Genomic DNA, 55,374 nt, shown 5'->3' on the forward strand with positions numbered 1-55,374 from the left:
GCGACCGTGGGCTCGGTGATTCCGACCCTGCGCGCGATCATTCCGGCGGCCGTCGGCGTGGACATCGGCTGCGGGATGATGGCCTGCAAGACCACCCTGCATGCGAACGACCTGCCGGACAAGCTCGGGCCGCTGCGTGCGGCGATCGAACGCGCGGTGCCGCACGGCGCGTCGCCGCGCCACCGCGGCCGCGATCAAGGCAGCTGGGAAGACCCGCCCGATGCGGTCGATCAGGCCTGGGCGACGCTGGCGGAAGAGTTCGATGCGCTGTGCGAGCTGCACCCGCGCCTCAGGAACACGAACAACCGCAAGCACCTGGGAACGCTGGGGAGCGGCAACCACTTCATCGAGGTCTGCCTCGACGAAGACGGCGCCGTGTGGCTCATGCTGCACTCGGGTTCGCGCGGCGTGGGCAACGCGATCGGCACGCACTTCATCGCGCTCGCGAAGAAGGACGCCGAACTGCACCAGCGCAATCTGCCCGACCAGGACCTCGCCTACTTCGAGGAGGGCGCGCGGTACTTCGGCGACTACGTGCGCGGCGTCGGCTGGGCGCAGAGGTTCGCAGCGCGCAACCGCGAAGTGATGATGGCCAACCTGCTCGCGACCCTTCGCAAGGTGATCGCCAAGCCCTTCGAGTCGCACGTCGAGGCGGTGAACTGCCACCACAACTACGTGCAGCAGGAGCGCCATTTCGGCGAGGACGTGTTCGTGACCCGCAAGGGCGCAGTGAGCGCGAAGCGCGGCGAGCTGGGCATCATCCCGGGCAGCATGGGTGCGTGCAGCTTCATCGTGCGCGGTCTCGGCAATCCGGAGAGCTTCGAGAGCTGCTCGCACGGCGCCGGTCGCGTGATGAGCCGCACGAAGGCGAAGAAGCTGTTCACGATCGCCGACCAGATCAGGGCGACCCAAGGCGTCGAATGCCGCAAGGACAAGGACGTGATCGACGAGATCCCGATGGCCTACAAGGACATCGATGCGGTCATGGCTGCGCAGAAGGACCTGGTCGAGGTCGTCCACACCTTGAAGCAGGTGGTGTGCGTGAAAGGGTGAGCGCCGGCGCTGCGGGCGGCTACGAATTCACCGGGCCGTCTCCAGTGGAAATGACGCGCAGGACATCGCGCGCGATCGCTCCCATCCATCGCTTGTCGTTCTTCAGCAAAGGGTCGGCGAAGGCCTTGTCGAAGGTGGGGCGGACGATCTTCGCGTAGTTCAAGGTGCCGAGAATGATCGTGAGGATGACGACGGCGGGAAGGTCGCTGCGAACAAGGCCGGCTGATTGCGCATCGTCCAGCAGCTTCAGGCTGCCCGCCAGGAAATCTTCGAGCGGCCTCGCTTGCGCCACCTGGATCCGTTCGGAGTTGTCGAGCAGCTCGCGCGTGATGAGCTTGAATCCCGTAGGCCTGGCTTGCATCCATTCGACCTGAAGCTCGACGAACGCTTGCAAGCGCTCTTGCAGGCTCCCGGCCGATTCGAAGCGCTTGTGCAGGCGCGCCATCAGCTCTTCGGCCTGTTGTTCGAGAACCGCCCGGTACAGCTCCTCCTTGCTGGGGAAATGGTGGAGCAGCCCGGGGTTTCCGACATCGCAATCGCGCGCGATGGCCGACAGCGACCCGCCTTGAAATCCATGCTCGGCGAAGTGATGCTCCGCGCGTTCAAGGATGATTTCTTTGCGAGACTTGGGTTTGCTGGGCATCTCGCGATTGTAGGAACGGGCGCTCAGTTGATCGCGCGCGCGTGCCCGACCCAATAGGACGCCCGCAGTTCCCGCTTGAGCAGCTTGCCCGACTCCGTGCGCGGGAGCACGGCCACGAAGTCGATCGTCTTCGGGCACTTGAAGTGGGCGATGTGGTCCCGCATGAACTTGATCAGGTCGGCCTCGCTTGCCGACGCGCCCGGGCGCAGCACCACGCAGGCCTTGACGGACTCGCCCCATACGGGATCGGGGACCCCGATGACTGCGCCGTCGGCCACGTCCGGGTGCTTCATCAAGGTGTTCTCGACCTCCGCCGGATAGATGTTCTCGCCGCCGGAGACGATCATGTCCTTGATCCGGTCGCTCAGGAAGAGATAGCCGCCCTTCAGGTAGCCGGCGTCGCCCGAGCGGAACCAGCCGCCCGAGGCGTCGCGCCCCTCCGGATACGACTCCCGCGTGGACTCCGGCTTGCCCCAGTATTCCTTGAAGTTTCGATCGCTGCGGATCCAGACCTCTCCCACGCGCCCCTCTTCCATGTCGGTCAGCGCGATCGGGTCGACCACTCGCAGTTCGACGCGAGGCATCGGTCGCCCGGCCGAGCGCAGCAGTTCGGCGCCGCGGCGATGGTCCTCGGGCGTCAAGGTGGTGACCACGCCGGACACCTCCGTCAAGCCGTAGATCTGGGAGAAGTCGCAATCGAAGACGTCCATCGCCGCGCGAAGGACCGGCTCGGTGATGGGAGACCCGGCGTACGCCATGAGTTCGAGACTGCCGAAGTCCAGTTCGCGCGCAGCGGGTTGCGACAGCAGGAAACTGATCATCGCGGGCACCAGGAGAACATGCGTGATCTTCTGGCTGGACAGCGCCGAGAGGTACTCCTTCGGATTGAATTCCTTGAACGTCACGCATCGGCAGCCTGCGTAGACCGGGAACAGAAGCAGCAGCATCCCCGCGATATGGAAGGTCGGCAGCGCATGCCCCAGCGTGGCGTTCTGGTCGAGTTTCCAGGCCTCCGAGGTCACCTGACAGGCGGAAAGCAGTCCGCGATGCGTCAGCACGACCCCCTTGGGGCGGCCTGTGGTGCCCGATGAATAGATATGGAGCGCCTCGTCCTCGAGCGCGATCGCGCGGTCCGCCGTACGGTCGTCAAAGCTTGCGTACCACGTGTCAAGCCGCAAGTGATCGCCGGTCGCGCCATCGACCACGAAGGCGCTGACGCCGCACTGCGCGACGACGTCCGACACGCGGGCCAGAATTTCCGCATCCGCGACCAGCATCCGCGCGCCGGAGTCCTCGAGAATGAACTTGATCTCGTCCGGCGCGAGGCGCCAGTTGATCGGGACGCAGACAGCGCCGATCTTCATGGCCGCAAACACGAGAAGGGCACAGTCTTCGGGACTTCTGGTCAGGATCGCGACGCGGCTGCCGGGCCCCATGTCGAGCGAACGCAGTGCATTCGCGAGCTTGCTCGTGCGCCGGTCGATCTCGGCGAAGGTGACGGACTGCGCGCCGGAAGCGAACACCGTCGCGTCCGGCATTTCACGCGCCCTTCGGGCAAGGCAATCGATCAGATTCGTTTCGTTCATTTCTTGTCTCCTGGTTTTGTATTCGCGCGACGCGCAGCCACCCATCGGCCGGGTCGCCGACTTCGAATCGCTGATGAAGCGCCTGGCGCTCAGCGCCCGGCTTGCATGTCGGCCACTTGCTGCCTGAGCTGCGAATGAAAGCGCGGCGCGCTGTACTCGAAGGTGCCGAAGGTGAGCACGTCATTGGCGCCGGACGCCAGGCCCCTTTGAATCGATTCGGCCAGTTCGTAGTCTTCCGCGAGCGTGCGGCGATACAGGTCGACGTTGGCTTGCCAGTACGCCGTCGCCTTGTCCGAAGCCGGGACTTCCGGAATCAGCGTGAGCTCGTGCACGCGCGTTCTGCTGGCGCCGAGGGGCTCGAGGCTGCTGAGCTGTGCGTGGTCGGGCTGGACCAGGATCGTCGTGTTCGGGAAGAAGAAGTAGGTCAGGTTGCCGTACTTCCTCGGATCGAAGCCTGTCGCCTCGGGGGCGTCTTCCGAAAACCGCGCCTTGATGAGATAGAGGCGCCGGTGGAGGTCGAACTCGTCGATGACCTGCATGTTGTCCACGAACATGTGGGCGATGGTCTTTCGGTGGGCGACCTTGAAGTGATAGGCCTCGAAAGCGCCATCGACCAGCAGCTTCCAGTTGGCTTCGACCTCGTAGGAGCGCGGCGCGAAGGCCACCGGGGCGCTGAGCCCGGCCAGCGATTCCAGGTTGTCCATCAGCGACCCCAGGCTCTCGTTGGGATCCTTCTGCGACAGCTCCGGATCGAGGATGACCCAGACAAGCCCCGCGCGCTCGACCGTGGCCAGCTTGCGCAGTCCGGATTCTTCCTGCTTGAGGCAGGGGAAGCCGAAGGACTGGGGAACACCTCGAAGCGCGCCGTCGGGCCGATAGGTCCACGCGTGATAGGGACAGACAAACGCTCGCGCCTCGTTGCCGCTGCCCTCGGGCACCACGCGGGCGCCGCGATGGCGGCAGACGTTCACGAAGGCCTGAACCTGCCCGCTCTCCTGGCGAACGAGCAGGAGCGGGATGCCGAGATGGGTCATTGAAAGCCACGCCCCGGGAGCTGCGAGCGAGGATCCTGCGGCAACAGGTTGCGGGCAGCGGCGCAGCAGTTTCGATTCCTGGCTCGCCGTGTCGTCGCTGGTGTACTGGCCGACCTCGACCTGGCCGCCGTGGGCATCGGCGTCCGCTCGCTCCGCCTGCATGGCGGCGGTCGCTCTGCGATGCAGGTCGGCGGCAAAGTTTTCGCTCATTGGGGTGTCTCTCGGTCGCGTGAATCAGGATGGATCGAAGCTTGGCGACCGCAGTTTACCGACTGACCAGTCGGTCTGTCAATTTGGCGAGACCTGGCCTCAGCGGGCTGCGTGGGCCGCGCTCAGGCAGGATTCGAAGGCCAGCACCGTGCGTGAAGGCTTGGGCGAGCGCCGCATCAGGCTGACGAAGCGGCAGGCGTAGTTGAAGCGCGCGGGCAGCACCGCTTTCATCGCGCCGCGCTGCTCGAAGACCTGGGCATAGTGGTCGGGCAGGAAGCCGAGAAATCGTCCGGAGAGGATCAGCGTGGCAATGGCCTCCTGGTCGAAGCCGGTGGCCTTGCGCGCCAGTTGGGCCCGGTGACTCAGCTCCATGTTCGGCGAGTGATAGCCGAGGCCGGCGAAGTCGTGCTCGCGCAGCCGCGACCAGGTCAGCTTGCCGTGCGGTCCCTCGAACAGCGGATGCCCCGCGCCGCAGTACAGCAGCATGGTTTCATCGAACAGGTCCCCATAGACCAGGCTCTTCGAACTGCGGTGCGCAGGAATGATGCCGATCTGGAACTTGCCCTCCAGCACGCCTTGCTCGATGGCGTTGATCGAGCCCACGTGCACGGCCAGGCTCACTTCCGGCGCGATCTCCGAGAAGCGGGCGATGGCCTCGCCGATGCGCGCCTTCGGATTGGTCGCCGTCTTGTCGAACAGCGCCACCTCGAGTTGCCCGCCCATGCGGTTGTGGATGTCGTCGATGCTGCCGCGGAAGGCGTCGACCGAAGCCAGCAGCCGCAGCGTCTCGTCGTAGACGCGCTGTCCGTCGGCCGTGAGCGCGAAGCCGGCCCGACCGCGCCGGCACAGCACCAGGCCGAGCCGAGTCTCCAGGTCCTTCACATGCCGGCTCACCGTGGAAGTGCCGATGTTCAGCTCCAGCTCGGCGGCCGCCATGCCGCCGCAATCGACCACGCTCTTGAACACCTTGAGCAGGCGCAGATCCATGTCGCTGAGCTGCCCCAGCACGGCGCGGTTCCTGGCAACGCTTTCGCGCGGTGTCTTTACTTGCATAAAGTGTCAAGTGAACATTGATATTGCACCATTCTCCACACTGAAGGCTCTGCGAACAATCCACCCATCTCATTTCCCCTTCGGAGCCCGCGTCAAGCGGGAATCGCCATGACCCTTGCAACGCCCGCCATCGAACCCACGCCCGCCCTGCGGACCGACGCCGCCTGGCTCGACGCGCACTGGATGCCCTACACCGGCAACCGCAATTTCAAGGCCGATCCGCGGATGATCGTGGAGGCCAAGGGCGCCTACTTCACCGACGGCGACGGCCGCAAGATCTTCGACGGCCTGTCGGGCCTCTGGTGCTCGGGCCTCGGCCACGGCCGCCCCGAAATCACCGAAGCGGTCAGCCGCCAGATCGCCAAGCTCGACTATTCGCCCGCCTTCCAGTTCGGCCACCCCCTCTCGTTCGAGCTGGCCAACAGGATCAAGGAGCTGACGCCCGCCGGGCTCGACTACGTGTTCTTCACCGGCTCGGGCTCCGAAGCCGCCGACACCTCGCTGAAGATGGCACGCGCCTACTGGCGCACCAAGGGCCAGGCCGGCAAGACGCGCCTGATCGGCCGCGAGAAGGGCTATCACGGCGTCAACTACGGCGGCATCTCGGTCGGCGGCATCGCCGCCAACCGCAAGCTGTTCGGCCAGGGTGTCGAAGCCGATCACCTGCCGCACACCCTGCTCGCAGGCAACGCCTTCACGCGCGGCATGCCCGAGACCGGCGCCGAGCTGGCCGACCGCCTGCTCGACCTGATCGCGCTGCACGACGCCTCGAACATCGCCGCCGTGATCGTCGAACCCTTCGCCGGTTCGGCCGGCGTGGTGATTCCGCCCCAGGGCTACCTGAAGCGCCTGCGCGACATCTGCACCGCGAACAACATCCTGCTGATCTTCGACGAAGTGATCACCGGTTTCGGCCGCTGCGGCGCGCTCACCGGCGCGGAAGCCTTCGGCGTGACGCCCGACATCATGAACATCGCCAAGCAGGTCACCAACGGCGCGCAGCCGCTGGGCGCCGTGGTCGCCAGCAAGGAGATCTACGACACCTTCATGGCCGCGGGCGGCCCCGACTACATGCTCGAGTTCCCGCACGGCTACACCTACGGCGCGCACCCGGTGGCCTGCGCCGCCGGCCTCGCCGCGCTCGACGTGCTGCAGAAGGAAGACATGATCGGCCGCGTGAAGACGCTGGCGCCTCATTTCGAGAATGCCGTGCACAGCCTCAAGGGCAGCAAGCACGTGACCGACATCCGCAACTACGGCCTCGCCGCCGGCCTGACCATCGCCGCGCTGCCCGGCGAGCCGGCGCGCCGACCGTACGAGATCGCGATGAACTGCTGGAAGAAGGGCTTCTACGTGCGCTATGGCGGCGACACGATCCAGCTGGCACCGCCTTTCATCGCCGAGAAGGCCGAGATCGATCGCCTCGTCAACGCCCTGGCCGACGCCCTCGCCGAAACCGCCTGATCCCTCACCGAGTCATTCCATGCAAAACGACAAGAACGTCACCACCACCATCGGCCACTTCATCGACGGCCAGCGCGTCGCGGGCGGCACCCGCGTGCAGCCGGTGTTCGATCCGGCCACCGGCTTCTCGGACAAGAGCGTGGCGCTCGCCGACAAGCTCACGGTCGAGCAGGCCATCGCCTCGGCGCAAGCCGCCTTCCCGGCCTGGCGCAACACGCCGCCGCTCAAGCGCGCCCGCGTGATGAGCAAGCTCAAGACGCTGCTCGAAGCCAACGCCGACCGCATCGCCGCGCTCATCACGGCCGAGCACGGCAAGGTGCTCTCGGACGCGCACGGCGAGCTGCAGCGCGGCATCGAGAACGTCGAGTACGCCAGCTATGCGCCCGAGCTGCTCAAGGGCGAGCACAGCAAGAACGTCGGACCCGCCATCGACTCGTGGAGCGAGTTCCAGGCGCTGGGCGTCACGGCCGGCATCACGCCGTTCAACTTCCCCGTGATGGTGCCCTTGTGGATGTGGCCGATGGCCGTGGCCTGCGGCAACACCTTCGTGCTCAAGCCCTCGGAGCGCACGCCCTCCTCGACGCTGCTGGTGGCCGAGCTCGCGCTCGAAGCCGGCCTGCCGCCGGGCGTGCTGAACGTGGTCAACGGCGACAAGGAAGCCGTCGACACGCTGCTGACCGACCCGCGCGTGAAGGCCGTGAGCTTCGTGGGCTCGACCGCGATTGCCGAATACATCTACACCACGGGCTGCGCGCACGGCAAGCGCGTGCAGGCCCTGGGCGGCGCGAAGAACTTCGCGGTCGTCATGCCCGACGCCGACATCGGCAACGCGGTCAGCGCGCTGATGGGCGCGGCCTACGGTTCCTGCGGCGAGCGCTGCATGGCGATTCCGCTGGTCGTGGCCATCGGCGACGAAACGGGCGACGCCGTGGTCGCGGGCCTGAAGGCCGAGATCGCGAAGATGAAGGTCGGCCCCGGCAACGACAACGGCAACGACATGGGCCCGCTGGTCACCCAGCCGCACTTCGACAAGGTCAAGGCCTTCGTCGATGCCGGTGTGGCGGCGGGCGCGAAGCTCGTGGTCGACGGCCGCGGCGTCAAGGTCGAAGGCCATGACGGCGGCTACTACCTCGGCCCCTGCCTGTTCGACGGCGTGAAGCCAGGCATGACGATCTACCAGGAAGAAATCTTCGGCCCGGTGCTCGGCGTGGTGCGCGTGAAGACGCTCGAGGAAGCCATGGCGATGATCGATGCCCACGAATACGGCAACGGCACCTGCCTGTTCACGCGCGACGGCGAAGCCGCGCGCTGGTTCAGCGACAACATCCAGGTCGGCATGGTCGGCATCAACGTGCCGCTGCCGGTGCCCGTGGCGTACCACTCCTTCGGCGGCTGGAAGCGCTCGCTGTTCGGCGACCTGCATGCCTATGGCCCCGATGCCGTGCGCTTCTACACCAAGCGCAAGACCATCACGCAGCGCTGGCCCTCGGCCGGCGTGCGCGAAGGCGCGGTGTTCAGCTTTCCGTCCAGCCGCTAGGGCCAGCTGCAGCTGGCCGAACGAGGCCAGTCTCGCGGCGATTGGGGGCACTCCGGAGCTTGTGCAGGCTCCTCGCGTTCGTCTTGGCGGCACGGCCAGCGTCTACACTGCCAGCTGGCCCGGATGCCGACGTCGCGTCGGAGCGCCTGCAACCCAGGAGGACATGTTGTGCGGTATCGCATCGAAGATATCGAGGCCTTCATCGCCGTGGTGGAGGCCGGCAGCATCAGTGCCGCCGCGGTCCGGCTGGATGTGGCGAAGTCCGTCGTGAGCAAGCGTGTCACCTCGCTGGAAGACTGCCTGGGCGTTGCGCTGCTTCAGCGCTCGACGCGGCGCGCGACGCCGACGACCAGCGGGACGCATTTCTTCGAGCGAAGCAAGCTGCTGCTGCAGGACTTCGACGAGTTTGCGCAATCGATGCGGGGACTGAACCGCGGCCTGCAGGGAACGGTCCGGCTCGCGCTCCCGATGAGTTTCGGGCAGCGCTGTGTCCTGCCCACGCTGATGCCGTTCCTGCGCAAGAACGCGGAACTGGTCGTGCACATGGACCTGGACGACCGGCATGTCGACCTCGTGCAAGGCGGCTACGACCTGGCGATCCGCATCGGCGTGCTGGCGGATTCAAGCCTCATCGCGCGCAGGCTCGCCACCAGCAGGCGCGTCCTGTGCTGCAGCCCGGACTACCTGGCCCAGCGTGGGCGCCCGTCCACCCTCGAAGACCTGTCGCAGCATGACTGCATCGGCTATGGTCTGGTGTCCTCGAGCCAGATCTGGCAGTTCCGCAGGACGGACGATGAATCGGGCGAGCGCGGCGGCGAGCCCGTCGCCACCAATGTCCGCGCGCGCGTGGTGACGAACAACGGGGAGGCGATGGTCCAGGCCGCATTGAGCGGTCTGGGCCTGACCGTCCTGCCGACCTTTCTGGTCGGCGGCCTGCTGCGCGCAGGCGAGCTCGTGGCACTGCCGCTGGACCGGCTCGTTCCCACCGACGACACGGTGCATGCGGTGTACACGCAGTCGCGCAACCTGTCGTCCAAGGTTCGGACCATCATCGACGTCCTTGCCGACGCCTGGGCCGGCGACGTGGCGCCCTGGGACCGCGCTCCGGCCTGAGGGTCGCCCGCCGCGGCCGCAGCCTTGCGGTCCGCCAGCCCCCGGGTCGACGCGCTGCCGAAACGCCGCGTTCGCGAAAGGCGACCTACCGGAAGCGCCTGCCCGCACCCAGATTGACAGGCAAAGGAGTCGACCATGAAGAAACTTGCCTTCAAGAGACGCAACAACGGACGCCACTGGGTGGGCGACGGCTTTCCGGTGCGCAGCATCTTTTCGTACAACGACGTCGCGCAGGAACTGTCGCCGTTCCTGCTGCTGGACTATGCGGGGCCGGCGGAGTTTTCGCCGACGCAAAAGCGCCGGGGTGTGGGGCAGCACCCCCATCGCGGGTTCGAGACCGTCACCATCGTCTACACCGGCGAAGTCGAGCATCGGGACTCGGCCGGAGGCGGCGGTTCCATCGGGCCGGGCGACGTCCAATGGATGACCGCGGGCGCCGGCATCGTGCACGAGGAGTACCACGGGACCGGGTTCGCCCAGCGCGGCGGAGCGTTCGAGATGATCCAGCTGTGGGTGAACCTGCCTGCCAGGGACAAGATGACCTCGCCGGGCTACCAGAACATCACGGACGCCCAGATTCCGAGGGTGGCGCTGCCCGAGGGCGCCGGCTCCGTCCGTGTGATCGCCGGCGGATTCGAAGGGCAGGCCGGACCTGCGCGCACCTTCAGTCCCATGAACGTGTGGGATGTTCGCGTCAAGGCGGGTCGCCGTGTCGAGTTCGAGGTGCCGGAGGGTCATACCGCGGCGGTCTTCGTGCTCAAGGGCGCGATCCGTTTCGGCGGCGATGCGGTGGAAGAGGCCGAGCTCGCCGTGCTCGAGCGGGTAGGGACGACGCTCGCGTTCGATGCGACCGAAGACTCGACCGTGCTGCTGCTGACAGGGCAGCCGCTGAACGAGCCGGTGGTGGGATACGGGCCCTTCGTGATGAACACCGAGGATGAAATCGCCAGCGCTTTCGCCGACTACCAGAACGGCCGCATGGGGCGAATCACGGCGGCATCGGCGGCTTGATCGCGATGGAGCGGGCAGGCTTCGACGGACGTCGGAGCCTGCCTCTCCTCGCGGCCCGCGTGTTCTCGATCGAAGAACGCGCTGTTCCCCGAAGGGCCGCTACCGCACCGCGGGCGAAGTGACCAGAATCGCTTCAGGCGGTTGCGCGGCGAATGGGCCGTCTGGCAACCCAACCGGCATCCGCGCGTGCTGCGTTCCAGCACATTGAAACCATCGTCAGGAGAACACCATGGCCAGTGAAACCATTCGAGACCCCGTCAAGGACATACTGCTCACCCCCCAGAACGCCGCGTTCGTGATCATCGACTACCAGCCGGTCCAGGTGAACTCGATCGCCTCGATGGACCGGCAACTGCTGATCAACAACATCGTCGGCGCGTCCAAGGCCGCCGTGGCCTACGGCCTGCCGATCGTGCACTCCACGGTCAATGTCAAGACCGGCCTCAACAAGCCGCCGATCCCGCAAGTGCGCAAGGCACTGGAAGGCATCCCGACCTACGACCGCACGACCATCAACTCGTGGGAGGACGTCGAATTCCGCGCGGCGGTGAAGGCGACCGGGCGCAAGAAGCTGATCATGACCGCCTTGTGGACCGAGGCCTGCCTGACCTTCCCCGCGCTCGATGCGCTGAACGAAGGCTATGAGGTCTACGTCGTGGCCGATGCGGTAGGCGGGACTTCGCTGGCGGCCCACGAAGCGGCGTTGCGCCGGATCGAACAGGCCGGCGGCAAGATGATCAGCGTGCCGCAGCTGTTCTGCGAGCTGCAGCGCGACTGGGCGCGCAAGGAAACGGTTCCGGCGTTCATCAATCTCTTCATCGAGACCGGCGGCACCGCGGGGATCCAGTTCTCCTACGATCGCGAATAAGGCGAATCGCCGCGCGCAGGTGGCCTAGGGCGCCGGCCGCACCGCCGTCGCGCGCAGCGCCGCCAGCCAGTGGTCCATCTCCTGATTGCGCGGCTGCAGTTCGTCGGCGAGAAAGTCGACGAAGGCCTGGATGCGTGCGCTCAGGTGCTTGCGGTGGTGGTAGGCCGCGAGTACCGGCTCTTCTTCGAACGCATCGGACAGGAAGAGCGGGACCAGGCGGCCGCTGTCGATGTCGCTGCGGACGTGAAAGTCTCCGAGCCGGGCAATGCCGGCACCGCCGCGCGCCATCTCCAGCAACACGCCACCGTCGCTGGCCGAGAAATTGCCGATGGCCAGTTGCTCCTGTGGCATGTCCGGCCAGCCGACCTGCCAGTGGTTCCAGGCCTCGCGGCCCACGAAGTTGAGGCAGTTGTGCCGCAGCAGGTCCTCGGGGCGCTGCGGCGTGCCGTGCTGTGCCAGATAGGCGGGAGAGCCGCAGACGATCCAGCGCACGGTCGACACCCGCCTGGCCACCATCGACGAATCGGGAAGGTCGCCCGAGTGGATCAGGACGTCGAGACCCCGCTCCGTCAGGCTGGGCGTGTCCAGGCCGACGAACAGCTCGATCCGCACCTCGGGATAGCGAGCGAGGAAGCGCGGCATCAGCCGCGCGAGGTCATGCCGCGCGAACACCGGCGGCGCATGGACCCGGAGCTTGCCGCGGACGTCGTCGTGCTCCTGCATGACGGCGCTCTGCGCGCCCTCCGCGGCTTCGAGCAGCGCGAGTGCCTTGACGTAGAAGATGCGCCCCGCGGGGGTCAGCGTCACTGCGCGCGGCGTACGGTCGAAGAGCCGCACCTTGAGACGCCCTTCGAGGCGATCCACCAGCTTGCTGACGGTGGAGGGCGACAGGTGCCAGTCCTTGGCCGCCAGTGAAAAGTTGCCGCGCTCGGCGACCCGCACGAACAGCGCCACGTCGCTGAGCCGGTCGATCTGGTTCGCTCGTTTCTCCATGGCCTGATCGTACGTGTGGTGCCGAGCACCGTGAAATATCTTCACAGCTGTATTGCCCGACATTCGCTTGGCCGTCCGCGAGTGGCCGGGTCAGTATCGGCGTCGACGGCCGCAGGTGTGCCGCCTCGTACAACGCAACGGAGACAACACATGAACAACAGGTACCGATGGATGGTTGGGTTCGGCATGGCCGCGATGTCGGCCGTCGCACTGGCCGCGGCGCCTTTTCCGTCCAGGCCGCTGACGCTGGTGGTGCCGACGCCACCGGGCGGCACCACCGATCTGGTCGCGCGGCTGCTGGCCGAAAAACTGGGCGCATCGTTCGGCCAGCCCGTCGTGGTGGAGAACCGGCCGGGCGGCGCCACCACGATCGGCGCCCAGGCGGTGCTGAACCTGCCCGCCGACGGCTACACCGTGCTCATGGGCACCTTCTCGACCATCACCAACCCCTACCTGACCAAGTCGATCAAGGTGGCCTACACCGATTTCGACCCGGTGACGCTGGTCGTCAACACGCCGAACGTGCTGATGGTGGGGCCGGCGGCGCCGTTCACCTCGTTGAAGGATCTGGTCGCCGCCGAGAAAGCCAGGCCTGCCAGCGTGAGCTTTGCTTCGACGAGCAACGGCGGCTCTCCGCATCTGTCGGGGGCCCTGTTCAACAGCCTCGCCAAGGTGCAGATGATGCATGTGCCGTACCCGGGCTCGGCGCCCGCGACCACCGACCTGCTGGGAGGCCATGTCGACACCATGTTCGACAACCTGCCGGCGGCGCTGGCCCAGATCCGTGCGGGCAAGGTGCGCCCGCTCGCCGTCACGACGAGCCAGCGGGTACCGGCGCTGCCCGACGTGCCGACCTTCGCCGAAGCGGGATTGCCCGGCTACGAGGTCAATGCATGGTTCGGGCTGCTGGCCCGCAAGGGCACGCCGCCCGCGGCCATCGCGGCGTGGAACCAGGGCGTGAAGGCGGCGCTCGAGATGCCCGACGTCCGCCAGCGGCTGGCCGGATGGGGCGCCATTCCGGTCGGCAACACGCCGGCGCAGTTCGCCGCCTACTTGAAGGCCGAGGACCAGAAGTGGTCCCGCGTCATCAAGGATGCCGGCATCAGGAACGATTGAGAGCCGAGAGATGATGACGAAGAAGACCAGCGTGCGCATCGGCTGCGGTTCGGGATGGTGGCGCGACCGGATCGAGCCGGCGGTCGTCAGCGCGAAGCTCGGGCAGCTCGATTTCCTTTGCTTCGAGACGATGGCGGAGGCGACCGTGTCGTTCGCCCAGGCGCGCAAGCGCGCCGACCCGTCCTTCGCGGGCTACGAAACCCTGCTCGAAGAGCGCATGCGCCGCGTGATCCCGCATTGCATGGCGCAGGGAACCCGGATCATCACCAACGGAGGCTGGATCCATCCGGTGGCGGCCGCCAAGGCGACGGCGCGGATCTGCGCCGAGCTCGGATTCCGCAACGTGAGGATCGCCGCCGTGGTGGGAGACGACCTCACGCATCGCATCTTCGACATCGCCGACACGGTGATGGAGAGCGGTGCACCCATCGAGACGTTGCGCCCGAGCCTGATCTCGGCCGAGGCCTACGCCGGCGCCGACGGGATCGTCAAGGCGCTGGACGAAGGAGCCCAGATCGTGATCACGGGGCGCGTGGCCGATCCGTCGCTTTTCCTTGCGCCCATGATCCACGCCTTCGGATGGTCCACCGCCGATGCCGACCTGATCGCCCAGGGCTCCGCGATCGGACACTTGCTGGAATGCGGCGCGCAAGTCACCGGCGGCTACTTCAGCGACCCGGGCTTCAAGGACGTGCCCGATCCCTGGAACCTCGGCCTGCCCATCGCCGAAGTGTCGGCGAACGGAGAGGCCGTCATCACCAAGGTGGCGGGGACGGGCGGACGCGTCGACGCACGCACCGTCAAGGAACAGATGTTCTACGAGGTCCACGACCCGTCGATGTACCTGACCCCGGATGTGGTCGTGAACTTTCTGACCGCACGCGTCGAGGAGATCGGCGAGGACCGCGTTCGCTTCAGCGGCGTCACGGGCCGCGCGCGGCCGGCGACGCTCAAGGTGTCGATGGGTTGCAAGGAGGGCTTCATCGGCGAGGACTGGTTCTTCTACGCCGGACCGGGCGCCATGGCCCGCGCCCAACTGGCCAAGCGCGTTCTGGAAGAGCGCTTCCGCATGGTCGGCCTCGAGGCGGAGGAACTGCGCATCGACTACCTGGGCGTCAATGCGGTCCATCGCGAAGCGTCCGCGCCGATGGCGCACGAACCCTACGAGGTCGCCGTGCGGGTTTGCGCGCGCACCCGGACGCGCGAGATGGCCGAGAAGATCGGCGGCGAGGTCGACGGCATGGCCGTCTCGGGCATTGCCGCGACGGGCAAGCGCCTGCCGTTCAACGACCGCACGCGGGAAGTCATCGGCGTGTGGTCGACCCTGGTGGATCGCCATGCGATCGACTTCGACATCGAAACCTTCGAGAGCTGAGGCATGCAGATTCCACTTCGCTACCTGGCGCACAGCCGTTCCGGCGACAAGGGCAACATCTTCAATGTCGGTGTGTTCGCCTACGACCCCGCGTTCTATCCCTCCCTCGTCGAGCAGTTGACGGCCGAGAAGGTCAAGGCGCTCTACAAGGTGGCCGAGCGCGTGGACCGCCATGTGGCCGACAACCTCCACGGCATGAACTTCGTGCTGCATGGTGCACTGGCCGGCGGCGTCTCGCGCACGCTGGCGCTGGACAACTACGGCAAGGCGATGTCGAGCGCCATCCTTCGGCTCCTCATCGATGTGCCGCCGGAGATCGAGGCGCTGGTGCGGGAGCGGTTTCCGGGCCTGCCTGATCAGGCGGCCTGAACTTCAGGTCACCCGCTCACGCGCCGTCGCGATAGTTCTTCGGCGCGACCCGGTAGGCCTTGCTGAACGCGGTCGAAAAGTGGCTGGCGTTCCTGAATCCGTTCAGGCTCGCGACCTCCGCGATCGACAACTCCCGGCGGCTGCGCAGCATCTGGCCGGCATGCGCCAGCCGCAGGGCGAGCAGGTACCGGTACGGCGTCTGGCCGACGCTGTTCCTGAAGGCCTTGACGAAGTGGTCCTTCGACATGCAGGCGATGGTCGTCAGGTCCTGCAGCTGGATCGGCTGGGCATAGCTCGCCTCGATGAAGGCGACGACCTGCGCCAGCCGGTTCGGGCTCAGGCGGGCCCCCGCCTGGGCGGACTCGAACAGCTTGAGCCGGTTCGTATCGATGCTCGAATGGCGCAGCACCAGATGCCGGACCACCGCGTGCTGGAGTTGGTCGAGCAGGAAGGTCTCGCCGCCGTCCGCGGGCGGGCCGTGGCATTCGAGCTCGTCGCGCAGCATCGAGAACAGGCCGGCCAGCCACGGGTCCTCGGCGGCGAAGAACTCGCGGATCTCCGGCGTGTCGTCGAGTTCGATTTCTTCCGACACGAAGTCTTCCAGCACCGCCTGAGGCAGGTACAGGTGCATCACCTGCGCCTGGCTGCCGATGTGCCATTCGGTTTCGTGGTGGCAGGAGACGAAAGTGGAGCTGCCGAGCTTCGAGTGGGTTCCGGTCACCCGGCCGCCGCTGCGGCGCTCGATCCGCGTGCTGCCGCTCAAGTGGTGCACCAGCACGTGCTCGGCCATGTGGCGGCTCGACAGGTCGCAGGCGGGATGCTGCCAGCGCGCGCCGAACAGGCGGCTGTGCTTGCTCTTGAACGTGTAGTCCGGCGCAAGCTGCAGCGCACGTGCGATGAGCAGCGGCGTTTCGATCAGGGCTGTCATGTCTCCTCCGTGGCCCGATCGCTTGCCCCGCAAAGGACGGTCGACGTCGGCCCATCTGTGGCTTGGCCGATTATGCGGGCTTCGAATGCCGACGCCGCGTTTCAAAAAAAGAGCGGGCATTGGGTAAATCGGGTTTGTCTGCGCCACCGGCGTTCGATCCCGTACGTGCGCACTTAGAGTCGCCGCCACCCCAGCGCGATGGCGCCATTTTTTTGCGGAGGAAGCATGAAGGGATTGTTGGAGAACAAGGTCGTCCTGATCACCGGCGCCGGCTCGGGCATCGGCCGCGCCGCCGCGCTGCTCGCGGGCAGAGAAGGCGCGCAGGTGATCGCGGCCGATATCGGGATGGAACAGGCCGAGGCCGTCGCCGCCGAGATCGTGCGCGCGGGCGGCCACGCGGTCGCCGAGCGAATCGACGTGGCGCAGCGGGCCCGGCACGAGGCCCTGGTCGAACGGGTGGTGGCCACGCACGGCCGGCTGGACGGGGCTTTCAACAATGCCGGCGTTCCGGGCCCGGTGGCCCCGCTGCTGGACTACGACGACGCCGAGTTCTCGCGGGTGATCGACATCAACCTGAAAGGCGTCTGGCACGGCATGAAGGCGCAGATCCGCCAGATGCTTGCCCAAGGCGGCGGCGCGCTGGTCAACAACTCGTCGATCGGCGGCGTCGTGGGCAAGGCCGGCATCTCCGGCTACAGCGCGACCAAGCATGGCGTGCTCGGCCTGACCCGCAGCGCCGCGCTCGAATACGCGAGCCAGGGGGTGCGGATCAACGCCGTCTGCCCCGGCATCATCAAGACGCCCCTGTACGACGGCGTGATCCAGGGCGACCCGGCGACCGAGCAGTACTTCCAGACCCTGCAGCCGGTCGGGCGCTGGGGGCGTCCCGAGGAAGTCGCCGAAGCGGTGGTCTGGCTGCTGTCGGACCGCGCCTCCCTGGTGCACGGCCATGCGCTGGTCGTGGACGGCGGCTTCACCGCCGCGTGATTCTTTTCCACAACGACAAGGAGATCCCCATGAACACCACCACCACCCTCGACCCCGCATGGAAGGGCCCGCCGCTGACCCCCAAGGGCTCGCGCAAGGAATTCACCGACACCGCCGCGATTCCGTGGACACCGTGGGTCATGCCGGGCACCTACTTCAAGCTGTTCTATGTCGACGAGGCGTCCGGCCGCTTCACCTTCCTGCTGAAGGTCGACCCCGGCACCGAGGCGCCGGTGCACTGGCACCTGGGCACCGCCGAGGCCTACATCCTCGAAGGCGGCTTCTACTATTTCGAGGACGACCAGGGCTTCCCCGGCGCCTATACCGCCGAGATGCCCGGTGCGATCCATCAGCCGGTCTCGCCGAAGGGCTGCGTCATGTTCGCGGTGGCGCACGGTCCGCTATCGGGCTTCAACCCGGACGGCAGCATCGGCGGCATCTGCGATGCCAAGCTGATGTACCAGCTGGCACAGCAGGGGAACGCGGCCGCGCACGTGGTCCGCATGGGATTCATCGGCGAGCACTGAGTCCCCCTCGCCGGACGGCCGGCGAGAGGGCCTCCGTGCCCTTTCTCAAAGCCCCAGGTAGGCGCGGCGCAGGCCCTCGTCGGCCAGCAGCTCGCTGCCCGGGCCCGACATCACGATCTCGCCGTGCTCCAGCACGTAGCCGCGCTGCGCCAGGCTCAGCGAACGGTGCACGTCCTGTTCGACCAGCAGGATCGTGATGCCGCGGGCATTGATCTGCGGCAGCTTCCCGAAGATGTCCTTGACCATGATCGGCGCCAGGCCGATCGACGGCTCGTCGAGCAGCAGCAGCTTGGGCGAGGTCATGAGGGCCCGCCCGATCGCCAGCATCTGCTGCTCGCCGCCGCTGAACGAGCGCGCCAGCTGGCGTCGACGCTCCCGCAGCCGCGGGAAGAGCGAGTAGATCCACTCGAGGTTGTCGCGGCTGCGGCGCGCATCGCGCAGCAGGTCGCCGCCGACGCGCAGGTTGTCCTCGACCTCCATGTGGCCGAACAGGCGTCGGCCTTCCATGACCTGGGCCATGCCCAGCCGCGCGATCTGGTGCGAGGGCCGGCCGCTGATGCGTTCGCCGCAGAAGCGCACCTCGCCGGCGAAGGCCGGCAGCGTGCCCATCACGGTGCGGATCAGCGTGGTCTTGCCGGCGCCGTTGGCGCCGACGATGCTGACGATCTCGCCTTCGGCGACGTTCATGTCGACGCCGCGCAGCACCTGGACATCGCCATAGCCGGCGTCGAGCCCCTTGACTTCGAGCATCATGCGTGAGCCTCCCCGAGATACGCCTTCACCACTTCAGGGTCGTTCGCCACCGCGTTCGGCTCGCCCTCCGAGATCTTGCGGCCGTGATGCACGACCACGATGCGGTCCGACAGCTGCATGACCGCCTTCATGTTGTGCTCGATGATGAGCACGCTGATGCCGGTGCGGCGCAGGTCCAGCACCAGCGCCACCATGTCCGCGGTTTCCACCGTGGTGAGGCCGGCCATCACCTCGTCGAGCAGCAGCAGCCGCGGCTGGGTGGCGAGCGCCTTCGCGACCTCCAGCCGCTTGCGGCCCGACAGCGTGAGCGTGCGGGCGACCTGGTGCTCGCGCCCGCCGAGGCCGACGCGGCGCAGCACCTTCATCGCCGCCTCGGCCGCATCGTCGCGGCGCGGGTGGCGCAGGAAGGCGCCGATCATGGCGTTCTCCAGCACCGTCATCTCGCCGAAGGGCTTGACGATCTGGAAGGTGCGCACCAGCCCGGCCGCGCAGATCTGCGCGGCGCCCTGGCCATCGACGCGGCGGCCGGCGAACCAGATCTCGCCGTCGGTGGGCGGCAGGAAGCCCGAAGCCATGGCGAACAGGGTGGTCTTGCCGGCGCCGTTCGGGCCGATCAGGCCGACGATCTCGCCGTCGCCGACCGAGAAGCTGACGTCGTCGGAGGCACGCAGGCCGCCGAAGCTCTTGCCGACGCCGCGGAATTCGAGCAGCTTCATGGCGTGCCCTCCGCCGCCGCAGGCTGTGCGGCCCGGGCCACGCGCCGGCGCTCGCGCCAGCGGTCGAAGATCGCCATCAGGCCGCGCGGCTCCCAGCGGATCACCAGCATCAGCAGCAGGCCGTACAGCATCATGTCGACGCCCACCAGGCCGCCCGAGACGGTGCGCGCGAGCTCTTCGCCCGGCAACAGCAGCAGTGCGCCGATCACCGGCCCCCACAGCGTGCCGCGCCCGCCGATGATGCAGACCACCGCGATGACCACGCCGAGGTTGGCACCGAACACCTTGTCGGGGCTGATGTAGAGCACGAACTGGGCGTAGAAGGTGCCGCCCAGCGCGGTGAGCCCGGCGCTCAGCATGGCGGCCAGCATCTTGTAGCGCATGGTGGGAACGCCGAGCGCCAGCGCCGCTTCCTGGTCGTTGCGCACCGCCGCCAGGTAGTAGCCGAAGCGGCTGCGCAGGATCTGGCGGTTGATGAGCCAGGCCGCGGCCGTGAAGGCCAGCGCGATCACGTAGTAGAACTCCTTGCGGGTGTGCTGGAAGTACAGCGGCGCGTCGCGCAGCAGGGTCACCTCCATGCCGCGCGGCCCGCCGAGCAGGCTGTCGGCGTTCTCGACCAGCGTCTTGAGCACCATCGCGGTGGCGATGGTCGCGAGCGCGAAGTAGGCGCCGCGCAGCTGCATGCACGACAGCCCCACCACCACCGCGGCGACGACCGCGATGGCGGCGCCGGCCCACATGCCGAGCCAGGGGCTCAGGCCGAGATGCACGAACAGCCAGGTCGAGGTGTAGGCGCCGAGGCCGAAGTAGGCCGAGTGGCCGAGCGACAGCTGGCCGGCGATGCCGCCCAGGATGTTCCACGACAGCGCCAGGTAGGCGTACAGCAGCGTGACGACGGCGACCGACAGCAGGTACTGGTTGTTGGTCAGGAGCGGCGCGACGGCCGCGGCGGCGATCAGCGCCGTTCTGGCGCCGGCAGGCAGGGTGCGGGTGCTCATCATTCGTTCTCCACGCCGAACAGTCCGCTCGGGCGGAAGTACATCACCGCGAGGAACAGCAGGAAGATCAGGGCTTCGGCGTAGGTCACCGGGATCAGCTGGCTGCCCACCGACTCGAGCACGCCGACGATGATGCCGCCCCAGAAGGCGCCGGCCACGGAGCCGATGCCGCCGAGCACCACGATGACGAAGGCTCGCATGCCGAAGGTGTCGCCGACGAAGGGGTTCGCCGGATAGAGCGGCAGCAGCAGCGCGCCGGCCACGCCCAGGATGCCCAGGCCGATGGCGAAGGAGAGCTGGTAGACGCGCGCGCTGTCGATGCCCAGCACGCCGGCCGCCTCGCGGTCCTGCCCGGTGGCGCGGATGGCGCGGCCGGTGCGCGTGTAGCGCAGGAACGCGACCAGCCCGGCCGTGATCAGCGCGGCGAACAGCAGGCCGGCGAGCTGCGGGTAGGTGAAGATCAGGTCGCCCATCACCAGCACCTCGTTGGCCCACGGGTTGTCGACCGAGCGGCTGTCGGGGCCGACCAGCGCGAGGAAGCCATAGTCCATGAAGATCCACAGGCCGGTGGTGAAGATCAGCACGCCGATGGGCTCGCGCGAGATCTCCTTGCGGTAGATCGCGTCGATCAGCCAGCGCTGGCAGGCGTAGCCGACCACGAACAGCACTGCCGCCGTCAGCGGCGCCGTGACCAGCGGGTGCAGGCCGGCCTGCGTGGCCAGCGCGTACGACACGTACATCGCCATCATCAGGAAGGAGCCGTGCGCGAAGTTGATGATCTTCATCACGCCGAACTGCAGGCTCAGGCCCAGCGCGATGAGGCCGTAGATGGCCCCGCTGGCGATACCGCTCAGCAGGGCCTGTAGATAGGTGCTCGACAAGAAAATGCTCCTTGCGGAAGAAATGAAAGCCGGCCGCCCCTCGCGGGGCGACCGGCCACGGGACGCGCGGCGTTCAGGGCTTGGGCGCGTTCGCCGGCCACGCCATGCGGTAGCTCTTGGACGCCAGGTTCTCCGGCCAGATGGTGCGGTACTCGCCGTCCGGCGTGATCTGCTGCATCACGTAGCGCTTCTTCGGGTTCTGGCCCTTCTCGTCGATGACGATGTCGTAGCCGACCAGCTTCGTGAGGTCGGTGCCTTCGATGCGGGTCTTGGCCAGCGCATTGCGAATGGCCTCCGGGTCGGCCTTGCCGGCGCGTTCCAGCGCATCCTTGATCACCCAGGTCGCGACGTAGGCGCTCACCGAGAGCTCGTTGGGCTCGACCTTGTTCGCCGCCACGAACTCGTCCCAGAACTTCTTGGCGAAAGGCGTCGTGATCGACGACTCGTAGCCGGCCCAGCCGTTGGTCGTGAACACCTGGCTCGTGATGCCCTTGCCCACCAGCGGAATGAAGTTGCTGTCGATCTGCCCGCCCGCGCTGCCGACGTAGGCCATCGCGCCCACCTGCATCTGCGCCAGCAGCTTGTGCAGTTGCACGGCGTCGGCCGAGTAGGCCGTGACCGTGACCACGTCCGGCTTCTTGCCCTTGATCTTGAGCACCAGCGGACGCAGGTCGGGCGAGTTCGGCGGATAGCCTTCGTCGAGCACCACCTCGATGCCGGCCGCCTTGAACTTGGCGCGCAGCGTGTTGGCCATGTCCTGGCCCCAGTCGGTGTTCTCGTAGACCATCGCCACCGTCTTCGCCGGCTTGCCGGTGGCCTTGCCCGCGAACGAGACGAAGTCGGCCATGCTGTCGGCATTGGACGAGGCCGGCACCTGGGTCGGGCGGAACACGTACTTGAAGCCGCGCTCGGTGATGTCGGCCTTGGCCGCGAGGTCGACCACCCAGGGCGTGCGGTACTTCTCGGCCACCGCCGTCGCCGGGAAGGTCACGCCGCTCTGGAAGGCGCCCAGCAGCACGGGCGTCTTTTCGCGCGTGATCAGGCGCTCGACCTCGGTGATCGCCACCTTGGCGTCGCCGCGCGTGTCGACCTCCACCAGTTCCAGCGGGGCGCCGCCCATCGACTTGATGCCGCCGGCTTCGTTGATGTGCTTGACGGCCAGGTGCGTGGCGCGCGACATGTCCTTGCCGATCGACGCCGCGGCGCTGCCGGACAGGGGAATGAGATAGCCGATCCTGACCGGGTCGGCGGCGTGGACCAAGCTGGCGCCGAGCAGGGCACTGGCGGCCAGTGCGCCGACGAGGCCGGCTTTCAGCTGGAGGCGGCGGTGGTTGTTCATGGGTGTCTGTCTCCTGTTGTGAAAAAGAAAGTGCCGGATGGCAGTCGAAATCTCAAAGGGCGCGCGACGCGCCGTCCACGGCTTCGTAGACCGCCTGCACCAGCCGGTCCGCGCGCTCGTTGAGCAGCACGCCGGGGCCCATGCGGTTCATCGTGTAGCCGAAGCCCAGCCGCCGCGACGGCGAGGCAAAGGCCAGCGAGCCGCCCGCGCCGACGTGGCCGAAGGCATCGCGGCCGAAGCAGGCGCTGTCCAGTCCCCGGGCCCGGTTGTCCATCTGGCGCATGAACCCGGCCCCGAAGCGCGTCGGCACGCGCAGGCAGGCGTCGTCGTGCGTGGCGGAGGACACCGCCGTGGCCTTGGCCAGCGTGTCTTCGCGAAGCAGCCGGAACCCGCCGCGCTGGCCGCCGCACGCGAGCGTGCCGTACAGGCGCGCCAGGCTGCGTGCGTGGGTGATGCCGCCGGCCGCGCCGAGTTCGGCCGCATGGCCGGCGCGGCTGTTGAAGCCGCTCGGGCGCCAGCCGCCGGTGTTCTTCATGTACAGCGCGGTGGGACTTTGCGGCTCCTCCATCAGCGCGCGTTCGAACGCGTTGCGCGGCACCGAAGTCGCCGCGGGCGGCGCAATGGTAGCGACTCGCGATTCCTCGCTCGCGGGCAGGCCGATCCAGAAGTCCAGGCCGAGTGGCTGCGCCACTTGCCGGCGGAAGAACTCGCCGAGCGAGCAGCCGCCGATGCGCCGCACCAGCTCGCCGAGCAGCCAGCCGTAGGTCAGCGCGTGGTAGCCCACGCGCGTGCCCGGAGCCCAGAACGGCGCTTCGCGTTCGATGCGTTCGACCATGAAGTCCCAGTCGAAGGCCGCGCCGTCGGGCAGGCGCTCGCGCAGCGCCGGCAGGCCCGCGCTGTGGTCGAGCACCATGCGCGGCGTGATCGCGTCCTTCCCGGCCGCGGCGAAGGCCGGCCAGTAGCGGGCGACGGGCTGGTCGAGGTCGAGTTCGCCGGCCTCGGCCAGCAGGTGGATGCACAGGGCGGTCGCCGGCTTGGTGTTCGAGAACACCACGCTCAGCGTGTCGCGCTGCCAGGGCGTGGCGCCTTCGGTATCGGCCCAGCCGCCCCAGAGGTCGACGACGCACTCGCCATCGATCTCGACGGCGAGCGAGGCGCCCAGCTCGCCGCCGTGGGCCAGGTTGTGCTCGAAGGCCGCGCGCACCGCGTCGAAGGCGGGCGCGCAATGGCCGGCGCTTTGCGGTATTGCTTTCGAAGCGGACATGGCGCGGATCAGCGCGTCAGCGGCGCGCGGGCGCCGAAGCCGAGCAGGTAGCGCGCGTCGTTGGACAGCGTCGGCGCCACGTGCGCGGGCAGCGTGCTCGTGAAGTCGGCGAACAGGCGCAGCCACGAGACGTTGTAGTTGCACAGGATGGCGCGGCGCTGGCCGTCGGTGTCGTTCGGCCCGGACCGGTGCCAGGTGTTCGACAGCCAGATCGCCACCGAGCCCGCCGGTGCGGTGAGGGTCACTTCGCCTTCCAGCGGGTCGCTGCCCCAGGGCGGCGACTTGCGCAGCTTGTGGCTGCGCGGCATCACGCGGGTGGCGCCGTTGTCGGCGGTGAAGTCGTCGAGCATCCAGACGTTCTGCAGCGTGAGCGGAAAGTCGGGCAGCGGCTCGGCGATCTGGCCCAGCGGCGCATCGACATGCCAGGCGCCGCCGCCGGTGTGCGGCCCGATGCTGGTGGACTGGAAGTCGTGCAGATTGCAGTCCTGCCCCATGACGTGGCGCACCATCGGCAGCACCACCGGATGCTCGATCAGCGGGATCAGGTCGGGCGCCTTGTTCAGCAGGTTCCACACCCGCTGCGACCGGTCGTTGTCGAACAGCGTGGGCAGGTGCAGGAAGTTCTTCGACACCTTGTGGATCGGCACCGGCCAGCGGGTGTCGGCGTTGTCGCGGCGGTACTGGTGGATGCGCGCCACCATGCGCTGCGCCTCGGCATCGCTCACGGTGTAGTGCTTCTTGTAGTAGGCGAGGATCTCGGCGTCGTCCTCGTGCTGCTCGTCGTCGATCGCCAGCGGATGCGCCAGCTCGTGGGCCATCACCTCGGCCACGCGTTCGCGCGCCTGCGCGAGCTGATCGGCGTCGAGCACGTTCTCGATCACGGCGTAGCCTTCCTCGGCGAGTTGGGTTTGCAGGGCCTGCAGGTTCAGTTCTGTCTTCATGGTGTCCTTGGGGGAGGGTCGGAGGTCGCGACGGGTTCGAGGGTGTTGCGCGCCAGCTTGCCGACGCTGGTACGCGGCAGCCGCTCGACGAGCCCGATGCGGCGCGGTACCTTGTAGGCCGCGAGCTGCGCGGCGCAGTGATCGAGCAGGCGCTGCACATCGGGCCGTCGGCCGGGCGCCGGCGTCACCCAGGCATGCACCACCTGGCCCATGCGCTCGTCGGGGGCGCCGAAGGCGGCGGCCTCGCCGACTTCCGGCTGCGACAGCAGCACCTGTTCGATTTCGCTTGGATAGACCTTGAAGCCGGCGACGTTGATGGTGTCGTGCTTGCGGCCCTGGATGTAGACGTAGCCTTCGTCGTCCGTCAGCGCGACGTCGCCGGTGTAGAGCCAGCCGTCGCGCAGCGTCCGGGCCGTCTGCTCGGGCAGGTTGCGGTAGCCGGCCATCACCTGGGGCCCACGCACGCGGATCTCTCCGGCCCGGCCCGGCGGCAGCGGCGTCGCACCGTGTTCGACGTCGACCACTTCGAGTTCGCAGGCCGGCACCGGCAGGCCCACCGAGCCCGGCCGGCGTTCGCGGTGCATCGGGTTGAAGGTGAGGCAGGGGCCGGCCTCGCTCATGCCGTAGCCTTCGTAGATCGCGCAGCCGGTCGCCTCCTCGAAGCGCTGCAGGGTCTCGCGCGGCAGCGGTGCGGCGCCCGAGAAGCAGGCGCGCAGGCTGGCCAGCGACTCGCGCCGCAGGTCGGTCTGCTTCAGGATGTCGTAGAAGATCGTCGGCGCCGCGGACATCAGCGTGACGCGATGGTCCGCGATCGCCTGCAGCGCCGCCTTGACGTTGAAGCGGCGATGGATCACCAGCTCGCCGCGCGCGTACAGGCACAGGTGCAGCGACATCGACACCGCCGACACGTGGAACAGCGGCATGGTGCACAGCACCACCTCGGCGCCGCGCCGCGTCGGCAGCCAGGCTTCGCGCTGCGCGATGTTGAAGGCGAGCTGGCGGTGCCGTATGTTCACGCCCTTGGGCAGGCCGGTCGTGCCGCCGGTGTACTGCAGCGTGGCCAGGTCCTCGTGCGTGGGGAGCTCGGCCGGCAGCGCGCAGGCCTCGCCTTGCAGCGCGACGAAACCGCTGCCGTCTCCGGTGCACCACAGCGCCTCGCCGGCCAGCGCCGGACGCAGCGCCTGCAGATCGATCGTCACGCTCTGGTCGTACAGCACCATGCAGGGATCGGCGTCCGCGAGCATGTGGGCGATCTCGCGCTCGCTGTACCCCGGATTGAGCGGCACCACCTGCGCGCGCAGCGCATGCACCGCAAAGGTGGCGACCGCGAGGTCGAGCGAGTTGCGCATGACCAGCGCCACGCGGTCGCCGGCGCGCACCCGCGCGCCGAGCCGCCGCGCGACCGCGCCCACCATGCCGGCGTACTGGGCATAGCTCAGGCGCACGCCCTCGAAGCTGAGCGCCGGGCGGTCCGGCGCTTCGGCGGCGGCGTCGCGCAGCAGGTGGACGACCGATTGCGGAACGGGCGGCAGGGCGTCGGCCCCGCCAGCGATGCGGGTCATTGGGCGTCCGGGCCCGCGTCGCGGCGCTTCTTGAGATCGCTGGCTTCCCACACCGTGCGCCGGCCGCTTTCGCTGCCCAGCAGGGTGATCGGGTCCTTGTTGTCGATGTGGCCGTACTGGCCCTTGTAGATGCTGTAGCCGCACAGCTCCTGCAGGCGGCGCGGCAGGCGCCGGGCCACATCGGCCGGCACGCCCAGCTGCATGTTCTCCTGCTGGCGCAGCCAGCCCGCGCAGTAGTAGCACGAGAGCGCATAGCGGCGCATCGACGTGGTGTTGGCGCCGCCCTTGTGCCACAGCGCGCTGTCGAACAGCATGATGCTGCCGGCCTTCATGGTCGCCTGAACGGTGTCGATCTCGGCGCCGTAGGGCGGCGAGCTGGGCTGCTTGTGGCTGCCGGGCACGATGTGGGTGGCGCCGTTGTCTGCGTTGAAGTCGCTCAGTGCCCAGATGGCGTTGATGGCCAGCGGTGCGCGCGGGCGCGGCAGCGGGATCTGCTGCGTGTCCTCGTGCAGCGGCTGCGCTTCCTGGCCGGGGCCGAGCGTGAGCGAGCACAGCGACGACAGCAGCAGCTCGCGGTCGAGCAGCCGCTCGGACAGCGCCAGCACCTCGGGCTGCAGCGGCACCGTCCAGAACAGCTCGTCGTGCACCAGCAGGTTGTTGATGCGGACCGTCTTGAGTCCTTCGAACGAGGTCTTCGCATAGCCGAAGCCGTGCTCGGCCTCCACCCGCAGCAGGGCCTCGGTGAGGGCGAGCACCCGGGACTTGGGAATGATCTCGGGCAGCACGACAAAGCCGTCGCGCTCGAATGACGCGAGCCACTCGTCCATTTGCTCGGATGACGCCATCGGCGTTGTCTCCATCGTTGTCGAACAGGGCGTCGATGGTTGCCCGAGGCGTCGCCGCGGGCCAGAGCGCAGCGTCCACGGCGAACGTGCAAAGCGTCCACGGCCCCCCGCGTGACGATGGGCGCAGACGCTGGCATGATCGGCGCCATCCTTGACCTGCCCCATGAGCGACCCGTCCTATCACCGCAGCACCCAGATCGTCCGGCCCGGCGAGCAGTTCGCCTATTGGCGCGATGCGATCTGCGACGCCTATGTGCCGCTCGAGCCCGAGCGCGCCGAGGCGCCGAGCTTCCGGGGCCGCATCGACGGCCTGATGCTGCCCGAACTGCGCAGCTCGACCATCACGGCCGAGGCCCATGAAGTGCGGCTGTCGAAAACCGGCCTCGCCCACCAACAGAGCGCGCCCTTCTTCGTGAACCTGATGCGCACCGGCGAGGCGGTGGTGCGGCAGGACGGCCAGACGCTGCGCGCCGGACCCGGCGACATCTACGTGGTCGATTGCGCGTCGGTGTGGGAGGTCGACTTCCGTTCCAGCTTCAGCATGTTCTGCATCGAGATCGACGATGCGCTGCTGCGGCCGCGGCTCGGCCGCCGCGGCCGCCTCGCGTCACCGGTGCTGGCCGGCGACAGCGGCACCGGGCGCATCCTCGCCAACTACATGCGGCTGGTGCACGAGCTGCCGTCGCAGGACCTGCTGCAGGTCCAGTCGTTGATGGTGGGGCACTGCAGCGACCTGCTGTCGCGCGCGCAGGTGACGGAGGAACCGGGCGCCCGCGCCGACAGGGTCCGGCGCGAGATGCGCGACCGCATCCTGGGCCTGGTTCGGCGCCGCCTGTCCGACCGCGGCCTGACGCCGGACGCCGCCTGCGCCGAGCTCGGCATCTCGCGCAGCTACCTGTTCAAGATCCTGGGCGAGAGCGGCCACACCTTCAGCGGCTACCTCCGGCAGTGCCGCCTCGACGAGTGCCACCGGGTGCTCAGGGAGCAGCCGCGGCGACCGGTCGCCGACATCGCCGCCGACTGGGGCTTCGACGAGGTCTCGTCCTTCAACCGAGCCTACCGCGCCCGCTTCGGGCAGACGCCGAGCCAGACGCGCGCAAGCACCGGCTAGCGCTGCGCGAACATCGCGATGGCCGTCAAAGCGCCTTGAGCGACAGGGTGGCGTCATGGACGCAACGCCTCGGCGGCGAGTGTCCCCGCGCCAGCCACCGGCGCGCGGCCATGTGGTCCGCCGGAGCGTTCACGGACTCGACCGCATGCAGCCTTTCATCGTCATAGTGGAAGAGCGAGAAGCTGCCGGGCCTGGGTCCTTCGCGCCGGACCGCCTCGGACCCGGGGCGCCACAGTCCCGCGATCTGCAGGCGGGTGTCGCCCTGGTCCGACCAGAACCACGGCGCCGCCACGTAGGCGGGCGCGCATCCTTCTTCCTCCTGCAGCAGCCGGCGGGCCAGTACTTCGGCTTGTGCCTGGGCGTTCTGCACCGATTCCAGGCGCATCCGTCCCACGCCGGCGGGATGCGGAAACGCCGCGCAATCGCCGATCGCGAAGATGCGAGGGTCCCGGGTGCCCAGGCAGGCGTCGACGGCAATGCCGTTGTCGCAGTCCAGGCCGCAGTCGCTCGCCAGCGCAGTCTCCGGCTCCGAGCCGATACCCGTGAGCAGCAGGTCCGCCGCCAGCGTGCCGTCGGCCAGCGCAAGTCCGGCAAAGCGCCCGTCGTGCGGCAGCAGCGCTGCCACTTGCGCACCCACCCGCACGTCGACGCACGATCGGACATGGACCTCGTGCAGATGCGCGGAGATTTCCGGCGATACGGCACGGCCCAGCAGGCGCGGTCCCGCCTCCACCACCGTCACGCGCAATCCCAGCGAGGCGGCCGTGGCCGCCACTTCGAGGCCGATGAATCCGCCGCCGAGCACGGCCAGCGAGCGCACCTGCTTCAAGGCGGCGGCCAATCGGCGGGCATCGGCGAGCGTGCGCAGCGCATGGATGCCTTCCAGCGCGGCGGCGCTTGCGCCCCAGTCCCCGGGCAGGCCGCGCGCACGCGCCCCCGTGGCCAGGACCAGGCAGTCGTAGTCCAGCCACTGCGAAACGCCGCCGGGCGACAGCGGCCGGATGGCGACGCGCTGCCGGATGCGATCGATGCCCTCGGCGCGCGTCTGCAGGCGCACGTCGATGCCGTGCGCCTCGTAGAACTCATGGCCCAGCAGCGGCTGCATGCCGCCTTCCGGTTCCCGCAGGAATCGCTTCGAAAGCGGCGGCCTGTGATAGGGCCGGTGCTCTTCCTGCGTGACGACCGTGATCTTCCAGCCGCCATCGCGCCAGCGTGTTCCCGCTTGCGAGACCAGCTCGCTGCAGAACTGCGCGGCCGCATGGCCGCCTCCCACAACCACGATCGACGGCATACGCTATTCGCCGATCACCGCCAGCCGGACGCCATCGAGCGCCGGCTCCAGGCGGACCTGGCAGCTCAGCCGCGAGCGCCCGGGCTCGTAGCGCTCGCAGCCTTCGAGAATGGCCGTCTCTTCCTCCGAAGCCGGTGCGATGCGTCCGGCCCAGGGCTGCGGCACATGGACGTGGCAGGTGCCGCAGGACATGCCCCCGCCGCACAGGGCCATGACCGACATGCCGCGATCGCGCAGCAGTTCCATCAAGGTGTGCTCGCCGGCGGCGCTCAGTTGCCGGTCCCCGTGTCGCGGATCCAGGGCGTGGACGGTGATGCGCTCCGGCCACGGGGACGCCGCGGACTCCGGGCCGCACTGCGGCTCGGGACCCGGGAGCGATGGACTGAATTCGGTCATGGACAACTCCCAGGTCGGATGCATCGAGGAGGTCGAGTCCTACTTGAACGAGGCGACGGCCTCGATCTCCAGCAGCAACTCCGGCGCCACCAGCGAGTCGATCTCGATCCAGGTGGAGGCGGGGGCCGCGCTGTGCGCGAACACTTCCAGACGCGTTGCCGCATGCCGCACCAGGGCCGACATGTCTCGCGTGTAGAGGGTTTCCTTGACCAGATGCTCGAAGCCCAGGCCATGGTGCTTCAGCGTCTTCTCGATGTCCGCATAGCAATTGCGGATCTGTGCGGCCATGTCGCCGATGTCGATCGGCTGGCCGTCGGCGTTCCAGCTCACGGAGCCCGCGATGAAGAGCAGGTCGCCGGCCCGGACCGCTTGGGAGTATCCGAACCGGGTCTCGAGTTCGGGGCGCAGAAGATAGACATTGCTTGAGCGTGCCATGGTGATTTCCTGGGTGGTGGGGACAAGGAGGCTGCGGCCTGCATCGGCCTCAGCGGATGAAGTCCGCCGAGGGATGGGCGCGCGGATAGGCGCGCAGGTAGTCCAGGAACTTGGCCAGGAACTTGTCGCTGCGGGTCATGGAACCCGGCCGGTAGTGGATGCCGTTGAGGATGTCCAGGTCCTGCGTGCCGAAGGTGATCTCAAGGTTCGTGCTCACGCGCAGCCATTCCTTGGCTCGAAGTTCCGAGCGATCGCTGCCATCCCCCTTGTGCACCACATTGATGAAGTACGAGAACGACTTGCCGGGTTCCGGCATGCCGAAGGGCGCCGCGAGGCCGAACCACTGACCGTCCAGCGTGCCGTCCTGAATGAAGAGGCTGGTGCCGTAGATGCCGATGTCCCAGTCGAGCTTCTTGTCGCCCCAATGCAGCCACTCGGAGTGGTACATGAAGCCATGCTCGAACCAATTGATGTCTTCCTCCGGCACGAAGGGATTGCCCTCCAGGCCATGGACCGTCAGCAGGTGCGCCGCGTCCGGCGTATTGGCGGCAAAGACCCACGGATCCGCGCTGAAGTCGATCCTCGGGCTGACCGAGACCAGGAGTTCGTCGTCCGGGTAGCGGAAGTTCGGCAGGTCCCAGGTGGGCGTGTCGCCGTTGAAGGCGAACACCACGCCCCAGCGCTCCTGCACCGGGAACGCGTAGACGCAGGCGTTCTTCGGCGCCGGGTCGCCGACGCCGGTCTTCTCGCACCAGCCGTCGCCGTTCATCTCCCACTTGTGGAAGGCGCACTGGACGTTGTTGCCCACGACCGTGCCGATGGAGAGGTCGGCCCCCATGTGCGGGCAGTAGGCGCTCATGACCCGGGCAATGCCGTCGTCGCCGCGGAAGGCCACCACGCGCCCGTCCAGGAACGGACGGCCGATCACCTTGCCCTTGGGAATGTCCGTGGCGAGGCAGATCGGAAACCAGCTCTGGGAGAACAGTCCGTTCTCTCCTTCGGCCGGCACGGGACTCGCGAGCATGCGTTTGCGGGGGGCGCCGGGACGCCGGTCTTGAAGTGCATGGACTTCCATGGAAGCTCTCCTGTTCAACGAGGGATGTGAGGTGACGGATGGATTCTGGGAAACCACGCTCGCGTTGCCACTCACACCCAACAGGGGAGCCCCCGTGTGAGGGACCGTTTTCAGGGCTAACCCCGGTGTGGAAGTTGCTTATTCGTGGCGCAATCGCTTCGCCAGTGCCCCACGATGAACAAGGAAGACGGATATGAGTCCCACGCTCGCCGAACCTGAAGGCGCGCAGAAAGCGTGTCCGGAGACCTGCGGACTGCCGGCCTTGCCCGTGCCCTGCATCGACCGCACCGCGCTGATGCCCGGGCCCGCGGACAGCGTGCGCATGACCACCGTCGTGGCGCCGGCGGGCTATGGCAAGACGACCCTGATGTCGCAGTGGTTCAGGTCGCTGCACCGGGAGGGGCGCGGCGTGGCCTGGCTGTCGCTGGGCCGGGGCTGCAACGGGCTCCGTCCGTTCCTGGAGGCGCTGTGCAGGAGCCTGGTCCTGGCGGGGCTGCATCGGGAGCGGGCGCGACCCGCGCATTCGCTGGACGAGGCCCTGCGGCGGGCAGCCGCCACGCGGCCTTTCACGCTGTTCATCGACAACCTGCACCATGTCCCGAGGGCCGAGCTGGGTGCGTTGTTGCACGAGCTGCTGCAGGCGCTTCCCGCTCGCTGTCAGCTGGTCGTCGCATCGCGCGCCAGGCTGCCCTTCGAGCTCGGCGCCATGATCGTCGACGGCTCGGCCGCGGACATCCCTTGCGAGGCCCTGCGCTTCGACGACGAGGAGGCCTTGCGCTATCTCGCGAACGCGGTGTCGGAGGACGAACTGGCGACCGTCCAGCAACTGGCCGAAGGCTGGCCGGTGGCCCTTCGCGTCTGCCGGGACCTGGCGCTGCAGGGCGGCCCGGCCCCTCGGCCGGACCACGCGCTGGCGGATGCGCTTTGCACCAGCGCCCGCCTGCGCGCCTATTTCGACGAGGAGATCCTTCGCCCGCTGCCGGCCCAGGTGCGCGATTTCGTGGTGCGTCTCTCGGTGCTGGACGAGATCACGGCCGACCTGGCGGAATGCCTGACCGAGTCGCCGGGCGGCGCGGCCATCCTCGAGACCTTGTGGCAGGAGAACCTCTTCATCGCGCCGGTCGACGGCCGCCCGCTCTGGCTGCGCTACCACCGCCTGTTCGCCGCCCATCTGCGCGCCCGCCACCCGCAACCGCCCGAGTCGACGGCCGACCTGCATCGCAAGATCGCCGCCTGGCTGCTGCATCGCGGCCTGTATGCGCAGGCACTGCCGCACATCTGCGCCGTCGGTGACGTGAACTTCATCGCCCGGCTGCTGATCGCCTCGGGCGGCTGGTGCCTGCTGTTTCGCGGCGGGGCGACGGTCGCCCGCATCCTGCACAGCCTGCCGCTGGCCGTGGTGCGCGCCTATCCGTCGCTGGAAATGGCCCGCATCTACCGGCTGGTGCACACGGGCGAGATCACCCAGGCCCGGCAGTGCTTCGAAGATCTCAAGCGCAGCACCGACGACTTCAAGGCGCCCGCCGACGACCTGCACCTGACGCAGGCCGACGGCATCGTCATGGAACTGCTGCTGTCGCTCTACGAAGACCGCACCCTCGGTCCGCAGGCGCTGATCAAGGCCGAGGCCGGCCTCAGCACCGACCTCGCCGAAGACGCCGTCCGCTCCTCGGTCATCCGCGAGCTGCTGTCCTGGTCCTTCTATCACGCGGGCAGCTTCCACAAGGCGCTGTCCATCGGCCAGGAATCGGTCGATCTGTGCGCGCGTGCCGGCATCCCCTATGTCCAGATCTACGCCTACCTCGCGATCGGCCTGTCCGAACTGGCCGAGGGCCACATCGACCGTGCCGCGGGCATCTACGCCCATGCGCAGGCGGAAGCGACGCGCTGCTTCGGCGACGGCTGCAACCAGGTCATGGCGGCCCAGATTCTCGGCGCCGAGATCCTCTATGCGCGCAACCAGGTCGGGGCCTCTCGCAACTGCACGGCCTACTGGCGCGAAGCGGTCGCCGACGGCGACGGCTGGGTCGACCTCTACGCCTCGCTCTACCGGACGCTGAGTTCCTCGATGCGCGTGCTCGGCGACGGTCCGGCCGCACTGGCCGTGCTGGAGCAGGCCCGCCACATGGCGCGCAGCCGGCGGCTCTGGCGGCTCGATCAGATCCTGCAGAACCACCAGTTGCGCGAAGCCTGCCTGAGCGGCGACATGGACCTGGCCGATCGGCTGGCCCGCGTGCTGCAGAGCGAGCATCCGCGCGCCGTGTCCGTGCAGCACCAGGGTTGGCGGGTGTGGTACACGCGGCTGCTGGCGCTGGCGCGGCATGCCCTCGGCAAGCAGGACTTCGCCGCCTGCGCGCAGATGCTGCAGGACATCGACCAATTGGTCTTCTCGGGCACCGGGAACCACAGCCTTTGCCGGCTCGAGCGCGATCTGCTCGAAGCGCGCATGCTGTTCGAGCGCGGCAGCGACGCCTATGTGCGGCCGTTGTCCCGCGCGCTGATGCAGGCCGCCGAGGCCGGGCTGGTGCGGCCTGTTCTCGACGAAGGCCCCGTCATGCTGCGCATGCTGCGCCAGTACGCCGAGGCCTTCAGCCTGTCTCGCGCGATCGCCTTGTTCCTGCAGGAGGTGCAGGCGCAAGCCACGCAGGACTACGTGCATCCGGCCTTGCCTTCGACTTCCGTCCCGGTGGTGGCCGGTCCGGCCCACACCGCCGTGGCGACGGACTTGCTCAGCAAGCGGGAGGCCGACGTGCTCGCGCTCATCTGCGACGGACTCACCAGCAAGGAAATCGCGCGCCGCCTGGCCATCTCGGTCAACACGGTCCTGACGCACCGCAAGAACCTCTACCGCAAGCTCTGCGCGACCACCCGCTCGCAGCTGATCACGATCGCCAGGGAACAGCAGGTGCTCAGGCCTTCGAGCGTCGCCGCACCGTACGCACGCGAGGCCTGAGCCGTCCTTGCAGCCCCTCCGGCGACATGAGGCCGGGCTTCATCACACATTGCATGTGACTGCCTGAAGCCCCGCGCAGCGGCACGATGGCAAGCACTCGCCCAGACCGGGCCCCGTGCTCCATCGACTCGGAAAGCATCATGAAAACTCTTGCCAGAAGACTGGCGGCGATCGCGCTGGCGTCCGCCGTGCTGCCATCGACCGCACAGACACCGCCGCCGATCAAGGTGGGCTTCGCGGTGGCCGAGAGCGGCTGGATGACCGCCTACGACGGCCCTCCGCTCAAGGCGGCGATGCTGCGCATCGAGGAGATCAACCGGCAAGGCGGCCTGCTCGGCCGCCGCATCGAGACCGTGGTGGCGGACACCCGGAGCGAGCGGGAGCAGGGCGCCAAGGCGGGCGAATCGCTCGTGGCCCAGGGCGTGGACCTGCTGGTGGTCTCCAGCGACTACGACTACGGCGCGCCCGCGGCGCTGGCGGCGCGCAAGGCCGGCAAGCTGGCCTTCAGCCTCGGCGCCGGCGATCCGAAGATGGGCCCGCTGGGTGTCGGCCCCTATGTCTTCACGCCCAACCTCGCGGCGCAGGTGGAGGGCATCACGATGGCCGAGTGGGCCTACAAGCGCAAGGGCCTGCGCCGCGCCTACGTGCTGGAGGATCAGTCGATCGAATACAGCAAGTCCGGCTGTGCGGGCTTTCGCGCCGGCTGGACGCGGCTGGCGGGAGACCTCGGCATCGCGGGCTCGGACAGCTTCAAGAACGGCGACGCGTCCATCGCCTCGCAGATCACCCGGCTGCGCGCGGCCTCTCCCGCGCCCGACGCGATCTACCTCTGCACCTACAACCCCGGCGGGGCGTCCGCGATCCGCCAGTTGCGCGCGGCGGGCATCGAGCTGCCCATCCTGGCCAACGTCGGCATGACCGACGCCTACTGGCTGCCCGCGGTGCAGCAGCTCAGCAACTTCTACGTGCCGACCTACATGTCGATCTTCGGCGACGATCCGCGCCCGGCCATCGGCAAGTTCCTGGCGGCGTTCACCGCGCGCTATGGCGCCCGCCCGGAATCCGCGTATGCGGTGCTCGGCTACAGCATGGTGGAGCAGTGGGCGCTCGCGGTGCAGCGGGCCGGCGCCACCGCGGCACCCGCCGTCACCGCGGAACTGGAGAAGTTCCGCGAAGAAGCGCTGACCGTCGGCCCCACGACCTATTCGAACCAGCTGCACATCCAGGTGAACCGGCCGCTGCTCATCATGGAAGTGCAGAACGGCAAGAACAAGGCCATCGAGGTCTGGCGCAACGAGCTGGTGCCGTCGACGCAGCTGCTGTTCCGCATGCCGGCGAAGCCATGAGAACGACGGACCGCGCACGGGTGCTGGAGATCGACAGGGTGTCGGTCCGCTTCGGCGGCATCGCGGCCCTGGCCGACGTCAGTTTCCACATGGCCCCGGGCGAGGTGCGTGGCCTGGTCGGCCCCAACGGAGCAGGCAAGACCACGCTGGTGAACTGCCTCTCCGGCTATCAGCGCCCGAGCGCCGGCGCCATCCGCCTCGGCGGGGCCGACACCGCGGGATGGTCGCCGTCGCGGCTGCGCCGCGCCGGCATCGCCCGGACCTTCCAGGCCGGCCGCCTGTTCGCCGGCCTCACGGTCGCGGAGAACGTCGAAGCCGGGCTGCTCGGCCTGGGTCTGGGCCGGCGCGAAGCGGCCTCCCATGTGCAGGCGATGCTGCGTCTGCTGGATCTCGTGCCCCAGGCCGGGCGGCTGGCCGGGACGCTGCCGTACACGGCCGCGCGCATCGTGTCCCTGGCGCGCGCGCTGGTGCATTCGCCCGCCTTCGTGCTGCTCGACGAACCCGCTGCCGGCATGTCCGACGCGGAGAGCGGACAGCTGGCCGATCTGATCGCATCGCTGCCGTCGCGCTTCGGCTGCGGCGTCCTGCTGATCGAGCACAACATGACGCTCGTCAACGCGGTCTGCGAGCGCATCCACGTGCTCGATGGCGGGCGCACGCTGGCCGATGGCACGCCCGCGGACATACGCGCCAACCCCGCGGTCGCGGCCGCCTACCTGGGCTCCGAGGAGGCCGCGCCATGCTCGATGTAGAAGACCTCCATGTGCAGCATGGCCCCCTGCAGGCGGTGGCGGGCGTGACGCTGCGGGTCGGCCGCGGCGAGGTGGTCGGCGTCATCGGGCCGAACGGGGCCGGGAAGTCCACGCTGATGGCCGCCATCGCCGGCGGCATTCCGTCCCGGCGCGGTGCCGTGCGGCTGGACGGCCAGGCCATCACCGGCCTGCGCGCGGACCGCATCGCGCGTCTCGGCCTGACGCTGGTGCCCGAAGGCCGCCACGTGTTCGGCATGCTCAGCGTGCAGGAGAACCTGCGCATCGGCAGCTACATGCATCGCGACGCGCGGGATGGCATCGAGCACGTGCTGGACTACTTCCCCCGCTTGCGCGAGCGGCTGCACATGCCCGCCGGCAGGCTCTCGGGCGGCGAGCAGCAGATGCTCGTGATCGGCCGGGCGCTGCTGACGCGCCCGCGCCTGATGATGATCGACGAGCCCTCGCTCGGCCTGGCGCCGAGGATCGTGGACCAGGTCTACGAGCTGCTGCTGCAGCTGCGCGAACGCGAGGGCCTGAGCTTGCTGGTCAATGAGCAGAGCGCGACACGCCTGCTGCGGGCGGCCGACCGGGTGTACGTGCTGCGCGAGGGGCGGGTGCGCCTGCAGGGGCATGCCGCGGAACTGCGCCAGGGTGACGCCCTGGCCCGGAGCTATTTCGGCCACGCGGATGCCGGCACGCGATGCCAGGGAGCGGCGCCATGAGCTACCTGCTGCAGACCCTCGTGGATGCCCTGAGCCTGGGCAGCCTGTATGCGCTGGCCGCGCTCGGCATCGGCCTGCTGTTCGGCATCCTGCGGCTGGTGAACTTCGCTCATGGCGATCTCATCTCCCTGTGTGCCTATGCACTCATCCTGCCGGCCTCCGGCGACGGCACGACCCTGCCCATGCTGGCGGTGCTGCCGGCACCGCTGCTGGTCGCCGCGGTGATGCTGGTCGGGGCGCTGGCGGCCAACGGCGCCGACGTCGCGGTCTTTCGCCCGTTGCGCAGGGCGTCCGTGCCGACCTTGATGATCGCCTCCTTCGCCATCGGCTACGTGCTGCAGAACGTGCTGCTCGGCCTGTATGGCGCGCGACCGAGGAACCTCGACCTGTGGTCCGGGTTGAACCGCCAGATCGTGCTGCCCCTGGGCACCGGCAGCGTGCACGTGCCGCTCATGCAGCTGGTGACGATCGCGGCCACGGCCGCCGTCGTCGTCGGGCTGACGCTGTTCCTGCACCGCACGCGCCATGGCGTGCAGATGCGCGCCGCCGCGGAGGACTTCCGCATGGCGAGCTACCTGGGCGTACGGGCGCATCGGGTGGTGGGCCTGGCCTTTGCCCTCAGCGGTGCGCTCGCGGGCATCGTCTCGCTGCTCTATGTCTCGCAGACCGGCGCCTTGTCGCGCACCCTGGGCGTGCCCCTCGTGCTCTACGCGTTCATCGCCACCGTCGTCGGCGGCATGGGCAGCCTGATCGGCGCGGTGCTGGGCGGCTTCCTGCTCGGCGCGGTGGCGGTGCTGCTGCAAGCCCTGCTGCCGCCGGATCTGCGGCCCTTCCGCGATGCCTTCGTCTTTTCGGTCGTGCTCGCGATGCTGCTGCTGCGTCCGGCCGGGCTGATTCGCAGCCGCGCCTTGATGGAGCGCGTCTGATGGCCTCTCCGTTCATTCCTGCATCGAGCTCCCGCCCCGCCATGTCCGCCACGCCTCTCCCCGATGCTTCGCTCGCTCCCGCCGAAATGCCCGCAGGGCTGCGCGGGCTGGCCACCCCGGCCGTGCTGATCGCCTGGCTCGCGGTCCTCACGTTCGTCGCAACGCAGTGGCTGCCGCAGCCGGCACAGCTCACCGTCACCGAGATGCTGATCCGCGTCGTGGTGGTGGTCGGCATGTCGGTCTTCATCGGCAACAGCGGCATCATGTCCTTCGGCCACATGGGATTCATGTGCATCGGGGCCTTTGCCGCCGCGTGGGGCGCGACCGAGCCGCTGGCCAAGTCGATCACGCTGCCGGGGCTGCCCCAGTGGCTCGGCGCGCACCAGTACGGATTCGCGGCCGTCACGGCGGGCGCGACCCTGCTGTCCGCGGCGGTGGCGCTGCCGCTGGGCATCGCACTCGGCCGCCTGGCGGGCATTGCCGCCTCCATCGCCACCTTCGCCTTCCTGGCGATCGTCAACAGCGTCTATGCCAACTGGGATTCCGTGACCGGGGGCACCGGCTCGCTGATCAACATCCCCACCGTCGTCGGGCCGTGGACGGCGCTGGCTTTCGCCTGCGTGGCGATCGGCGTGGCGTTCTGGTTCCAGCAGTCGCGCGTCGGACTGATGCTGCGCGCCACGCGGGAGGACGAAGTCGCGGCCAGCGCCTGCGCGATCCCGGCGTCCCGGGTCCGCTTGGCCGCGTTCGTCCTCAGCGCGGCCCTGGTCGGCATGGGGGGCGCCCTCCATGCCCAGTTCATCGGCGTGCTCAGCGTCGACGCCTTCTACCTGGGCCTGTCCTTCGTCACCCTGGCAATGCTGGTGGTCGGCGGGATCGGCAGCCTCACCGGCGCCGTCGCGGGCGTGCTCGCGGTGACGGCGCTGGTCGAACTGCTGCGCGCCGGAGAAGCCGGCCTCTCGCTGGGCGGCCTGCGCCTGGCGCTGCCTCCCGGCAGCCAGGAGATCGGCCTCGGCATCTTCCTGGCGCTGGTCCTCGTGTTCCGTCCCGCCGGGCTGGCCGGTGCGCGTGAATGGCTGGCGCCGCGCGCTTGAACACCTTCCCGACATTCTTTTTTCTTTCAACCCACTGCGAACTCTCCCATGCGACTCCTTCACACCATGCTGCGTGTCGGCGACCTGCCGCGCTCCATCGATTTCTACACCCGCCTGCTCGACATGGAACTGCTGCGCCAGGCCGACAACGAGGCCTACCGGTACACGCTTGCCTTCCTCGGCTATGGCCCCGAAAGCGAGCAGACCGTGCTCGAGCTGACCTACAACTGGGGCGTGGACCAGTACGCGCACGGCGCTGCCTACGGCCACATCGCCATCGAGGTGGACGATGCCCATGCCGTCTGCGAGCGCGTTGCCGCCGCGGGCGGCCGGGTGACGCGGGCCGCCGGACCCGTCCAGGGCGGCCAGACGGTGATTGCCTTCCTCGAGGACCCGGACGGCTACAAGGTGGAGCTGGTCCAGAAGGGCGGCATCCACGACCTCTGACCGGTTCTCCTTCAGCGTCCCTTCCTCTTTGAATGAAGGCCGGTCTCGCCCGAAGGCCGGCATGTTTCCCCCCCCAGCAGGAGCCCACGATGATGCAAGCCGCCTTGTCACCGCCGACCCGGCATCCCTCCGACCCGCGAACGCCCGGCGCGTCGCTGTGGTGTGGCGACGATGCCGTTCTGGACTGCGACTACGTCGAGCCCGACGATCTGAGCCAGGCGGTCGATGCGTTGCGCACTGCCGCAGGCCATGCCCGGATCGTCGCCGGAGGCCAGAGCCTGCTGCCGGCACTGCGCAGCGGCATGCTGCAGGCCGGCCGGCTCGTGAGCCTGCGGCGCATCGCATCGCTCAAGGCCATGGCCTGCGAGCAGGGCGTGCTGGTCATCGGCGCGGAGGTCACATTCAGCGAGTTCATGGCCAGCGCGCACGCGGCGACGCAGCCCCTGCTGCTGCAGGCCGTGGGCGAGGTCGCCCATCACACGGTGCGCAACCGGACGACCTTCGGCGGCACCATCGCCTGGGCCAACCCCATGGGCGCGCTGCTGCTGGCCCTGGCCATGCTCGACGCGACGGTGGTCACGACCCGGCGGCGCCTGCCGAGTGCCGATTGCGTGGCCGGCGTCCACTGCAACAGCCTGGCCGCCGACGAGATCATCGTGGCCGTCGAGATCCCGCTGCCGCCCGCCGCGCGGCGCTTCGCCTTCCACAAGACCACGGCCCGGCGCTCGGGCGGGAAGGCCCTGTCGAGCATGGCGGTGGCGCTGGGTCCGGAAGACGGCGGCCTGCGCTTGCTGCGCATCGGCGTCGTCGGACTGCAGGACCGCGCCTGGGTGTCGGACTGGCATGCCTGCGCCGTGGGGAGCGATCCTGGAGATGGCGTGGACGCCCTGCTGGCCAGCGCACCCGCAGGACCTCGCTTCGACCCGCTGCTGCCCTCGCCGGCCTACGCGCGCGCGTCCGCCGCGCTGGTGTGCCGCCGCCTTGTCAAGGAGATCCTCCATGCATGACGCCATCACGCTCAACGGCCGGCTCACCCCGCTGCGGGCTCATCCCTGCGATTCGCTGGCCGATGCGCTGCGCGATTCGCTCGACATGACGGCCACGCGCATCGGCTGCAACGAAGGCGTCTGCGGCGCCTGCACCGTGCTGCTCGATGGCCGCTCGGCGCGTGCCTGCATGACCCTGGCCGGCCAGGCCAGCGGCTGCCGCGTCGACACGGTGGAGGGCTACAGCCAGTCCGCCACGCGGCGCCTGCTGCAACAGGCCTTCGTCGAGCAGTTCGCCGCCCAGTGCGGTTTCTGCACCTCCGGCATGCTCGCCGTGGCCGCCGAGTTCCTCGAGGACCCCACGGTCAGCGACCATACGGACGAAGCCCTGATCCTGGAACGGCTGAACGCCGTCATGTGCCGCTGCACCGGCTACCGCAACATCGTGGCGGCCATCGTCCAGGCCGCTCGCCAGCACCAGGAACAAGGAGCCTCGCGATGAACGACCTCACCGATTCGCGCCTGCTGGCGCCCGCAACCTGCGTCGGCAGCTCCGCGCGCCGCCCGGTCATCGAGCGCTTCGCCAAGGGCCGGGGGCAGTACGTGGCCGACCTGCGGCGGCCCCGGACGCTGCATGCCGCCTTCGCGCGCTCCGCGGTCGCGCACGGCCGCCTGCGGGCGGTCGACACCGCACGCGCCGCCGCCGTCGAAGGCGTGGTGCATATCCTGACCGGAGAGGACATCCGGCACATGCGGCCCCAGCCGCAGATCTACGACCTGCCCGAGCAGCAGATCTCCGGCATGCTGCCCCTGGCCACCGACAGCGTGCTGTATGTCGGCCATGCGGTCGCGGTGGTGGTCGCCACCAGCCGCAAGGCCGCAGCCCGTGCGTGCGCGCTGCTGGAGGCCGACATCGAGCCCTTGCCGGTCGTCGCCGGCATGGACGAAGCCCTGCGGGCCGATGCGCCGACGGTGCATGCGCACTGGCCGCACAACCGCGTCGCGACATCGCGCTGGAACAGCGCCGACGTCCCGGCCATCCTCGCCGAATCCTTCCTGGTGATCGAAGGCGTGTTCAACAGCCCGCGGGTGCACGCCCTGCCGCTGGAAACCCGGGGCGTGCTCGCCGAGCCCGGCGGCGAAGCCGGCTGCGTGACCCTCTACACCCCGACCCAGTCGCCCCACCAGGTGCGCGGCCACGTGGCGCACATCCTGGGCTGGCCGGAACACCGGCTGCGCGTGGTGGCGCCCGACATCGGCGGCGCCTTCGGCATGAAGGTGTGGATGTTCCCGGAAGAGCCGGTGATCGCCTACCTCGCCGATCTGCTGGAGCGCCCGGTGCGCTGGATCGAAACCCGGCGCGAGGCCTTCGTCGCGTCGACCCATGCCCGCGCCGAACGCGTGGAGCTGGCCATGGGCTTCTCGCACGACGGCCGGGTCACCGGCCTGAAGGCGCGCGTGGTGCTGGACAAGGGGGCCGATCCCGGCACCGTGTCCAACGGCACGGCCCTGGTGTCCGGGGCCTGCATGACCGGCGCCTATGCCATCGGCGCCATCGACGTCGAAGCCACCGGCTTCGCCTCGCATCGCACGCCCACCGGCGCCTTCCGTGGCTTCGGCCAGCCGGAGGCCAACTTCGCGCTCGAACGCGCCATGGACATCGCGGCGCGGCACCTGGGCGTGGATCCCGCCGAGATCCGTCGGCGCAACTTCGTACCGCCCGAGGCCATGCCCCATGCCATACCGACCGGCCTGGTGCTCGACAGCGGCGACTACGCGGCGCTGATGGATCTCACCCTGGAGCGCTTCGGCTATGCGCAGGCCTGCCAGCGCGCCGCCCAGGCGCGCGCCGAAGGCCGTCGGGTCGGCGTCGGCATGGCGTTCTACACCGAGGTGACCAACTTCGCCCCGTCCTGGCTGACGACCCTGCTGGGCATCCGGACCAGCGGCTTCGACCTGGCATCCATCCGCATGGAGCCATCCGGACACGTGGCGCTGTTCATCAGCCAGACATTGATGGGGCAGGGCCTGGAGGTCGCGATGGCGCAGATCTGCGCCGACGAACTCGGCCTGCCGATCGAGGACATCCTCGTGGTGGCCAACGACACGCAGACGGCCGCGTTCACGGGCTATGCCAGCGGCGCCAGCCGCGGGGCCGGGGTCTGCGGCTCGTGCGTGACGCTGGCATGCCGCCGCCTGGCCGCCCGCCTGAAGACCTGGGGCGCGCATCTGCTGAAGCTCGACCCGGAGGCGGTGGCCATGGAGCCGGGGCGCATCCGCGCCATCGCGGACCCTTCGGCGTCGGTGACGGTGGCCGACATTGCACAGGCCGCCTATCTCTACGTGACGCATCCGGAGGGCCTCGAACCCGGGCTGCTGGACCAGGCCGGCTACGACCCTCCGGGCTTGTCGATTCCCTACGGCCTGGCGGTCTGCGAGGTCGAAGTCGACCCCGCCACCGGCACCGTCGCGCTGCAGCGCCTGGTGTTCGGCCATGACTGCGGCACCCAGATCAATCCGCGGATCGTGGAAGGCCAGGTGCTGGGCGGCGCCCTGCAGAGCGTGGGCACCACCCTGTCCGAAGAGATCGCCTACGACGCCGAGGCCCAGCCCTTGACCTGGTCGCTGCACGACTACGGACTGCCCTTCGCCGGCGATCTGGGCGGCTTCGACGCCACCCATACCGAGACCCCGTCGCCGTTTTCGCTCAATGGCGCCAAGGGTGTGGGCGAAAGCGGCACGATTCCGATCCCGGCGGCGATCGCCAACGCGGTGCACGACGCATTGGGCGGTACGCGCGGCCTGTGCGAGCTGCCGCTCACGCCGGAGCGGGTCTTCCGCTACCTGCACGGCGGGGCTTGACCGTGCTTCGCTGGCGCGGCGAATCCACCGGCGTGCGCGCGATCAGGCTGGGTCGTTCCCGCCCGGCGCGATCCCCAGCTCCGAGCAGATCCGTGCCACCAGCGCCTTGAGGCCCGCGAGCTCGGCCTCCAGCCGCGCCACGTTGGCCTTGAGTGCCGCGACTTCCCCGAGCGACACATCGGCGCCCGCGCTCGATCCCGTGCCGGCACCGGCCGCGTCCTCGGCCGGGGCGCCGCTCAGCAGATGGGCCCAGCGGCTCTCGCGCGCACCCGGCAGCCGCGCGAGCTTGACGACCAGCGCACCTGCCGGCCGTTGCGCCATCTCCTCGAGAAATCCCTCGACCGCCGAGATGTCGGCGAAGTTGTGCATGCGGTCGCAGGCGATGCGGAGTTCGCCCGCGGTCTGCGGGCCGCGCAGCATCAGCACGGTCAGCAGGATGATCGACTGCGAAGGGATCCGCAGCACGCCGTCGATGTTGTGCGCGTAGCGGAAGCTGCGCCCCCCGCTGCTTTCCGACACCAGGCTGTAGCCCTTGAGGCTGTCGAGGGCCGCCTGCGCCTCGGCGTCCGTCACCTCCAGGATCGGGTTGCGGCTGGTCTTCTGGTTGCAGCCCGCGACCAGCGCATTGAGCGTGAGCGGATAGCTGTCGGGAACCGTGCGCTGCTTCTCGGCCAGCACGCCCAGCACGCGGGTCTCCAGCAGCGAGAGGGTAGGGAGTGGCGAGTTCATGGGCTTAGAAGTCGACCAGCGCGAGCCCGACGGTGAACACGGTGCGCTTGCGGTTGTAGTCGACCAGCGTATCACCGTAGCCGTAGAAGAGCTGGGTCTGGAAGCGCAGGTTGCTCTTGACCGGGTCGCCGATGACCTTCAGCCACTCGAGCCGGATCGCGCCCTTGCCGCCGTGCACCATGACGCCGAGCTGGTTGAGGCGGTCGACCTGCCAGGCCGCCCGGACGTCCGCGTTGCCCAGGTACTTCGTGATGTCGGGGTTGTCGTCGTTGGCGGCGTTTTCGGAGATGCGTTTCCAGACCCGCCCGGTGATCACGAACTTGTCGCCGAGTTCGATGCCGCCCATCAGGTAGACCCGGTTCCAGCTGCGCGAGTACGGCAGGTCCTGGCCATTCGATTGGTGCACCAGGCCCAGGCCGGTGTAGCGCAAGCGCCAGCCGCCCGGCAGCTGGTAGTCGGTCGGGTAGCTGTAGATCATCTCCGGCTCGTGGTCGGTGGTGCGGAACGGCCGCGAGAGATCTTCGTTGAACACCTGCCAGGTCGACGCCTGCGAGTAGGCGAACCAGAGCCCGTCCTTCTTGACCGGGTCGTCTCCCGTGAGCAGCCCTTGCGCGAGCTTGGTGCGCACCGACAGGCCGATGCGCATGTCCTGCGCCTGGTAGGGCCGGTCGACGCCGGTGTGGTTGGGCGCCGGCGAGGTCGCGACTTCCGGCTCCCTCGCGGCCACCCCGAGGCCCACGCTGAGCGGGCGGTAGCCGCGGAAGCCGAGCGTGCCGCAGCTGCTGCCGGTCTCGAGCTCCCAGAAGCGCGACAGGGGCGAGTACTGGCGATCGCGGCAGCCGTCCTCGGTGGTGAGGGTGATCACGCGGGTGGCCGGCACCGTGGCGTCCACGGGCGGCTGGGTCTCGGCCAGCACCGGCGGCGCCGGCGGCACCGCGGCGGCCGGCAGGGTCTGCTGCTGGGCCCAACGATCGAAGCAGGCCAGCCGCGCGTCGTTGCCCGCGAGGCGCTGGCACTGCTGCCAGGTCAGTTCCGATTCGGCCAGGGGACTGGGCGGCTTGTCCACCGCCTGGGCTTGTACTGCGTTGGCGCCGATGCCGGCGAAGAGAGCGGTGAAAAAAAGAATGCGTTGATTCATCGATCGGTTGCCGAATTGCCAGTCTTGTTCAGTACGAAGGGATGGGTGGTGTCGCTCGCGGCATCGCGCCAGATGCCCTTGAACTCCCGGCCGCACGACGCCGGTTGCAGCGCGCCCAGCCAGACGCCGCTGATGGCGCGGCCGTCCAGCGATTCGTCGAGGCTCAGCATGCCGTCGTCGTCGATATCGCCCGCCAGCTGGGACACGGTGGCGGGCGCGCCATCGCCGCCCCGGGTGATTGTGCCGCGCACGCCGGCGTAGTCGGGATGTTGGTTGAGCTTGACTTTTGCGACACCCTTCTGGTCGTCGATGCGCGCTTCCCAGGTGCCGAACAGCGCCTCCAGCGGCAGCGCCGAGGCGCTGGCGGGGCAGGCCGCGGTGCTGGGCGCCGACGGGCCCCGGGGGGCCTCCTGAGCGGCCGCGGCCATGCAGCCGGCGACCAGCCAGGCCGTCCGCAGCCACCTCATGGCGCCGATGCGGCGGCCGCCGCCGCGGCTGCGTTGTCCTGTACCTTGCGCGCGAATTCGGCGCGCAATGCCTTGAGCTTCTCGCGCGGGTCTTCCTTGGCGGTCTTCTTGTCGAGCGCCATCTCGGCGATGAAGCGGCTCGGCTGGGCCGCGACCATCTCGCGGCCCTTCTTGCGCCGCTTGGTCCAGCTCACGGCCAGGCTGCGCTGGGCCCGCGTGATGCCCACGTACATCAGGCGGCGCTCTTCCTGCAGCCGCGTCAGCGTGTCGTCGCTGATCTTCTCCTGCCGGCCGCCGTCGTCGTCGAGCTTGAAGGGCAGCAGCCCCTCGGTCACGCCGACCAGCATCACGTGCGGCCACTCGAGGCCCTTGGAGGCGTGCAGCGTCGACAGCGTGACCACGTTCTGGTCTTTCTCGCGCTCGCTGATCGTGGAGAGCAGCGAGATCGTCTGCGCCACCTCGAGCAGGCTCTTGCGCTCGCTCTCGACCGTGGCGCCCGAGGCGTCGTCGATCTGGCCGCCGCAGCGCTGCGACATCCAGTCGCAGAACTCCATCACGTTGGTCCAGCGGCTGGCCGCGGCCTGCTCGCTGTCCTCGCCGTCGTAGAGGTGCTTCTCGTAGTCGATCTCCTTCAGCCACTCGGCCAGGAAGGCGCGCGCGTCCTCGGCGCCCATCGTGCGGCGGGCCTTGTATTCGAGGTCGTTGATGTAGCGGCCGAATTCGTGCAGGCCCTCCAGGGCGCGTTTGGGCATCACGCTCGGCAGCGAGGGGCTGAACAGCGCCTCGAACAGGCTCAGCTTGTATTGGCTCGCGAAGGTGCCCAGGCTGGCCAGCGTGGTGTGGCCGATGCCGCGCTTGGGCGTGGTCACGGCGCGCAGGAAGGCCGGGTCATCGTCGTTGTTGACCCAGAGGCGGAACCAGCCGCACAGGTCCTTGATCTCGGCGCGGTCGAAGAAGCTCTGGCCGCCCGAGACCTTGTACGGGATCTGCGCCTTGCGCAGCGCCTGCTCGAACACCCGGGCCTGGTGGTTGGCGCGATAGAGGATCGCGAAGTCGCGGAATTCCTTGTGCTGCGGGCCCTGCGCGGTCGCATCGCCGGCACGCAGGCTCTGGATGCGCGCCACCGTGCGTTCGGCCTCGTGGGCCTCGCTGTCGGCGTCGACGATGCGCACCGGCTCGCCCTCGCCGAGTTCGCTGAACAGCGTCTTCGGGAACAGCTTGGGGTTCGGGCCGATCACGTTGTTGGCCGCGCGCAGGATCGCGCTGGTGCTGCGGTAGTTCTGCTCGAGCTTGATGACCTTGAGGGTCGGGTAGTCGACCGGGAGCTTCTTCAGGTTGTCGAGCGTGGCGCCGCGCCAGCCGTAGATCGACTGGTCGTCGTCGCCCACCGCGGTGAAGCGGCCGCGCTCGCCGACCAGCGCCTTCAGCACCTCGTACTGGGTGGCGTTGGTGTCCTGGTACTCGTCGACCAGCACGTGGCCGAGCGCGGCCTGCCACTTGGCACGCACTTCGTCGTGCTGCTGCAGCAGCTTCAGCGGCATGCCGATCAGGTCGTCGAAGTCCACGCTCTGGTAGGCCGCCAGCCGCTCTTCGTAGCGGGCCATGATGCGCGCCGTGATGCGCTCGTTGTCGTCGGCCGCCTGGGCCTCGGCCTGGGCCGCGTTGAGGCCCATGTTCTTCCACTTGCTGATGGTCCACTGCCAGATGCGGGCGGTGGCCGCGTCGGTGGTGCCGCCGGCGTCCTTGAGGATCTTCGTCACGTCGTCGCTGTCGAGGATGCTGAAGGCCGGCTTCAGGCCCAGCACGGCGCCGTCCTCGCGCATCATGCGCACGCCCAGCGCGTGGAAGGTGCAGACCACCACGTGCCTGGCGTCGCGTCCGATCAGGCCCTTGGCGCGCTCGCGCATCTCGGAGGCCGCCTTGTTGGTGAAGGTGATGGCGGCGATCCGCTTGGGCTCCAGGCCGGCCTGGATCAGGCGCGCGATCTTGTGCGTGATCACGCGCGTCTTGCCCGAGCCCGCGCCCGCAAGGACCAGGCAGGGCCCGTGCATGTAGTTGACGGCTTCTTGTTGCGCGAGATTGAGACCGGAAGACATGGAGTGCGGGAACGGAAGGCGCAAACGGGCAATGATACGGGCCCCCTCGCGCTGCCCCTGGCGGGCGGATGTGCTAGGGCTTCGGCCGAAGCCGAAGCCGAAGTCGGCGCGGGCGCCCAAGCACAATCGGCCGCGTGCTGCAGATCTTCCTCGTCACCGTCCCCTTCTTCGCCCTGATCGCCGCCGGCTACGCCGCCGCGCGCGGCGGCCTGTTGCCGCTGTCGTCGATTCCGGGGCTGAATGCCTTCGTCCTTTATTTCGCGCTGCCTTGCATGCTGTTTCGCTTCGGCGCCAATGCGCCGATCGGCCTGTTGCTGGACGGCGGCGTGGCGCTGGTGTGGGGCCTGAGCGCATTGATCGTGGTCGGCGCCACGGTGGCCCTGAGCCGCAATGGGCGCATCGGCTGGAACGACGCCGCATTCGGTGCGCTGGTGGCGGCTTTCCCCAACACCGGCTTCATGGGCGTGCCGCTGCTGGTGGCGATCCTGGGCGCCCAGGCGGCCTCGCCCACCATCATCACCATCGCGTTCGACATGATCGTGACCTCGTCGCTGTGCATCGCGCTGTCGCGGCTCGACGGCGCCGACGAGCATGGGGCCGCGAAGGCGGCGCGGCAGGCGTTGCGCGGCATCCTGCTGAATCCGATGCCGTGGTCGATCCTGCTGGGCGTGCTGGCCTCGGCGACGGGGCTGGCGCTGCCGGGCCCGCTCGACCGCACGGTCGCGATGCTGGCCGAGGCGGCATCGCCGGTGGCGCTGTTCACGATCGGCGCGGTGCTGGCGCGCTCGGCGCTGCTGGCGCGCGAGCACCGCGCCAGCGCGGTCGTCGCGCAGGCCCTGGGCAGCTCGGGCGGCACGCCCCGGCCGCCGCCGCAGGCGCGGCTCGCCGACGTGCTGCCGGTGGTCGCAATCAAGCTGATCGCGCATCCCCTGCTGGTCTACGGCGTGGCCCGCGGCGCGATCGCGCTCGGCCTGCCACTCGGAAAGCCGGCCCTGGTGGCGATCGTGCTGGTGGCCGCGCTGCCCAGCGCCAGCAACGTGTCGATGCTGGCCGAGCGCTTCGGCGCCGACAACGGCCGCATCGCCCGCATCATCCTGTGGACCACGGTGGCGGCGTTTTTCAGCTTTCCGGTGATTGCGCTCGCCCCCAGGTTGGCTCACTTCGTGTAGCCGCCCACCCCCTGCCGGGCCGCTGGTGTTGCCCCCGGTAGGGGGTGGGCGCCCGGACACGAAGTGCCGGGCAACCTGGGGGCGAGCTACGGACTCAGGACACCGAGCTTGTAGGGGTCGGCATCGGACAGCAGCTCGCAGCGCGACGGGTCGCGCCCTTGCGTGCCGTCGCAATAGAAGGTGTTGTGGACCCGCCCGAACAGCGTGGGGGTCGAGGTGAACAGGACACCCTGGTTCGGGCGCCACGTGTCCTTCGCGGCAGGCGTGCCGGGGGGCGGGGTCGGCGTCGCAGCGGGGGGAGCGGGCTCGGCGGCCGGCGCGCTCGACTCCGCCGGCATCCGATGCGCCGCATCCACGCCCCGCCAGCGGCTCGCGAGTTCGCCGGGCTGCGGCCGGCTGTCGACCGGGATCAGCAGCGCGTGGATCTGGAAGCCGCGCCCGAACCGGTGCTCCTTGCCGGCCAGGAAGGCGAAGGCGCAAGCAGCCTGGCACTGGCCCTTGGCCTCGGTGTTGACGCCAGAGGCCTGGATCGCACGCGCGTACTCCCTGGCGACGTCGGCCGAGCCGCCCAGCGCGTTCTCGAAGACCACCGTGCGCACCTGGCCGCTGGCCAGCTGCGACTCGAAATCCTTGAGGGCGCTGCCATCGAGCATGCCGCTGACCAGCAGCCGGCTGCCTTCGAGCTCCAGCTCTGCCGCCGGCGCGCCCGTGGCCAGGCAGGCAATCGCAAGGCCCAGGCCCCACAAAGTCCCAGAGAGCGTCTTCATGAGATGACCTTTCGCAGAACCCCGCAGTGGGTCCCGACGCCACCATAGCTTGGACAGCGAGGCGGCGCTTCGTCAACCGTTGTTGCAGAGTATTTCCTGCCTGTCTCGCAAGAAGACGGGGTTCCCGTGAACTATTGCTTTTGACTAATGCTTCCGTATTCAGAAGCGCTGCTAAAGTGGGCTTCTGGATCGGGAGAGTGGCATGACGACTTGGACGCGCGGGGTGCTGTGGATGGTGTGGCTGGCCGGCGTCGGCTGGCTGTGGCTCGGGGGTTCGCTCGGAACCGGTGCTGCCTTGGCGGCGGCCGTGCTGAGCCTGCTGCTCTTCGTCCCCGGGACTTCCCGACGCCGCCGATCCGGCCTGCAATACGTGGAGATGGGCAAGGCGCCGGTCGGGCTGCTGTAGCTCGCCCGCTTCCGCGGCGTTCCGCAATGGCGGCCGCCGCCCGCGTCAGATGCTCTGCGGGTCGACGTCCACCAGCCAGCGGATCACGCCCTTGCCCTCGGGCTGCCGGCGCAGCGCGTGCAGCAGCGGCTGCCATTCCGCCAGCAGCCGCTGCAGGGCGGCGCGCGAGCCGCTCTCGATCAGCATCTGCGCCCGCTCCACATTGGCCACCCGCTGGATCGCGAGCGGCACCGCGGGGTAGCGCGTCACCCGGTCGGCGCCCGGTAGCGCGTCGGCCGCGGCACTGGCGGCATTCAGGAACGCCTGCGCCGCGTCCTGCGTGCGCGCGTCGGCCCTGAGAAGCGCCTGGAAGGCGAAGGGCGGCATGCCGGCGGCTGCGCGCTCCTCCAGTTCGCCCTGGGCGAAGGCCGCGTAGTCATGGCGCCGCAGCGCGGCGAACAGCGGGTGCTGCGGGTGATGGGTCTGGATCCACATCTCGGCGGTTGCCTCCTGAGCCGTCAGGTAGGCGGCATCGCGCCCGGCGCGGCCGGCCGACTGCATCAGGAGGCTGAACAGTCGCTCGGGCGCGCGGAAGTCGCTCGAGAACAGCGCGCCGTCGGGGTTGATCGCCGACACCAGCGTGATGCGGCGGAAGTCGTGGCCCTTGGCGATCATCTGCGTGCCCACCAGCACGTCGACCTCGCCGGCGTGCACCGCGGCGAGCTGCGACTCGAGCGACCCCTGCTTGCGCGTGCTGTCGGCGTCGATGCGCGCCACGCGCACCGCGCTGCCGTCGGGCCGCAGGACCGTGGCAAACAGCTCGCCGAGGTGCTCTTCCAGCCGCTCCGTGCCCCGGCCGACCGGTGCGATGTCGGGATTGCCGCAGGCCGGGCAGGCGCGCGGCACGCGCTCGGTGAAGCCGCAATGGTGGCAGCGCAGCGTGCGGTCGATCTTGTGGAACACGCGGTAGGCGCTGCAATGCGGGCATTCGCTCTTCCAGCCGCAGTCGCCGCAGGCCAGCACCGGTGCGTAGCCGCGCCGGTTCAGGAACACCATGCTCTGCTCGCCGCGCGCGATGCGCTGGCCGATGGCGTCGAGCAGCGCGCCCGACAGCACGGTCTTCGGCGGCTGCAGGTTCATGTCGACCAGACGCACCGCGGGCAGTGCGCCGGCCCCCACGCGTGAGGGCATCGCCAGTCGCAGGTAGTTGCCGCCGGCATCCGCGCCCTCGGCCGGCCGGCTGCGATGCCAGCTTTCGAGCGAGGGCGTCGCCGAGCCGAGGATCACTTTGGCGCCCTCGCGCCGGCCGCGCCAGACGGCCAGATCGCGGGCCGAGTAGCGCGCGCCCTCCTGCTGCTTGTAGCTGGGGTCGTGCTCCTCGTCGACCACGATCAGCCGCAGCGCCGGCATCGAGGCGAACACCGCCATCCGGGTGCCGAGCACGATGCGCGCCGCGCCGCCGTGCGCCGCCAGCCAGCTGGCGAGCCGTTGCGGGTTCGTCATGCCGCTGTGCAGCGAGACCACCGAGTCGGCGCCGAACCGCTCCTTGAAGCGGGCTTCGAGCTGCGGCGTCAGGTTGATCTCGGGCACCATCACCAGCGCCTGCGCCTCGGGCTCGCGTTCGAGCAGTGTTGCCACGCAGCGCAGGTAGACCTCGGTCTTGCCGCTGCCGGTGCTGCCGAACAGCAGGAAGGGGCCGGGCTCGGCATCGAAGCGGGCCAGCGCCGCGGCCTGCTCGGCGGTGAGCGCCACCGCGGGCGCGTCGGGCGCTGGATGGCCGGTGCGCACCGCAGGGCCCTGGCGCTTGAGCCGCCGCGCCAGCTGGACCGCGCTCAGATCCCGCAACTGCGGAGGCAGGGCGGCCAGCGCGATCTCGCCGAGCGAGCGCTGGTAGTAGCGTGCGGCGAAGGCCACCAGGTCGCGCCACGCCTCGCCCAGCGCGGGCAGGGCGTCCAGGGCGCCGGCGACCGGCTTGAGTTCCAGGGGAGATGGCGCGTCGGTCTCCAGGCCGCGCACGGCCCAGGCCACGCCCAGCACCTCGCGGCGACCCAGCGGCACCCGCACGAGTGCCCCCGGAGCCAGGGCGACAGGGCTTGTGTAGCTAAGTACATCCCCTAGTGCACTGTGCGCCGGAGTCTGGACGGCGACGTCGATGCACCAGTTCAAGGCGGGTTCCCGCTGCGCGGGTTTGTTAAAGCGACTTTGAGCAAATGGACTTAAGTTGTTGATTTTTCAGCGCTTTGCGGTCCATCCAGAGTTTCTGTGGATAACTTTGTTGATATCCGGGCTCGACGCGTCGCCAGCCCTTGAAAATCAAGGCTCCGGCTGGAATGCCCGCAAAAAAAGCAAAGTTCAAAACCTATATGAATCAATGACTTAGCTTCGCTATCGCTTTAGGAGCAGCCTTCATCGCGCGTCAGATGTTTTTGCGCACCGCAGCAGCCGTTTTGTGCATAAGTCAGTCCCTCCTCACGCTTTTGGCGCTTGACAAACGCGCGGCAGTCGTTCTCGGGTGCTTACAAGTCATAACAAAGCGCTCAGTGACGCAGCAGGCGCGATTGCGAATGCACCGCGTTCACGAGGGCCGCCACGTGGTCGGGCGGCGTGAACTGGCTGATGCCGTGGCCGAGGTTGAACACGTGCGTCGGTCCGGTGGTGTCCGGATCGGTGTGCGGGCGGCCGAAGCTCCGCAGCACCTTGGCCACTTCCTCTTCGATCTGGTGCGGCTGCGCGAACAGCACGTTGGGGTCGATGTTGCCTTGCAGGGCCTTGCCCGCCGGGCCTTCGCCCACCAGTGCGCGCGCGCGACCGAGATTGACGGTCCAGTCCAGGCCCAGCACCTCGCAGTCGAGCGGCTGCATCTCCTCGAGCCAGAGTCCGCCGCCCTTGGTGAACACGATGCGCGGCACCGGCCGGCCGTCGGCGCCGTCGCGCTTGAGCTGCGACAGCACGCGTTGCGTGTAGGCCAGGCTGAAGGCCTGGAAGGCGCCATCGGCCAGCACGCCGCCCCAGCTGTCGAACACCATCACGGCCTGGGCGCCGGCGTCGATCTGCGCGTTGAGGTAGGCGGCCACGGCGTCGGCGTTGACGGCCAGCAGCCGGTGCATGAGGTCGGGGCGGCTGTAGAGCAGGGTCTTGACCTGCCGGTAGTCGCTCGACCCTGCGCCCTCGACCATGTAGCAGGCCAGCGTCCATGGGCTGCCCGAGAAGCCGATCAGCGGCACCCGGCCGGCGAGCGCGCGGCGGATCGACGCGACGGCATCGAAGACGTAGCGCAGCTTGTCCATGTCGGGCACCGCCAGGGCCGCGATCGAGGCCTCGTCGCGCACCGGGCGAGCGAAGCGCGGGCCTTCGCCGGCCTCGAACGAGAGGCCGAGCCCCATCGCGTCGGGCACCGTCAGGATGTCGGAGAACAGGATGGCGGCATCGAGTGCAAAGCGCTCGAGCGGCTGCAGCGTGACCTCGGTCGCGAAGTCGACGTTGGTGGCCAGACCCATGAAGCTGCCGGCCTTGGCCCGGGTGGCCAGGTACTCGGGCAGGTAGCGTCCGGCCTGGCGCATCAGCCAGACGGGGGTGTGGTCGGTGGCCTGGCGCCAGCAGGCGCGCAGGAAAGTGTCATTCTTCAGGGGGGCGAAAGGCATCCTGCGATTGTCGCAGGGGCGTGGAATAACCTTCGCGCGGCAGCGCTCCGGTATTCGCCTTGGGGCGGCCCGAGACGGCCGATGCGGCCCCGGCCGGTCTCAACTCTTGTACTTGATCGAACAGCCGTAGGGCCGAGTGGCCGCGGCGCTGATGGCCTTGCCGCCGAAGGCTTCGCCCAGCGCCTGGTTGACGTAGTTGGTGGCGGCCTTGATGTCCTCGGCGCGGGACGAGGGGATGCTGTCGATACCGCCGGCATAGACCAGCGTGCCCTTGGGGTCGACGATGAAGATGTGCGGCGTCGTGCGGGCCCCGTAGGCGCGGCCGATGACCCCGTCCTCGTCCATCAGCACGGCCGTGGGCGCGCCCGATTGCGCCTTCATCCAGGCGGCCAGCGCCGCCGGCTTCAGGTAGTCGCTGGCGCCGCGTTCGGTCGAATTGATGGCCAGCCAGACCACGCCCTGGGCCGTGGCGGCCTTCTGCGTGGCGGGCATGTTGCCGCTGCCGTAATGCTTGCCGACGAAGGGGCAGCCCGGATTGGTCCATTCGAGCACCACGAACTTGCCGGCGAAATCCGACAGGCGGTGCTGCGCGCCGGCGGTGTCGACGGCGACGAAATCCGGCGCCGGCTGGCCGACGGCGGGCGCGGCGACGGCCTGCGCGTTCATCAGGAAGGTGGCGCCGAGCGCGACGGCGGCGGTCATGATGGCGCGTCGCGAGGCGCGGCTGAGGGCGGCGCGGGCATCGCGCGCGGCACGGTAGGAACGCGAGGCGGAGGTTGACGATGACATGGTCAGCTTGTACTCCCGGTGATAAATACTCAACAACTGCGACAGCTTAGAACGGATTCTTCATGTCCGTGTGACAACCCGTTAAGGCCGGCGCCGGGCGCCTCAAGGCGGCCGGCCAGCAAGGGTCAAAGTGCCCGGAGCGCGGCGCGCAGTTCATCCTTGCCGAGTATTTCCGTCAGCACCACGGGCGGCTTTCCCGGTGCTTGCAAGACGTAGACCGGCACCCCGCTGCGCCCGAGCGCGGTCAGCGCCTCGGTGATCGCCGGGTCGCGCCGGGTCCAGTCGGCGCGCAGCAGCGCGACCTGGCGGGCGTCGAAATCGGCCAGCACCTCGGCGTCGGCCAGCGTGCTGCGCTTGTTGTACTGGCAGGTCACGCACCAGGCGGCCGTGAAGTCCACGAACACCGGCCGGCCGGCGGCAGCCAGTTCGCGCGCGCGCTCGGGCGACCAGGGCTGCCAGAGCGGGCCCGCGGCCGCCGAGGTGTTGGCGGGCTCGGCAGGTCGCACCACATGGCCGCCGATCGCGCCCGCCAGCACCGCGGTCAGGGCCACGGTCAGGCCGGTGAGCACGAGCCGGGTGCGGCCGCGCAGGGTCAGGGCCCAGGCGATCGCCGCGAGGCACACGAGCAGGC

General features: G+C 68.9%; 52 protein-coding genes (2 of these 52 running past the window's edge). 24 read left to right on the top strand and 28 right to left on the bottom strand.

Translation table 11 applies throughout. The annotated features are described in order from the left end of the window. A protein-coding gene (locus tag AB4Z46_RS20155) for an RtcB family protein (RefSeq protein ID WP_442285306.1) crosses the window boundary here: on the top strand, positions 1-1,053 show its 3' portion. It extends 165 nt beyond the left edge of the window; only the last 1,053 of its 1,218 coding nucleotides appear in the window; its start codon lies off the left edge, out of view; it ends in the stop codon at positions 1,051-1,053. Positions 1,054-1,072: 19 nt separating this feature from the next. Here the strand turns inward: AB4Z46_RS20155 and AB4Z46_RS20160 are convergent, their stop codons facing one another. From AB4Z46_RS20160 to AB4Z46_RS20175, 4 genes are all read right to left on the bottom strand, one after another. After that, the gene (locus AB4Z46_RS20160; protein ID WP_442285307.1) at positions 1,073-1,696 is read right to left on the bottom strand and encodes a TetR/AcrR family transcriptional regulator; all 624 of its coding nucleotides are present in this window, start codon (positions 1,694-1,696) and stop codon (positions 1,073-1,075) included. Between the two features lie 23 nt (positions 1,697-1,719). Then, positions 1,720-3,282 carry a long-chain-fatty-acid--CoA ligase gene (locus tag AB4Z46_RS20165; RefSeq protein WP_442285308.1) on the bottom strand — a complete coding sequence of 521 codons (1,563 nt, stop codon included), beginning with the start codon at positions 3,280-3,282 and terminating at the stop codon, positions 1,720-1,722. 89 nt (positions 3,283-3,371) lie between these two features. After that, complete coding sequence (locus tag AB4Z46_RS20170; RefSeq protein WP_442285309.1) at positions 3,372-4,526, bottom strand: aromatic ring-hydroxylating oxygenase subunit alpha; 1,155 nt, start codon at positions 4,524-4,526, stop codon at positions 3,372-3,374. A 99-nt stretch (positions 4,527-4,625) separates the two neighbouring features. Beyond that, a complete protein-coding gene (locus tag AB4Z46_RS20175) occupies positions 4,626-5,579 on the bottom strand; it encodes a LysR family transcriptional regulator (protein ID WP_442285310.1) in 954 nt (317 codons plus the stop codon). Between the two features lie 108 nt (positions 5,580-5,687). On the opposite strand from AB4Z46_RS20175, the gene AB4Z46_RS20180 reads away from it, so the two are divergent. The 5 genes from AB4Z46_RS20180 to AB4Z46_RS20200 all read left to right on the top strand — a co-directional run bounded on the left by AB4Z46_RS20180 (position 5,688) and on the right by AB4Z46_RS20200 (position 11,572). Beyond that, the gene (locus tag AB4Z46_RS20180) at positions 5,688-7,043 is read left to right on the top strand and encodes an aspartate aminotransferase family protein (RefSeq protein WP_442285311.1); all 1,356 of its coding nucleotides are present in this window, start codon (positions 5,688-5,690) and stop codon (positions 7,041-7,043) included. A gap of 19 nt (positions 7,044-7,062) precedes the next feature. Then, on the top strand, positions 7,063-8,580 hold the full coding sequence (locus tag AB4Z46_RS20185; RefSeq protein ID WP_442285312.1) for a CoA-acylating methylmalonate-semialdehyde dehydrogenase: 1,518 nt from the start codon (positions 7,063-7,065) through the stop codon (positions 8,578-8,580). A gap of 168 nt (positions 8,581-8,748) precedes the next feature. Continuing rightward, positions 8,749-9,693 carry a LysR family transcriptional regulator gene (locus AB4Z46_RS20190; protein ID WP_442285313.1) on the top strand — a complete coding sequence of 315 codons (945 nt, stop codon included), beginning with the start codon at positions 8,749-8,751 and terminating at the stop codon, positions 9,691-9,693. A gap of 135 nt (positions 9,694-9,828) precedes the next feature. Then, positions 9,829-10,704, top strand: a complete 876-nt coding sequence (locus AB4Z46_RS20195) for a pirin family protein (RefSeq protein ID WP_442285314.1) — start codon at positions 9,829-9,831, stop codon at positions 10,702-10,704. A 229-nt stretch (positions 10,705-10,933) separates the two neighbouring features. After that, positions 10,934-11,572 (top strand): hydrolase, encoded by a 639-nt coding sequence (locus tag AB4Z46_RS20200; protein ID WP_442285315.1) that lies wholly within the window; start codon positions 10,934-10,936, stop codon positions 11,570-11,572. A gap of 24 nt (positions 11,573-11,596) precedes the next feature. Here the strand turns inward: AB4Z46_RS20200 and AB4Z46_RS20205 are convergent, their stop codons facing one another. After that, a complete protein-coding gene (locus tag AB4Z46_RS20205; RefSeq protein ID WP_442285316.1) occupies positions 11,597-12,565 on the bottom strand; it encodes a LysR substrate-binding domain-containing protein in 969 nt (322 codons plus the stop codon). A gap of 150 nt (positions 12,566-12,715) precedes the next feature. Here AB4Z46_RS20205 and AB4Z46_RS20210 point away from each other — a divergent pair, with 150 nt between their 5' ends. From AB4Z46_RS20210 to AB4Z46_RS20220, 3 genes are read left to right on the top strand one after another with little or no spacing between them, the layout of a single operon-like run. Beyond that, on the top strand, positions 12,716-13,681 hold the full coding sequence (locus AB4Z46_RS20210; protein ID WP_442285317.1) for a Bug family tripartite tricarboxylate transporter substrate binding protein: 966 nt from the start codon (positions 12,716-12,718) through the stop codon (positions 13,679-13,681). A gap of 13 nt (positions 13,682-13,694) precedes the next feature. Then, positions 13,695-15,056 carry an acyclic terpene utilization AtuA family protein gene (locus tag AB4Z46_RS20215; protein ID WP_442285376.1) on the top strand — a complete coding sequence of 454 codons (1,362 nt, stop codon included), beginning with the start codon at positions 13,695-13,697 and terminating at the stop codon, positions 15,054-15,056. A 3-nt stretch (positions 15,057-15,059) separates the two neighbouring features. Next, positions 15,060-15,425, top strand: coding sequence for an AtuA-related protein (locus tag AB4Z46_RS20220; RefSeq protein ID WP_442285318.1), 366 nt, complete (start codon positions 15,060-15,062; stop codon positions 15,423-15,425). A 16-nt stretch (positions 15,426-15,441) separates the two neighbouring features. Here AB4Z46_RS20220 and AB4Z46_RS20225 read toward each other — a convergent pair whose 3' ends face one another. After that, positions 15,442-16,353 carry a helix-turn-helix domain-containing protein gene (locus AB4Z46_RS20225; protein ID WP_442285319.1) on the bottom strand — a complete coding sequence of 304 codons (912 nt, stop codon included), beginning with the start codon at positions 16,351-16,353 and terminating at the stop codon, positions 15,442-15,444. A 225-nt stretch (positions 16,354-16,578) separates the two neighbouring features. Between AB4Z46_RS20225 and AB4Z46_RS20230 the strand changes: the two genes are divergently transcribed. Next, positions 16,579-17,340, top strand: coding sequence for a glucose 1-dehydrogenase (locus AB4Z46_RS20230; protein ID WP_442285320.1), 762 nt, complete (start codon positions 16,579-16,581; stop codon positions 17,338-17,340). Positions 17,341-17,369: 29 nt separating this feature from the next. Then, entirely contained in the window at positions 17,370-17,867 is a 498-nt protein-coding gene (locus tag AB4Z46_RS20235; RefSeq protein ID WP_442285321.1) for a 2,4'-dihydroxyacetophenone dioxygenase family protein, read from the top strand. 45 nt (positions 17,868-17,912) lie between these two features. Here AB4Z46_RS20235 and AB4Z46_RS20240 read toward each other — a convergent pair whose 3' ends face one another. From AB4Z46_RS20240 to AB4Z46_RS20280, 9 genes are all read right to left on the bottom strand, one after another. Further along, positions 17,913-18,620: an ABC transporter ATP-binding protein gene (locus AB4Z46_RS20240; RefSeq protein WP_442285322.1), complete on the bottom strand. Its 708-nt coding sequence runs from the start codon at positions 18,618-18,620 to the stop codon at positions 17,913-17,915. Further along, positions 18,617-19,336 (bottom strand): ABC transporter ATP-binding protein, encoded by a 720-nt coding sequence (locus AB4Z46_RS20245; protein WP_442285323.1) that lies wholly within the window; start codon positions 19,334-19,336, stop codon positions 18,617-18,619. The genes AB4Z46_RS20240 and AB4Z46_RS20245 overlap by 4 nt, the downstream gene beginning before the upstream one ends. After that, a complete protein-coding gene (locus AB4Z46_RS20250) occupies positions 19,333-20,334 on the bottom strand; it encodes a branched-chain amino acid ABC transporter permease (protein WP_442285324.1) in 1,002 nt (333 codons plus the stop codon). The genes AB4Z46_RS20245 and AB4Z46_RS20250 overlap by 4 nt, the downstream gene beginning before the upstream one ends. Beyond that, positions 20,334-21,215: a branched-chain amino acid ABC transporter permease gene (locus tag AB4Z46_RS20255; protein WP_442285325.1), complete on the bottom strand. Its 882-nt coding sequence runs from the start codon at positions 21,213-21,215 to the stop codon at positions 20,334-20,336. The genes AB4Z46_RS20250 and AB4Z46_RS20255 overlap by 1 nt, the downstream gene beginning before the upstream one ends. Before the next feature lie 73 nt (positions 21,216-21,288). Next, positions 21,289-22,554 carry an ABC transporter substrate-binding protein gene (locus tag AB4Z46_RS20260; RefSeq protein ID WP_442285326.1) on the bottom strand — a complete coding sequence of 422 codons (1,266 nt, stop codon included), beginning with the start codon at positions 22,552-22,554 and terminating at the stop codon, positions 21,289-21,291. A 52-nt stretch (positions 22,555-22,606) separates the two neighbouring features. Then, on the bottom strand, positions 22,607-23,818 hold the full coding sequence (locus AB4Z46_RS20265; RefSeq protein WP_442285327.1) for a serine hydrolase domain-containing protein: 1,212 nt from the start codon (positions 23,816-23,818) through the stop codon (positions 22,607-22,609). Positions 23,819-23,826: 8 nt separating this feature from the next. After that, positions 23,827-24,759 carry a phytanoyl-CoA dioxygenase family protein gene (locus tag AB4Z46_RS20270; protein ID WP_442285328.1) on the bottom strand — a complete coding sequence of 311 codons (933 nt, stop codon included), beginning with the start codon at positions 24,757-24,759 and terminating at the stop codon, positions 23,827-23,829. Beyond that, positions 24,756-26,321 carry a class I adenylate-forming enzyme family protein gene (locus tag AB4Z46_RS20275; RefSeq protein ID WP_442285329.1) on the bottom strand — a complete coding sequence of 522 codons (1,566 nt, stop codon included), beginning with the start codon at positions 26,319-26,321 and terminating at the stop codon, positions 24,756-24,758. The genes AB4Z46_RS20270 and AB4Z46_RS20275 overlap by 4 nt, the downstream gene beginning before the upstream one ends. Further along, positions 26,318-27,166 carry a phytanoyl-CoA dioxygenase family protein gene (locus tag AB4Z46_RS20280; RefSeq protein ID WP_442285330.1) on the bottom strand — a complete coding sequence of 283 codons (849 nt, stop codon included), beginning with the start codon at positions 27,164-27,166 and terminating at the stop codon, positions 26,318-26,320. Before AB4Z46_RS20280 ends, AB4Z46_RS20275 begins: the two co-directional genes overlap by 4 nt. Positions 27,167-27,329: 163 nt before the next feature. Here AB4Z46_RS20280 and AB4Z46_RS20285 point away from each other — a divergent pair, with 163 nt between their 5' ends. After that, a complete protein-coding gene (locus AB4Z46_RS20285) occupies positions 27,330-28,277 on the top strand; it encodes an AraC family transcriptional regulator (protein WP_442285331.1) in 948 nt (315 codons plus the stop codon). A 25-nt stretch (positions 28,278-28,302) separates the two neighbouring features. Here AB4Z46_RS20285 and AB4Z46_RS20290 read toward each other — a convergent pair whose 3' ends face one another. From AB4Z46_RS20290 to AB4Z46_RS20305, 4 genes are read right to left on the bottom strand one after another with little or no spacing between them, the layout of a single operon-like run. After that, complete coding sequence (locus tag AB4Z46_RS20290; RefSeq protein ID WP_442285332.1) at positions 28,303-29,568, bottom strand: NAD(P)/FAD-dependent oxidoreductase; 1,266 nt, start codon at positions 29,566-29,568, stop codon at positions 28,303-28,305. Positions 29,569-29,571: 3 nt separating this feature from the next. Next, the gene (locus AB4Z46_RS20295; RefSeq protein ID WP_442285333.1) at positions 29,572-29,964 is read right to left on the bottom strand and encodes a 2Fe-2S iron-sulfur cluster-binding protein; all 393 of its coding nucleotides are present in this window, start codon (positions 29,962-29,964) and stop codon (positions 29,572-29,574) included. Between the two features lie 39 nt (positions 29,965-30,003). Further along, positions 30,004-30,399, bottom strand: coding sequence for a RidA family protein (locus tag AB4Z46_RS20300; protein ID WP_442285334.1), 396 nt, complete (start codon positions 30,397-30,399; stop codon positions 30,004-30,006). 49 nt (positions 30,400-30,448) lie between these two features. Continuing rightward, positions 30,449-31,474 (bottom strand): aromatic ring-hydroxylating oxygenase subunit alpha, encoded by a 1,026-nt coding sequence (locus AB4Z46_RS20305; protein ID WP_442285335.1) that lies wholly within the window; start codon positions 31,472-31,474, stop codon positions 30,449-30,451. A 193-nt stretch (positions 31,475-31,667) separates the two neighbouring features. On the opposite strand from AB4Z46_RS20305, the gene AB4Z46_RS20310 reads away from it, so the two are divergent. The 10 genes from AB4Z46_RS20310 (at position 31,668) to AB4Z46_RS20355 (ending at position 43,562) form a co-directional block, all read left to right on the top strand. Beyond that, positions 31,668-34,427, top strand: a complete 2,760-nt coding sequence (locus AB4Z46_RS20310; protein ID WP_442285336.1) for a LuxR C-terminal-related transcriptional regulator — start codon at positions 31,668-31,670, stop codon at positions 34,425-34,427. Positions 34,428-34,567: 140 nt separating this feature from the next. After that, entirely contained in the window at positions 34,568-35,773 is a 1,206-nt protein-coding gene (locus tag AB4Z46_RS20315; RefSeq protein ID WP_442285337.1) for an ABC transporter substrate-binding protein, read from the top strand. After that, positions 35,770-36,525, top strand: a complete 756-nt coding sequence (locus tag AB4Z46_RS20320) for an ABC transporter ATP-binding protein (protein WP_442285338.1) — start codon at positions 35,770-35,772, stop codon at positions 36,523-36,525. Before AB4Z46_RS20315 ends, AB4Z46_RS20320 begins: the two co-directional genes overlap by 4 nt. After that, positions 36,513-37,247 carry an ABC transporter ATP-binding protein gene (locus AB4Z46_RS20325; protein ID WP_442285339.1) on the top strand — a complete coding sequence of 245 codons (735 nt, stop codon included), beginning with the start codon at positions 36,513-36,515 and terminating at the stop codon, positions 37,245-37,247. Before AB4Z46_RS20320 ends, AB4Z46_RS20325 begins: the two co-directional genes overlap by 13 nt. After that, positions 37,244-38,173 carry a branched-chain amino acid ABC transporter permease gene (locus AB4Z46_RS20330; protein ID WP_442285340.1) on the top strand — a complete coding sequence of 310 codons (930 nt, stop codon included), beginning with the start codon at positions 37,244-37,246 and terminating at the stop codon, positions 38,171-38,173. Before AB4Z46_RS20325 ends, AB4Z46_RS20330 begins: the two co-directional genes overlap by 4 nt. Positions 38,174-38,214: 41 nt before the next feature. Next, positions 38,215-39,267: a branched-chain amino acid ABC transporter permease gene (locus AB4Z46_RS20335; protein WP_442285341.1), complete on the top strand. Its 1,053-nt coding sequence runs from the start codon at positions 38,215-38,217 to the stop codon at positions 39,265-39,267. Between the two features lie 48 nt (positions 39,268-39,315). Next, entirely contained in the window at positions 39,316-39,714 is a 399-nt protein-coding gene (gloA, locus tag AB4Z46_RS20340) for a lactoylglutathione lyase (protein WP_442285342.1), read from the top strand. Between the two features lie 89 nt (positions 39,715-39,803). After that, on the top strand, positions 39,804-40,721 hold the full coding sequence (locus AB4Z46_RS20345) for an FAD binding domain-containing protein (RefSeq protein WP_442285343.1): 918 nt from the start codon (positions 39,804-39,806) through the stop codon (positions 40,719-40,721). Further along, a complete protein-coding gene (locus tag AB4Z46_RS20350; RefSeq protein ID WP_442285344.1) occupies positions 40,714-41,202 on the top strand; it encodes a (2Fe-2S)-binding protein in 489 nt (162 codons plus the stop codon). Before AB4Z46_RS20345 ends, AB4Z46_RS20350 begins: the two co-directional genes overlap by 8 nt. Further along, entirely contained in the window at positions 41,199-43,562 is a 2,364-nt protein-coding gene (locus AB4Z46_RS20355) for a xanthine dehydrogenase family protein molybdopterin-binding subunit (protein ID WP_442285345.1), read from the top strand. The genes AB4Z46_RS20350 and AB4Z46_RS20355 overlap by 4 nt, the downstream gene beginning before the upstream one ends. Positions 43,563-43,604: 42 nt before the next feature. Here AB4Z46_RS20355 and AB4Z46_RS20360 read toward each other — a convergent pair whose 3' ends face one another. From AB4Z46_RS20360 to AB4Z46_RS20375, 4 genes are read right to left on the bottom strand one after another with little or no spacing between them, the layout of a single operon-like run. Continuing rightward, positions 43,605-44,291 carry a YceH family protein gene (locus AB4Z46_RS20360; RefSeq protein WP_442285346.1) on the bottom strand — a complete coding sequence of 229 codons (687 nt, stop codon included), beginning with the start codon at positions 44,289-44,291 and terminating at the stop codon, positions 43,605-43,607. A gap of 4 nt (positions 44,292-44,295) precedes the next feature. Beyond that, positions 44,296-45,429 (bottom strand): phospholipase A, encoded by a 1,134-nt coding sequence (locus AB4Z46_RS20365; RefSeq protein WP_442285347.1) that lies wholly within the window; start codon positions 45,427-45,429, stop codon positions 44,296-44,298. Beyond that, positions 45,426-45,896 (bottom strand): hypothetical protein, encoded by a 471-nt coding sequence (locus AB4Z46_RS20370; protein WP_442285348.1) that lies wholly within the window; start codon positions 45,894-45,896, stop codon positions 45,426-45,428. The genes AB4Z46_RS20365 and AB4Z46_RS20370 overlap by 4 nt, the downstream gene beginning before the upstream one ends. Beyond that, positions 45,893-47,992, bottom strand: a complete 2,100-nt coding sequence (locus AB4Z46_RS20375; RefSeq protein ID WP_442285349.1) for an ATP-dependent helicase — start codon at positions 47,990-47,992, stop codon at positions 45,893-45,895. The genes AB4Z46_RS20370 and AB4Z46_RS20375 overlap by 4 nt, the downstream gene beginning before the upstream one ends. A gap of 134 nt (positions 47,993-48,126) precedes the next feature. Between AB4Z46_RS20375 and AB4Z46_RS20380 the strand changes: the two genes are divergently transcribed. Continuing rightward, positions 48,127-49,161 carry an AEC family transporter gene (locus AB4Z46_RS20380; RefSeq protein ID WP_442285350.1) on the top strand — a complete coding sequence of 345 codons (1,035 nt, stop codon included), beginning with the start codon at positions 48,127-48,129 and terminating at the stop codon, positions 49,159-49,161. Between the two features lie 86 nt (positions 49,162-49,247). On the opposite strand, the gene AB4Z46_RS20385 is transcribed toward AB4Z46_RS20380, so the two are convergent. After that, complete coding sequence (locus AB4Z46_RS20385) at positions 49,248-49,928, bottom strand: hypothetical protein (protein WP_442285351.1); 681 nt, start codon at positions 49,926-49,928, stop codon at positions 49,248-49,250. 202 nt (positions 49,929-50,130) lie between these two features. On the opposite strand from AB4Z46_RS20385, the gene AB4Z46_RS20390 reads away from it, so the two are divergent. Further along, a complete protein-coding gene (locus tag AB4Z46_RS20390; RefSeq protein ID WP_442285352.1) occupies positions 50,131-50,334 on the top strand; it encodes a hypothetical protein in 204 nt (67 codons plus the stop codon). Between the two features lie 45 nt (positions 50,335-50,379). Here the strand turns inward: AB4Z46_RS20390 and AB4Z46_RS20395 are convergent, their stop codons facing one another. From AB4Z46_RS20395 to AB4Z46_RS20410, 4 genes are all read right to left on the bottom strand, one after another. Beyond that, positions 50,380-52,479, bottom strand: a complete 2,100-nt coding sequence (locus AB4Z46_RS20395; RefSeq protein ID WP_442285353.1) for a primosomal protein N' — start codon at positions 52,477-52,479, stop codon at positions 50,380-50,382. A 371-nt stretch (positions 52,480-52,850) separates the two neighbouring features. After that, entirely contained in the window at positions 52,851-53,954 is a 1,104-nt protein-coding gene (hemE, locus tag AB4Z46_RS20400) for a uroporphyrinogen decarboxylase (protein WP_442285354.1), read from the bottom strand. 99 nt (positions 53,955-54,053) lie between these two features. Beyond that, positions 54,054-54,743 carry a thioredoxin family protein gene (locus tag AB4Z46_RS20405; protein ID WP_442285355.1) on the bottom strand — a complete coding sequence of 230 codons (690 nt, stop codon included), beginning with the start codon at positions 54,741-54,743 and terminating at the stop codon, positions 54,054-54,056. A gap of 125 nt (positions 54,744-54,868) precedes the next feature. Next, on the bottom strand, positions 54,869-55,374 hold the final stretch of the coding sequence (locus AB4Z46_RS20410; protein ID WP_442285356.1) for a protein-disulfide reductase DsbD family protein. The gene runs 1,687 nt beyond the window's last position; only the last 506 of its 2,193 coding nucleotides appear in the window; its start codon lies beyond the right edge, outside the window — the gene reads right to left on this strand; its stop codon occupies positions 54,869-54,871.

Origin of the sequence: Variovorax sp. M-6, from assembly GCF_052114385.1 — a bacterium.
Lineage (GTDB): Bacteria > Pseudomonadota > Gammaproteobacteria > Burkholderiales > Burkholderiaceae_C > Variovorax.

Bases quoted from the DNA above. Each gene is read 5' to 3' on its own strand.
- AB4Z46_RS20160 (WP_442285307.1), bottom strand. From the start codon at position 1,696: ATGCCCAGCAAACCCAAGTCTCGCAAAGAAATCATCCTTGAACGCGCG.
- AB4Z46_RS20165 (WP_442285308.1), bottom strand. From the start codon at position 3,282: ATGAACGAAACGAATCTGATCGATTGCCTTGCCCGAAGGGCGCGTGAA.
- AB4Z46_RS20170 (WP_442285309.1), bottom strand. From the start codon at position 4,526: ATGAGCGAAAACTTTGCCGCCGACCTGCATCGCAGAGCGACCGCCGCC.
- AB4Z46_RS20175 (WP_442285310.1), bottom strand. From the start codon at position 5,579: ATGCAAGTAAAGACACCGCGCGAAAGCGTTGCCAGGAACCGCGCCGTG.
- AB4Z46_RS20180 (WP_442285311.1), top strand. From the start codon at position 5,688: ATGACCCTTGCAACGCCCGCCATCGAACCCACGCCCGCCCTGCGGACC.
- AB4Z46_RS20185 (WP_442285312.1), top strand. From the start codon at position 7,063: ATGCAAAACGACAAGAACGTCACCACCACCATCGGCCACTTCATCGAC.
- AB4Z46_RS20195 (WP_442285314.1), top strand. From the start codon at position 9,829: ATGAAGAAACTTGCCTTCAAGAGACGCAACAACGGACGCCACTGGGTG.
- AB4Z46_RS20200 (WP_442285315.1), top strand. From the start codon at position 10,934: ATGGCCAGTGAAACCATTCGAGACCCCGTCAAGGACATACTGCTCACC.
- AB4Z46_RS20205 (WP_442285316.1), bottom strand. From the start codon at position 12,565: ATGGAGAAACGAGCGAACCAGATCGACCGGCTCAGCGACGTGGCGCTG.
- AB4Z46_RS20210 (WP_442285317.1), top strand. From the start codon at position 12,716: ATGAACAACAGGTACCGATGGATGGTTGGGTTCGGCATGGCCGCGATG.
- AB4Z46_RS20215 (WP_442285376.1), top strand. From the start codon at position 13,695: ATGACGAAGAAGACCAGCGTGCGCATCGGCTGCGGTTCGGGATGGTGG.
- AB4Z46_RS20220 (WP_442285318.1), top strand. From the start codon at position 15,060: ATGCAGATTCCACTTCGCTACCTGGCGCACAGCCGTTCCGGCGACAAG.
- AB4Z46_RS20225 (WP_442285319.1), bottom strand. From the start codon at position 16,353: ATGACAGCCCTGATCGAAACGCCGCTGCTCATCGCACGTGCGCTGCAG.
- AB4Z46_RS20230 (WP_442285320.1), top strand. From the start codon at position 16,579: ATGAAGGGATTGTTGGAGAACAAGGTCGTCCTGATCACCGGCGCCGGC.
- AB4Z46_RS20235 (WP_442285321.1), top strand. From the start codon at position 17,370: ATGAACACCACCACCACCCTCGACCCCGCATGGAAGGGCCCGCCGCTG.
- AB4Z46_RS20240 (WP_442285322.1), bottom strand. From the start codon at position 18,620: ATGATGCTCGAAGTCAAGGGGCTCGACGCCGGCTATGGCGATGTCCAG.
- AB4Z46_RS20245 (WP_442285323.1), bottom strand. From the start codon at position 19,336: ATGAAGCTGCTCGAATTCCGCGGCGTCGGCAAGAGCTTCGGCGGCCTG.
- AB4Z46_RS20250 (WP_442285324.1), bottom strand. From the start codon at position 20,334: ATGAGCACCCGCACCCTGCCTGCCGGCGCCAGAACGGCGCTGATCGCC.
- AB4Z46_RS20260 (WP_442285326.1), bottom strand. From the start codon at position 22,554: ATGAACAACCACCGCCGCCTCCAGCTGAAAGCCGGCCTCGTCGGCGCA.
- AB4Z46_RS20265 (WP_442285327.1), bottom strand. From the start codon at position 23,818: ATGTCCGCTTCGAAAGCAATACCGCAAAGCGCCGGCCATTGCGCGCCC.
- AB4Z46_RS20270 (WP_442285328.1), bottom strand. From the start codon at position 24,759: ATGAAGACAGAACTGAACCTGCAGGCCCTGCAAACCCAACTCGCCGAG.
- AB4Z46_RS20275 (WP_442285329.1), bottom strand. From the start codon at position 26,321: ATGACCCGCATCGCTGGCGGGGCCGACGCCCTGCCGCCCGTTCCGCAA.
- AB4Z46_RS20280 (WP_442285330.1), bottom strand. From the start codon at position 27,166: ATGGCGTCATCCGAGCAAATGGACGAGTGGCTCGCGTCATTCGAGCGC.
- AB4Z46_RS20285 (WP_442285331.1), top strand. From the start codon at position 27,330: ATGAGCGACCCGTCCTATCACCGCAGCACCCAGATCGTCCGGCCCGGC.
- AB4Z46_RS20290 (WP_442285332.1), bottom strand. From the start codon at position 29,568: ATGCCGTCGATCGTGGTTGTGGGAGGCGGCCATGCGGCCGCGCAGTTC.
- AB4Z46_RS20295 (WP_442285333.1), bottom strand. From the start codon at position 29,964: ATGACCGAATTCAGTCCATCGCTCCCGGGTCCCGAGCCGCAGTGCGGC.
- AB4Z46_RS20300 (WP_442285334.1), bottom strand. From the start codon at position 30,399: ATGGCACGCTCAAGCAATGTCTATCTTCTGCGCCCCGAACTCGAGACC.
- AB4Z46_RS20305 (WP_442285335.1), bottom strand. From the start codon at position 31,474: ATGGAAGTCCATGCACTTCAAGACCGGCGTCCCGGCGCCCCCCGCAAA.
- AB4Z46_RS20310 (WP_442285336.1), top strand. From the start codon at position 31,668: ATGAGTCCCACGCTCGCCGAACCTGAAGGCGCGCAGAAAGCGTGTCCG.
- AB4Z46_RS20315 (WP_442285337.1), top strand. From the start codon at position 34,568: ATGAAAACTCTTGCCAGAAGACTGGCGGCGATCGCGCTGGCGTCCGCC.
- AB4Z46_RS20320 (WP_442285338.1), top strand. From the start codon at position 35,770: ATGAGAACGACGGACCGCGCACGGGTGCTGGAGATCGACAGGGTGTCG.
- AB4Z46_RS20325 (WP_442285339.1), top strand. From the start codon at position 36,513: ATGCTCGATGTAGAAGACCTCCATGTGCAGCATGGCCCCCTGCAGGCG.
- AB4Z46_RS20330 (WP_442285340.1), top strand. From the start codon at position 37,244: ATGAGCTACCTGCTGCAGACCCTCGTGGATGCCCTGAGCCTGGGCAGC.
- AB4Z46_RS20335 (WP_442285341.1), top strand. From the start codon at position 38,215: ATGTCCGCCACGCCTCTCCCCGATGCTTCGCTCGCTCCCGCCGAAATG.
- gloA (WP_442285342.1), top strand. From the start codon at position 39,316: ATGCGACTCCTTCACACCATGCTGCGTGTCGGCGACCTGCCGCGCTCC.
- AB4Z46_RS20345 (WP_442285343.1), top strand. From the start codon at position 39,804: ATGATGCAAGCCGCCTTGTCACCGCCGACCCGGCATCCCTCCGACCCG.
- AB4Z46_RS20350 (WP_442285344.1), top strand. From the start codon at position 40,714: ATGCATGACGCCATCACGCTCAACGGCCGGCTCACCCCGCTGCGGGCT.
- AB4Z46_RS20355 (WP_442285345.1), top strand. From the start codon at position 41,199: ATGAACGACCTCACCGATTCGCGCCTGCTGGCGCCCGCAACCTGCGTC.
- AB4Z46_RS20360 (WP_442285346.1), bottom strand. From the start codon at position 44,291: ATGAACTCGCCACTCCCTACCCTCTCGCTGCTGGAGACCCGCGTGCTG.
- AB4Z46_RS20365 (WP_442285347.1), bottom strand. From the start codon at position 45,429: ATGAATCAACGCATTCTTTTTTTCACCGCTCTCTTCGCCGGCATCGGC.
- AB4Z46_RS20370 (WP_442285348.1), bottom strand. From the start codon at position 45,896: ATGAGGTGGCTGCGGACGGCCTGGCTGGTCGCCGGCTGCATGGCCGCG.
- AB4Z46_RS20375 (WP_442285349.1), bottom strand. From the start codon at position 47,992: ATGTCTTCCGGTCTCAATCTCGCGCAACAAGAAGCCGTCAACTACATG.
- AB4Z46_RS20385 (WP_442285351.1), bottom strand. From the start codon at position 49,928: ATGAAGACGCTCTCTGGGACTTTGTGGGGCCTGGGCCTTGCGATTGCC.
- AB4Z46_RS20390 (WP_442285352.1), top strand. From the start codon at position 50,131: ATGACGACTTGGACGCGCGGGGTGCTGTGGATGGTGTGGCTGGCCGGC.
- hemE (WP_442285354.1), bottom strand. From the start codon at position 53,954: ATGCCTTTCGCCCCCCTGAAGAATGACACTTTCCTGCGCGCCTGCTGG.
- AB4Z46_RS20405 (WP_442285355.1), bottom strand. From the start codon at position 54,743: ATGTCATCGTCAACCTCCGCCTCGCGTTCCTACCGTGCCGCGCGCGAT.